Genomic DNA, 56,182 nt, shown 5'->3' with positions numbered 1-56,182 from the left:
GCCGTTCTTGATCTCGGTGACTTCCTCCATGGGGACCTGCACCTCGAAGATGTAGTCCTCCATGTTGAGGCTGACGGCGCGCGATTCAAGATTGACCTTCACGCGGTTCTCATAACCGGCGTAGGAATGGATGACGTACCAGTCGCCGTCCTTCATCCGCAGATCGGACTTGTAGGCCTCCATCGGATCCTCGGCGGGAGCCTCTTCGGCTGCGTCAGCCGCGACGTCATCGGCTGCTGCGGAGTCTGCGGGAGCCTCGGCGGCGTCAGCCGGCGCGGTTTCCCCGGCCTGTGCATCCTCAGCGGTGGGCTCCTCGGCCTCCGGCGCCTGCTCGGCAGGCTGCGCATCCTGAGCGGGAGTGGGGTCCGCGGGGACCTCCGGAGCGACGGCTTCAGCGACCGGGGTCGCTTCGACCGCGTCGTCCTGCGGCTGCGCGAGGTTGTCGAATTCCGAGCTGTCCTGGGACACCAAATCTCCTTGTTATGAGTTGAGTGGCCGCGCTCGGCTTAGAACAGCGGCCAGATCGGCTCGCCGCCGAACACTGTGCCCGCCAGCTTACCGAAGACGAAATCCAGCACGGTGACCAACAACATCATGAAGACGACGAATGCCAGTACCACGAGGAAGTAGTTGAGCAGCTGCTTGCGGGTCGGGGTAATGACCTTCTTCAGTTCGGCGAAAACCTCTTTGAAGAACTGGATGATCCGGCCGAAGAATCCGCGGCGCTTATCATCGGGCATACTGACTTCCGATGCATGTGCGGAATCGGCCACGGGACCTCACTAGATCGTTCGAACTGCATTGAGTCGGTTGAGCAGGGGCGACAGGACTCGAACCTGCAACCTACGGTTTTGGAGACCGTTGCGCTACCAATTGCGCCACGCCCCTTCACGCCATTCGACGTGTCGGTGACTGCTCACCGTCGGCCCCGACAATCCCCTTTCGGGCATCCCCGCAGCGGGCCAACGGTTTTCAAGCATACAGGCTTTTCGGCACGACGTCGAACCAGGGCCGAGGTGGCCCTGACCACAGCGCTGTGCGCACCGGCGGATTCCGGCCGGCGGCCCGGCTACTCCCCCGAGTCCAGGGAGCAGCCGACCAGATTCGGTTCGGGAACCAGCACGATCCCGAAGCGCTCGTGCACGCCGGCTTGGATCCGGCGCGCCAGCTCCAACAGGTCGGCGGTGCGCGCCGCGCCTCGGTTCGTCAGGGCCAGCGTGTGCTTGGTCGACAGGCTCGCGACGGGGGGCCTGCCATCGGCGCGGGGCAGTCCATACCCCTTGGCGAAGCCCGCATGGTCGATCAGCCAGGCCGCCGAGGTCTTCTGCACCTGCGGATCCACCACCCCGGTCAGAGGGTCGTGGACGGGATAGGACGGGGCACCGTCGGGCAGGACGAAGTCGCGCGCGACGATCGGATTGGTGAAGAACGAGCCGGCCGACCAGGTGTCGTGATCGGCCGGGTCCAGCACCATTCCCTTGGAGGCGCGCAGGTGCAGCACGGCGGTGCGCACCGCGGCCGGGTCCGCCGTCTGCCCGATCGCCACTTCGAGTTCGGCCGCCAGCTGCCCGTAGCGCACCGGCGCCGATTCCCGACCCCGCTCCAGAGCGAAGCACACCTCCAGCACGATGTAGCGGGGCTCGCCGAATTCCGCGGCGGCCCGTTTGAGCAGTGAGTTGCGGTAGGAGAACTGCAGGCGCTCCGCCGGCAGCCGCTGTGCCTGGCCGGCCACCCGGTCGAAGACGCGCACCGATTCGATCAGTTCGGCGACCTCGCACCCATAGGCTCCGATGTTCTGCACGGGTGCCGCGCCCACGGTACCGGGGATGCCGGACAGGGCCTCGAGACCGCTGAGACCGTGGTCCAGGGTCCAGGCGACGAACTCGTCCCAGACCTCGCCGGCCTGGGCGGTCACCAGTGTCCGGGTCCCGTGTGCGGACTCCTGGATGCCGCGGGTCGCGACCAGGCAGGCGGGGCCGGCGAAGCCGGAGTCTCCTGCCAGGATGTTCGATCCGCCGCCGATGAACAGCACGGCCGGATCACCGTGGGCAGAGGGGTCCAGCGGATGGGCCCGCCCGAAGTCCGCCAGGTCCTCCGCCGTGTGGGCCACCGTCAAGTCCGGCAGCGGTCCGCCCAGGTGGAAGGTGGTGAGTTCTGCCAGAGTCCCCGGGACCGCAGCCGTTCCCCCCGTCGAAGAGGTGCCCGGCGCCGGACGATCCCCGGTCATCGCAGGGCGACCTTGACCTGGGTCCGGCCCAGCACGGACACGGGCTTGGCCTCGCCATCCGCGGGCAGAGTGGCCGTCACGTCGATCCGTGCGGTTCCGGCCTCCGGGTCCAGGGCGCCGACCTTGGCGACGATGTTGACGAAGGCGGTGGGTTCCTCGGGCACCCCGGAGGCCGCGTCGGGCACGACGACCGGCGAGGTGAAGCGGGTACGGTAGTCCAGCACCGCGCCGGGATCGCCCAGCCATTGCACGATCGGGGAGACGACGGTGGCCATCGTCAGCATGCCGTGGGCGATCACATTGGGCAGGCCGACCTCGCGGGCGAAGCGTTCGTTCCAGTGGATGTAGTTGAAGTCCCCGGAGGCGCCGGCGTAGCGGACCAGGTCCGCCCGGGAGAAGCCGATGGTGCGTTCGAGCACGACTTCGCCCACGCTCAGGTCCGCGGCGGCGGGGCCGGCGGGCGCGTTGTTCGCAATGGTGGTTTCAGGCATTGTCGTCTCCCCTCACGACGATCATCGAGGTCACGGTGACCACGGGTTCGCCCTGGCTGCTCAGTTCGGTGCGGGTGGTGATCATCGCATTGCCACCGGCGACCCGGATGCCGTCGACGTGGCAGACCGCGTCGAGTTCGTCACCTGCGACGATCGGGCGTACGTAGGTGAACTGTTCCTGTCCGTGGACCACCCGGTCGAAGTCGATGCCGGATTCCGGGGAGGAGATGTAGAGTCCCTCCGCCCGTTGGGACGGGACCACCGCGAAGGTGGGCGGGGCGACGAGGTCCGGATACCCCAGTGCGCGGGCCGCCCCACGGTCCGTGTGGGCGGGATGCGTGGCCTTGGTGGCGGCGGCGAAGGCCGCGATCGCCTCAGCCGAAACACGGTAGGGCGCAGGTGCTGCGAAGCTGGCGCCCTCCAGGTCGGTATTGACTCCCATGAGTCCCTCCTGATCGGTTGGTCTACTACCGCAGAAGTCTACCGGGGAGCCCTGACGTCCTCTGAACTACCGCGGCCCGCGCATCACCTCGAGGGCGTAGTCGGCGACCTGCCCAGCGGCCTCGTCGGCGCTGAGACCCTGCCCCGGCTTGACCCACTGGGCCAGGGAGGTGCACATATTCGACACCACCCGACCCGCGAACTTCACGTGTGGTGTGCGGAACTCCCCGCGGGCGGCGGCCAGTCCGGCCTCCACGTCCAGCATGCTCTGCGCCCGCCTGCGCCGCTTGAGGCTCTGCGAGGCGGCTGGTTCCTCCAGGCTGCGCCGCTCACTGGCGCCGATGAACGCGATGTCGCGCTCCTCGATGTGGAACAGCGCCATGGTCTTGACCAGCGCATGGAACCTGATGACGGGGTCCTCCCCCGCGCACCGGGCAGATGTCACCTCCATCTGCCGCAGCAGCTTGACCATGGTGTACGAGCTGATCGCGGCCAGAATCGCCTGCTTCGAATCGAAGTAGTGGTAGACCCCGGCCACGCTGACCTCACCGGTCTGAGCGATCTGGCGCATGGACGTGCCGTGATAGCCCCACTGCACAATGCACTTCACCGCCGCCTGCATGACCAACGAGCGGGTGCCCCCGTCGGCCTCCTCACCGGTTTCCGCGGCCTCGGCCCCGGATCCGGCCTCCAGTGCCGCCGGGGTCGTCCCGAGGACCTCGGCGATCGCGGCCAGCCGCTGGCTCGTCACGCCGACCCGGTCGCGTTCGACCAGGGACAGGGTCGCTGACGACAGGCCCAGGCGCCCTGACAGCTGATCCAGGGTCAGGCCCGAGGCCCTCCTGGCTCCACGGATGCGCGCGCCCAGGCTGGCGGGGGTTTCGGTGCTCATGCACCTAAGGCTAGTCGAGCAACTGCAGCAGTGCGTTCTCCACCAGTTCCGGCATCGCCGGATGGATCCAGTACTGGGTCCGCGCCACATCCTGGGCGCGCTGCCCCGTGCTCATGGCCTGGATCAGCGGTTGGATCAGGGTCGTGGCCTCGGGGCCGATGATGTGCGCGCCCAGGATGGTGCCCATCTCATCGGCCACGATCTTCGCGAAGCCGGCGGGGTCCCCCATCGCCCACCCATATGCGATGTCCTTGTAGTACTGCAGACCGACCCGCACATCCAGTCCGGTATCGCCGGCCCGATCCTGCGCCTGTGCCTCCGTCAACCCCACGCAGGCGATCTGTGGATCGGTGAACACACCCAGCGGCACCGGCATCGTGAAGGCGCTGCGCGGCTCATCGGGATGCAGCATATTGTGCTTGACACAGCGCAGTTGATGGTTGGCGACGTGTTTGAGCTGATTGCCGTCGGTCACATCTCCCAGGGCCCACAGGCCGGGAACCACGGACCCGCCCGAGGTCACCCGCAGGTACTCGTCGGTGGCCACCGTGCCGTCGGCGCGCACGTCGAGGCCGGCCTCGGCGGCACCCAGCAGATCCGCATTGGGCGTGCGCCCGGTGGCCACAAGCAGTTCGGCCGCCTGCAAGACGACTTCCCCGCCGGCGCGCTCACCCACCAGCCGAATCCCCGCACCAGTCCGCTCGACCCGTGTCGTATGCAGGTTCGGTTCCACGTGAAACCTGTGCGCCAGAGCGTCCGTGGCAGTTGCCGAGACGTCCTCGTCCAGCTGCCGCAGCAGCCGGCCCGAGCGCGCCACCAGGGTCACCTCGACGCCCAGCGATCCGAAGATGTGCGCCATCTCCACGGCGATCACGCCCGAGCCCAGAATCAGCAGACTCTCCGGCAGTTCATCGATGCGCATGATCGTGTCCGAGGTCAACGGCCCGGCCGCGCGCAGCCCGGGGATGTCGGGAACGGCCGGCCGCGAGCCGGCGGCCAACACCACCTGCTCGGCACTCACCGTGCGAGAACCGCCGTCGTTCAGCGCCACCTGCAGGACAAAGGGCGCCGTGGCCGAAGCGGCCGGCGCGCCCACAGCGGCGCTCCCCGCCAGGCGCGCGGTGCCACGCAGCAGGGTCAGGTTCGCATTGTCCGGGTGGTTCTCCCGGTAGTCCAGGCCGCCGGCTGTGATCGGGTCGATGCGACCGAAGACGCGCTCGCGGATCGCCGGCCAGTCCACCGCGTCCAGGGTCTCCGCGAGGCCCAACCGCGCGGCGCCCGCCGGGGTCGCCGCGACGTCTGCGGTGTGGACGAACATCTTCGAGGGAACGCAGCCCAGGTTCAGGCAGGTCCCGCCGAACACCCGGTCGGGGCCGACCCCGCGGTCGATGTAGACGATCGTCTTGTCCGCGAACTCCGGTCCGGGCAGCGAATTGCCAGAGCCCGAACCGATGAGCGCGATGTCGAAGTGCTGGTCCGCTGTGAGCCGATCTTCGTAAGCCATGACACCACGGTACCGGCTCGGCCCGCCCACACGGCGTCAGCGGCCCCGCCTAAACCGCGCCGAAGGCGGTCACGCAGTTCTGTCCGCCGAACCCGAAGGCATTGGTCACGGCCGTGCGCACCGGCAGATTGCGCGCGGTATTGGGCACATAGTCCAGATCGCATTCCGGATCCGGGGTCCGGTAGTTGATCGTCGGGGGCACCAGGGACTCACGGATCGCCATGATGCACACCAGCGCGGCCAGGGCGCCGGCCGCTCCGATCAGGTGGCCGGTCATGGACTTCGGCGCACTGACCGGCACCCCGCCGGCCGCCTCACCGAGGGCGGTGTGGAGCGCCGCCGTCTCCGTGCGGTCATTGGCCTTGGTCGAGGTCCCGTGCGCCACCACCAGGTCGACGTCGGCCGGTGCCAGACGGGATGCATCAAGGCACCGGGAGATCGCGGCGGCCGCGTACCGGCCACTCGGTTCGGGCGCCACGACGTGGAACCCGTCCGAGGTCAGGGCTCCGCCCAGCACGCGCGCATAGGGCCGTGCGCCCCGCGCCCTGGCATGGGAGGCACGTTCGAGCACGAAGAGAACCGCGCCCTCGCCGAAGACGAAGCCGGTCCGCTCGGCGTCGAAGGGCCGCGAGACCTCCGCGGGGTCGCCCACACCGGGGCTCAGTGCCCGCATAGCGCCCAAACCGGCGAACATCGGCTCCGTGATCGAGGCGTCGGTCCCGCCGGCCAGCATCACCTCGGCGGCGCCTGTGCGCAGGTGGTGGGCGGCTTCGAGCAACGCGTAGTTGCCCGAGGCACAGGCCAGTGCACTGGCGTTGACCGGACCGTGCAGGCCCAGGTCCATGGCGATCTGGCAGGCCGGCATATTCGTCAGCCCCGCGGGCACGAACATCGGGCTGACGGCCCTGGGCCCACCACTGTGCAGGTCCTCGGTGGCCCGCTGGATCTCCGGGAAGCCGGCGACGGCGCTGTTGACGATCGCCCCCGCGGCCATTCCGTCGCCCAAGTCGACACCTGCGTCCAGGCCGGCATCGGCCAGTGCCTGCCGTGCCGCGACAACCGCCAGCTGGGTGGCGCGCGAAGTCCGCTTGAGGTTCTTCACGCTCAGGTGCTCCGCGGGATCGAACCCCTTGACCTCGGCAGCGATCCGGGTGCCCAGCCGGGAGGCGTCGAAGTGCGTGATCGGCCCGACCCCGCTGGTTCCGGCCAGCAGGGCACTCCAGGTGTCCGCTGCGGTGTTTCCGACCGGGGTCAGCGCGCCGATCCCGGTGATGACGATGTCCTCGTCGTCCATTCGCTCCATCCCCCTCACTTCTTCCTGAACCCCAGCAGTTCGATATCCCCTGACGCCGCGGCCTCGGTCGCCAGGCGGGCGACCTCGTAGTGCACCTTCTTACCGGTGGCGGTCATCGGCAGGGAGTCGACGAACCGGTAACCGCGCGGCCGCTTGAAGTCGGCCAGATTGTCATCGGACAGCAGCATGGCGTCGAGGTCCTCTGCGGTGACGGGCTGTGCTGGGACCCCGGGGGCTCCGGCGGGCGCGCGGACCACGAAGGCCACGATCTTCTGTCCCCAGGTGGGATCGGGGATGCCCACGACGGCCGAATCGGCCACGCCGCGGTTGCGGGCCAGCGCCTCCTCGACCTGGACGGGATGGACGTTCTCCCCGCCGGAGATGATCATGTCGTCCTTGCGGCCCAGGATCGTGAGGAATCCGTCGGCGTCCCACACCGCGATGTCACCTGTGTAGAGCCAGCCGGAGTGGAACTTCTCCTCCTGCACCCCGGGCAGGTTGACATAGGCGAAGCCCGATTTGGGGCTGCGCATGATGACCTCGCCTGATTCGGTGTTGTCGCGGGCGACCAGCTCATCCGGTTCGGCCCGGTGATCCTCGTAGATGCGCACCACCGCCACATCGTCGTCCGTGCTCGCCCGGCCGGCGGTCCCGGCGTGTTCGGGCAGGTCCTCGGGGCGCAGGAAGGTGTTCCAGAACGTCTCGGTGGTCCCGTAGCCGTTGAAGATCCGCGGGGTCAGCAGCCGCTGATAGCGCAGTGCGGCGGCCCGGTCCAGCGGCGCCCCCATCGTCACGATCCCCTTGAGCGTGCGCAGGGGCCGCGGCCTGGCTTCCTGCTCATTGGCGATCGCCTCGAGCGTGGCAGGGGCTCCGATGAGGAATGTGATGTCGTATTCGTCGACCCAGTCCAGGGCCAGCGCCGGGTCGAAGTCCGGCATCGGGACGACGGACCCGCCGGCATAGTACACGGGATTGGGCCCGCCCGAGTACAGGCCACCGCGGTGGAACCAGGGCGTCATGTTCAGCGTCCGGTCGTAGGGCCCCAGCGGGAAGTGCATCATGACGTCGTGGGCGCTCATCACCTCGACCAGGCTGGGCAGCGCCACGCCCTTGGGCATGCCGGTGGTACCCGAGGTGTAGAGACGGGTGGTCTCCTCGTACGTGCTGAAGTCGGCCGGCAGGGCCGGGACCGCGAGGTCAGCGGCACCGGAGACGAACTGTTCGAACCCCACCGTCTGGCCCAGCCGCCCGTGGGTATCGGGCGTCCGGGTGCCGACGGCCACCAGGGCGGGCCGGCCGCCCCACCGGGCCAGGGCGTGTTCCGCGGTGGCGGCCAGGCGCTCATCGTAGAGGTAGACCAGGGGTGTGGAGTCCTGCAGGATGTACGCGGTCTCCCCCACCGACAGGCGGTGGTTGATGGGCACGTCGATCGCGCCGAGCCGTTGGGTCGCCAGGTAGACGAGGACGAATTCGGGCCCGTTGAACAGCTGGTAGAGCACCCGGTCGCCGCGGCCCACCCCGGCCGCGTGCAGCGCCGCGGCAAGGCGGTCGACGCGTTGGCCCAGTTGGGCATAAGTCCACTGCTCACCGGTTGCCGGATCGATCAGCGCGGGGCGATCGTGATAGCGGGCGACATTCCGGTCGAAACCCGCAATGTACGTGAAGTGATGGTCGATATACGACCTAAAGATACCAGGATTATATACCATAGTTTCACTGTAAACCCGGAGGGCAAACGAAAAAAGTCCCGCATCCTTAAGGATGCGGGACTTCACAATCTGTAGCGAGGGGGAGACTCGAACTCCCGACCTCACGATTATGAGTCGTGCGCTCTAACCGGCTGAGCTACCCCGCCACTAGCATGGAACCGGTTCTCACCTTTTTCCACACTGAGAGCCCCGAAAGGGAATCGAACCCTTGACCTTCTCCTTACCATGGAGACGCTCTGCCGACTGAGCTATCGGGGCAACAACAGATACATTACACGGGCGTTGAAGCACGATGCAAATCCAGAACGGCTCCATTTGTAGTGTTTTAGACCACACCCCTGGCCGGGGGGTGTGGAACGAGGCTCAGGACAGGTGTTCGCGGGCCGCCAGGAAGCCCTGCAGCCGGCCCGGGTGATCGGTGATGATGCCGGTGACCCCGGCGTCCAGCAAGCGCGCCCATTCCTCAGCACGATTGGCCGTGAACACACAGCACGCCAAGTCGGATGCCAAGAACCCCTCGACCAGATCGCGGTGATTGGAGAACCCCTTGACCGAGACATTGACGGCGATGGCCTGCAAGTCCTGCGCCAGCTGTGCGTCCCCCGACTTGGGCGTCATCCGCAGCAGTCCGCGTGGGACCATCGGCATCATGTCGCGCGCCGTTTGCAGGGTCGGTACCGAAAAGCTCTGCACGATCGTCCGATCGGCCATCCCGAAGTCCATGATCTCCTGACTGATCCGGGCCACCGCCCCCGCCGACCACTCGCCCTTGAGCTCCAGGAGCAGATCGCCCCCATGCACGGACAGATCGCCGAGCAGCCCCTCGAGCGTGGGCACGCGTTGGCCGGCGAAGCCGCGCCCCATCCAGATCCCGGCATCGGCCAGGAAGATCCGCTCATCGCTCATATGCACCACATTGCCCTGCGAACCGGTGGTCCGGCCCAGGGTCCCGTCGTGGATGATGACGGGGGTGCCGTCCCCGGAGATCCACGCATCGACCTCGATCAGATCCGCGCCGGTGGCCCGTGCCGCATCCACCGCGGCCAGGGTGTTCTCCGGCGCGACCCCGGAGTATCCGCGGTGCGCGATCACCCACGGCGCGGCCCCGCGCCCGGGGGTCTGCAGGATCTGCTGTGTCTTCAGATACTCGGTGAACATGGCCCCACCCTATGCCAGCCACGTTGCCCGGACATGACAAAGGCCCCACCGCCCGCTGAATGCGGGCGGTGGGGCCTGGCCCGTGCGGCCTACCAGCATCCGCACGAGGTGCCGCCGGGCACCCGCGACGCGGGGCCTCGGCGCCGGTGGGCGATCAGACCACACCGAAGGCCAGCATCGCGTCCGCGACCTTCCGGAAGCCGGCGATGTTCGCGCCCATGACGTAGTTGCCCGGGTGGCCGTATTCCTCGGCCGTGGCCAGGCAGGTGTCGTGGATGGACGTCATGATGGTCGTCAGGCGGTCCTCCGTGTAGTCGAAGGTCCAGGAGTCGCGCTGGGCGTTCTGCTGCATTTCCAGCGCGCTGGTCGCCACGCCACCGGCGTTCGCGGCCTTGCCGGGAGCGTAGGCGGTGCCGGCCTCCCGGAACACGCCGATGGCGCCCTCGGTGCACGGCATGTTCGCACCCTCGGCCACGGCCTTGAGCCCGTTCTTGATGAGCGTGCGCGCTGCGGTCGAGTTCAACTCGTTCTGCGTGGCGCACGGCAGGGCGACGTCGACCGGCACGTCCCAGACGCTGCCGCCGGTGACGAACTTCGCCGAGGACCGGCGGGCCGCGTACTCGCTGATGCGGGCGCGCTCGACCTCCTTGACCTGCTTGAGCAGGGCCAGGTCGATGCCCATCTCGTCATACACATAGCCCGAGGAGTCCGAGGCGGTGTAAACGGTGCCGCCGAGCTGGTGGACCTTCTCGATAGCGTAGATCGCGACATTGCCCGAACCGGACACACTGACCTTGGCGCCGTCGAAGGTCGTGCCCTGGGTCTTGAGCATCTGCTGGGCGAAGATCGCGGCGCCGTAGCCGGTGGCCTCGGTCCGGACCAGGGAACCGCCCCAGGTCAGGCCCTTGCCGGTCAGCACGCCGGATTCGTAGCGATTCGTGATGCGCTTGTACTGGCCGAACAGGAAGCCGATCTCGCGGCCGCCCACGCCGATGTCACCGGCGGGGACGTCGGTGTATTCGCCGATGTAGCGGTAGAGCTCGGTCATGAATGACTGGCAGAAGCGCATGACCTCGTCATCGCTGCGGCCGTGCGGGTCGAAGTCCGAACCGCCCTTGCCGCCGCCGATCGGCAGGCCGGTCAGGGAGTTCTTGAAGATCTGCTCGAAGCCCAGGAACTTGATGATGCCCAGGTTCACCGAGGGGTGGAAACGCAGGCCGCCCTTGTACGGGCCCAGGGCGGAGTTGAACTCCACGCGGAACCCGCGGTTGATCTGCAGTTCGCCCTTGTCGTCGACCCAGGGGACGCGGAAGATGATCTGGCGCTCCGGTTCGCACAGCTGCTGCACGACGCGGGAGTCCTGGTATTCGGGATGACGGTTCCCCATCGCCTGGAGGGAGCCGAGGACCTCGCGGACGGCCTGGTGGAATTCGGGTTCACCGGGATTGCGTTTGAGTACCCGGTCGAGCAGGGATTCGATGGTGTCATGTGCCATTGAGGGCTCCTTTCTGCGCGACTGCCGATCCGGCGAGGGCGCCGGTGGGCGGGCCGGCGGGGCGCCGGCGATAGTGCCGACGGGTATGCCGACGAGTCGCGACCATCCTAGATTCTGCCATGTGAGACAAAACCGTGGACGAGGCGCCCGGGAAGTGAGAAAGGTCCCATGCTCGTCGATCTTCTTGCCACAGTGCTGCAGATCCGCCGGAAATCTTCCGGTTCGGCCCACATTCGCGTGATCCGGTCTTCGCCGACGTCTAGGATCGACCCATGCCCACCGACGCGCACAACCTCCCAGCTGGGAACCGAACCGTCCGCATCATCGGCATGATTGCAGCCCTGCTGTTCATCGCAACGGCCATCGGCGTCATGGCCGTACTCGCCCAGCCGTGGAGGGGGACCGCAGTGGATGCGGCAGTGGGGGCAGCAGTCCTGGGCTTTTTCATCATCCTGCCCTATCTGGTGCCGTTGATCATCCAGCTCCTGGTGAGGAGACCGGCCTGGGTCTCATGGCTCGCCCTGGCCTATACCGTGGTGGCCGGCGCCGCCGGGGTCTGGGTGTACATCGACGTGCTGATGGACGACAGTTCGACGGCGAGCATCGCACTGGCCCTGTTTCCGCCCATGCAATTGGCGGCTCTGGCCGTCGTCGCGCTCATCGCGCTGCCGGTATGGGCGGCACGGAGGCCCTGAGGCTCCGACCCGCTGCCCCAAGCCGGCAGAGGCGACCCCACGGGCGAACGTCCTCCGAAACGACGAAGCCCCCGGGATCTCATGATCCCGGGGGCTTCGGCCTTCGGTGGCAGGTGAAGGATTCGAACCTTCGAAGGCAATGCCGTCTGATTTACAGTCAGATTCCTTTGGCCGCTCGGACAACCTGCCATACACCTGTTGGGTTTCAGCCCGTGTGGCGTACCTGTTAAACAGTACAGGATGATTTCTCGGATACGAAATCAGAGGAGGCCCTTTCCAGCACTTTGTGTCCAGTGTCATATTCGGACGTCGCAGACTGGCCTTCACTAGACTGGTGGCCGTGTATCCGGCCCGCTCGCGGGCATCCGACAGCTAAGGAGCAACCATGGCAAGCGATTCCAGCTTCGACATCGTCAGCAAGGTCGACCGGCAGGAGGCCGACAACGCACTCAACCAGGCCGCCAAGGAGGTCAACTCGCGCTACGACTTCCGCGGCACCGACGCCTCGATCGCCTGGTCGGGCGAATCCATCCTGATCAAGGCCAATGCCGAGGAACGCGTCAAGGCCGTCCTCGACGTCTTCCAGTCCAAGCTGGTCAAGCGCGGGATCTCGCTGAAGTCCCTGGACGCCGGCGAACCCTACCCGTCGGGCAAGGAATATCGGCTCGAGGCCGGCCTCAAGGAGGGCATCGACAAGGAGACCGCCAAGAAGATCACGAAGATCATCCGCGACGAGGGCCCCAAGGGCGTCAAGGCCCCGATCCAGGGCGACGAGGTCCGGGTCAGCTCGAAGAGCCGCGACGACCTGCAGTCGGTCATCGCCCTGCTCAAGGGCAAGGACCTCGACGTCGACCTGCAATTCACGAACTACCGCTGAACCGTCTAGCCTGGATGGAACCCGAAGGGCCCACCGCATCGGACGATGCCGTGGGGCCCTTTCTCACGCCTTCGCACACCGAGGCCGCACCCGGGCGCCGCGATCGCGGCACCCGGGCGCGGCCTCGGTCATCTTCTGGCTACGATCACAGGTCGGGAACCTCCGAGAGAAGAGCCTCGCCTGAGGCTTTCTCTGGGTCGCTCCACGATGCCAAGTCACGGTTGATGCCCAACCACATGAGGACGAATGGTACTGTCGATATGCAGAGTATGACGACACCTGTCACAGTCGCGATCACCAGCCGGGCACGGGAGTAGCGCAAAGGCGACATGTATGCCAGGACTGTACAGAAAATCGGCCCTACGAACAACAGCGGACAAGTGACGAGTTGAGCCGCCACGATTCCAACCAGCCACCAGTCCGTCCTTTGGAAGAAACGACTCGCATCTTCTGTAGCTCGTGTATCCATTTCGCCTCATCTCGTGCGACAACGCAACGGGTCCTCGAACTCATCCGCCAACCTGCCAAGCCTTTGGCTCACCCTTATTCGACACGCGCAGGTGCAATCCAACAGTCAGCCTGATAGGCGACCCTTTGAAGACCAGCGCTGTATCGAACTTGTGCACTGCGTCCGCCGTCTTGCCAGCCTTTGGCTTTCCGCACGAAAGCGGCGTGACCACCCAGCCAACAGCCCAAGACCCCTGGGCATGACAAGTGTGTTTACCTGTCTTCCCCCTGTACTTCTTAATCCAAGCCTTGGAACCATCATAGTAGGTTGTACCTGTGTGTCGCTCGTAAACCACACCGCTTAGATACCCATTGTCCCAACTGCGTTTGTAAATCGGCTTCTTTTTCTTCTTCGCTTTTAGCGCTGTTGCTTCTGGGATGGTCAGCTCGCCAACAGCAGCCGCAGCGTCAATCTCGGCGTCCGTCACAACACCTGTCGTCGAAGTAGTCTCGATCTTGGCATCACACACTTCGATGCCATCGGCAACTGGATCACCTAGCTCTTCGTTGATCTCCCGTACTTGGTCAGCACATTGCTCATTGACAACTGTCGTCGTCGATCTGGTCACTGATCCAGTTGATTGTTCTTCCACCCCTATTGCCTGGGCAGGAATCAACCCACCCATAGCCAGCGCAGCGGCAAGCCCCACTGAAATAGCGAGGCGCCTTCCAAAGAACTCCATAAGTCCTCCTCAGTAGAAATTTGGTCCAGCCATCGCGTACCTCGTACACGCGATTCCTTCACCCTACGAAGAGAACCGGAAGTGCTTGTCCCCCGATCGGGGGACAAACCGGCGGTTTCAATCAGTCAGCGGCACCCTGCGGGACCTCGGAACCGGAGCCCGCGTGGACGGCGGCACGGGCGGCGTCCATCATGGCCTCGCGGGTGGCGAGCTTGATGCGCTCACGGCCCTCGGGCTCGCCTGCGGCGCGCTCCGCGGCGTCCAGCAGGTGGTAGCCCTCCCAGTTCGTGAAGTCCACGCCCTTGGCCTCGAGCAGCTTGACGATCTCGTCCTCGCCCGGATGCGTGGGCGCGGGCAGGGAACCGGCGTGGTAGTCCTCGATCAGGTGCGTGACGGTCTCCAGGGCATCGCCCTTGGTGTGCCCGATCAGGCCGACCGGCCCGCGCTTGATCCAACCCGTCGCGTACAGTCCGGGTTCCACCGGGGCCTGCGCGGCCTCTGCCTGGGAATCGCCCTGGACCACGCGGCCCTCGACGTTCGTCACCACGCCCTTGTGCCGGTCGAAGGGCAGCTGGTCCACAGCGGTGCCGAAGTAGCCGACCGCACGGTAGACCGCGTCCATGTCGTAGTCGATGAACTCCCCCGTGCCATTGACGCCGCCGGTGCCGTCGAGCTGCTGGCGCTCCACCCGTAGGCCGGTCACCCCGGTGGTCTCATCGCCCAGCACGGCCACCGGTGCCTGGAGGAAGTGCAGGTGCAGGCGGCGCTTGGCGCCGGTTTCCTCGCGCAGAGTGAAGTCCGTGAGCGTCTTCGTGACCTGCTTGGTCTGATTGTTCGAGCCGATGGCCTGCATCGAACCCTCGTCGAATTCGAAGTCCTCGGGGTAGACGACGATGTCGACGTCCTTGACATGGCCCAGTTCGCGCAGCTCCAGCGGCGTGAACTTCACCTGCGCCGGGCCACGGCGGCCGAACACGTGCACATCGGTCACGGCCGAGTCCTTCAGTCCCTCGTAGACGTGCGCGGGGATCTCCGTGCTCAGCAGGTCGTCTGCCTGCTTGGACAGGATCCGGGCGACGTCGAGGGCGACGTTGCCGTTGCCGATCACCGCGACGCGCTTGGCGTCCAGCGGCCAGGTCTGCGGGTAGTCCGGGTGCGAGTCGTACCAGTTGACGAAGCGGGCGGCGCCGTAGGAGCGCGGCAGGTCGATGCCGGGGATGTCCAGGGGCGCGTCCTCGATCGAGCCGGTGGAGAAGATGACGGCGTCGTAGAGGTGGCGGAAGTCCTCCAGCGTGATGTCCGTGCCGTAGTCCACATTCGAGAACAGCCGGATGTCGCCGCGGTCCATCACCTTGATCAGCGCATTGATGATGCCCTTGATCCTGGGATGGTCGGGGGCGACGCCGTAGCGGACCAGGCCGAAGGGGGCAGGCAGGCGTTCGAACAGGTCGATGCTCAGATCGAAGTCGCGTTCCGCCTTCGTCAGGATGTCGGCGGCGTAGATCCCGGCGGGGCCGGCACCCACGATGGCCACGCGCAGCGGGCGATCCATAAAACCTCTTTCGTCGTCGTGTGGCACCGGTGTTCACGCCGGCAGCCCCCACCATTCTAGTTGGGTTCCCCTTAGTAGGCCATGTGACTTTGTCCCGCGGCTGCGGTCCGGCGGCGGTAGTCCGGCGGCCGAGGTCCGGGCCCAGTGGGTGGGCAGTTCCGTCCCGCCCAGCGGACGGTGGCTAGAATCCCCCTGTGTCGACTCCCGCTTCCAATGATCCAGTCCCCGCCGCAACCGCCGGTGCCCCCGCGCCTTCACCCGCCGAGGTCCCCGCCGATGTCCGCGACAACCGGCGCCTTGGCCTGTTCCTGGGCTGTGGCGCGTACTTCCTCTGGGGCTTCATGCCCTTCGCGTTCAACGCGGCCAAACCCGCCAGTGGCCTGGAGGTGCTGGCCCACCGGGTCGTCTGGTCGATCGTCCTGTGCGTCATCCTGCTGGCGCTGACCCGCACCTTCCGCGAGGTCTGGGCCATCTGCCGCAACGGCAGGCTGTTCTCCACCCTGACCCTGGCCTCGCTGTTCGCCTGCGCGAACTGGACCATCATGATCTACGCCGTGCTCACCGGCCACGTCCTGGAGAGCTCACTGGGCTATTTCATCAACCCGCTGCTGTCGATCCTGTTGGGCGTGGTGTTCCTGCGCGAGCGCCTTCGCCCGGCGCAATGGGTCGCCGTGGCCGTCGGCGTGGTGGCGGTCGTCGTCATCACGGTGGCCTATGGCCGCGTGCCCTGGTGGAGCCTGGGCCTTGCGGTGTCCTTCGGGCTCTACGGCCTGATCAAGAACCGGGTGGGCGGCAAGGTCGGGGCACTGCCCGGGTTCACGATCGAGACCATGGTCCTCACCCCGTTCGCCCTGGCCTATATCGGCTTCCTCCTGGCCACCGGCGGATCGCACTTCACCGCCGGCGGGCCCTGGCAGGTCGTGGCGATGGTGTTCCTGGGGCCCATCACCGCGGTCCCGCTCATCATGTTCTCCGGTGCGGCCAGCCGGGTGCCGCTGAGCTGGGTGGGGATGATGCAGTACATCGCCCCGACCATGCAGTTCATCTTCGCGCTGACCGTGTTCCACGAGCACATGGATCCCGCGCGCTGGGCGGGCTTCTTCATCGTCTGGGTGGCGATCGTCATCATCACCGTCGACATGCTCCGCGCCTCCCGCCGCCGGTAGGCCCGCACCTTGCCGAGTGGCTCCACAGGTGCACTTGTGGAGCCACCGCCGGATCAGCCGACGCGGTTGACGACCTGGTGGGCGAAGGCGATCAGATCGTCCTTGACCCCACCGGCCGGCAGCGGCGCCAGATCGTCCAGGGCCGCTGTGACCCAGCGACGGGCCTCGGCCCTGGCCCGTTCCATCGCGGGGTGGGCGACCAGCGCGACCCTGGCGGTTTCCAGGGCCTCGTCGCTGCTCAGATCCCGGTCCATCAGCTCCACGACGCGCACCGCGTCCGCGTCGCCGGCGGCCGCCGCGGCCCGCACATAGAGCATCGGCAGGGTGGGCACGCCCTCGCGCAGATCGGTCCCCGGCGTCTTGCCGGACTGGTCCGGCGCGCTGTCCAGGTCGATGATGTCATCGGCCAGCTGGAAGGCCACACCCACCCGCTCGCCGAAGGAGCGCAGCGGCGCAATGTACTCCTCGGGCGCGCCCGAGGCAAGCAGGCCGAACTCCGTGGCCGCGGCGATCAGCGAACCGGTCTTGTCGGCCAGCACGCCGAGGTGGTGGCGCAGCGGGTCGGCCCCGTCGACCGGGCCGATGGTCTCGTGCAGCTGGCCGAGCACCAGGCGCTCGAAGGTCTCCGCCTGCAGCACCACCGCGCGCGGGCCGAGGTCCGCCGACAGCAGGGACGCCTTGGCGAACAACAGGTCGCCCGTCAGAATCGCAACGTTATTACCCCACACGTGCTGAGCTGCGGTCGCACCGCGGCGCACGGGGGCCTCGTCCATCACATCGTCGTGGTACAGCGTGGCCAGATGGGTCAGTTCCACCGCGGCCGCCGCGGTGATGACCTGGGGCCGATCCCGGTCGCCCAGGCCCGCGGCCATCAACACCAGCATGGGCCGGGCCCGCTTGCCCCCGGCGTTCATCAGGTGGTGGGCTGCCGCATCGACCAGCGGATCGGTCTGCCGGGCGGCAGCGCCGAGCACGTCCTCGACCTGCTCCAGATAATCGGCCAGTTCCAGCGCGACTGCGCCCATCCCCATGCTGATCGCCTGGGTCGTGGTCGCAGGCGCGGGGGAAGCAGGCGCGGCCTCCGGAGGAGTCGTCCCAGCCTGTGCCGCCGTAGCAGGGGACTGCGTGCCGGTGTTGCCCGATTCGGTCATAGTCTGTTCCGTTGTACCCATCGTCAGTCGTTCGTCGTCGCCGGCACCAGCTGGTTCAGCGCATAGATCACATGGTCGTAGAGGTCGCGTTCACTGGCCCGCGAACTGTACAGGTTCGCCAGCAGCTTGACGACGAATCTCATCAAGACCCTGCTCCCCATACCGTACTTGATCCCCACATTCATCAGCTCCGGCTTACCGATTATCTCAGCAAAAATCCGGCCCAGGGTGAAATAGGAGCCCAATTCGCCGCGCACCGACTCCGCATACCCGTGCAGTGCCCGCCGGCGTGCGGCGGTGGGATAGTGCTGGTAGGTGGCCACGACCTCGGCGGCCAGGCGGCCGGATTCCATCGCATAGTCGATGCCCTCCCCGTTGAACGGGTTGACCATCCCGGCCGCATCGCCCAGCAGCAGCACGCCGCGGTCGAAGTGCGGGGTGCGGTTGAAGGCCATAGGCAGGGCGGCGGACTTCACGGGCCCGGTGGTACAGGTCTCGTCGATCTGCCATTCGGCGCCCATCGCCTCGATCCAGTCGCGCAGCACCTTGCGGTAGTCGACTTTGCCGAACATCGGCGAGGTGTCGAGGATGCCCAGCCCCACGTTCGCCGTGCCGTCGCCCATCGGGAACAGCCAGCCGTAGCCGGGCATCGGATCGCCCAGCCCGTCGCCGCGGCCGGCCTGGGCAGTGCCGGGTTCGGCCTTCGGGCGCAGTTCCAGCCAGCTCTCGATGAACTCGTCCTGCGACCGCGGCGTGCGGTAGTAGGTGCGCACGGCCACGCCCATCGGCCGGTCCTCGCGCTTCTCATTGCCCATCTGCACGGCGGTGCGCGCCGACACCCCGTCCGCGGCCAACACAACGGGCGCGCGGAAGTGGGTCTCGGGGCCGATCTTGCGACCCTTGTCATTGGTCGCCGTGGCCTGGATCCCGTTGACCCAGCCATCGGCGCCGAAGGTCGGGTGCAGGGCCATGGTGTTCTCGTACAGGGTTGCACCACTGGCCTGCGCGTGGCGGGCCAGGTCCTCGTCGAGCTTCATCCGCGGGCGCGTCAGCCCATAATCCGGCAGGCCGGCGACGCTGGGCCAGTCGATCTCCAGGCGGTGCCCGCCGCCGATCAGCCGCAGGCCCCGGTTGCGGTGCCAGCCGGGTTCGTCCGACTTGTCCAGGCCCAGCAGGCCCAGTTCGTGCACGGCCCGCGGGGTCAGCGCATCGCCGCAGATCTTATCGCGCGGGAACCGGGCCTTCTCCAGGACGACGACGTCCAGACCGGCCCGAGCCAGGTGTGCCGCGGCCGAGGCGCCCGCCGGTCCCGCGCCCACGACGATGACATCGGCGCTGACGGTCTGCACCTCAGGCGACCCCCGCCGAGGCGGCACCCGGGTTGCCCTCCGCACGTGCGGGGGCCTCGGGCGCTGCTGTCTCCGGTGCCGGGGCGGCCGGCTTGTAACCGCGGTGCAGGGCGACGATCCCGCCGGTGAGGTTGCGGTACTGCACGCGGTCGAACCCGGCGTCGCGGATCAGGTGGGCCAGCGGCACCTGGGCCGGCCAGGCGCGGATCGATTCGGCCAAGTAGACATAGGCGTCGGGACTGGAGCTGACGGCCTTGGCGACGGCCGGCAGGGCGCGCATGATGTAGCCCTTGTAGAACTTGGCGAAGGGCTTGAAGGTGGGGGTGGAGAACTCGGAGACGATGAGGCGCCCGCCCGGTTTGAGGACCCGGTACATCTCGGACAGGGCGGTGGCGGTGTCCTGGACATTGCGGAAGCCATAGGTGATGGTCACCGCGTCGAAGGTCTCGTCGTCGAAGGGCAGGTCGAGCGCATCGGCGTAGACGAACTCGATTTCGGGGTGGCGGCGCCGCCCCACCTCCAGCATCCCCTCGGAGATATCGCCTGCGATCACCTGCGCGCCGGCCCTGGCATAGGGCACCGAGGATGAGCCCGTGCCGGCGGCCAGGTCGAGGATCTTCTCGCCGGGCTGCGGGTCGACGGCCTTGGTGTTCTCCACGCGCCACCAGCGCGAGATCCCGAACGTCATGGCATCGTTGGTCAGGTCGTAGCGTTCGGCCACGGCGTCGAACATCGATGCGACGTCGGTCTTCTGCTTGTCCAGGTTCGCGCGAGTCATACGCCTAGTTTCTCAGCCCGCGCGCCCACCTGACCACCCGGGGCGGGGATCGTCTCTGTATCCTTGCTCACCCGGTCTGCGGGCCGGTGTCCGACGGGGGCCGGAAACCCCGGTCCCCGGCCGCGGCCTCGAACCGGCATCCGGCCGCTTAGCATTGAAGGGTGATGCGTTTCGATCTTGAGGACACTTCGGCCCCCACAACCTCCGGCCTGCCGAGCCTGCGCGTGCGCTCGTGGTTCATCGACGGCGTCAACCCGGAGGCGCCCCGACCCTTCTCCAGTGGCCTGCCCACCAGTCCCGAGGACTTCCTGACCAAACTCCCAACCGACACCCTGGCCTGCTGGGTCAGGGGCCATTCCGGCCTGGTGGGCTTCGGCCGGACCCTGCGCCTGAGCGCCACCGGGGCCGACCGCTTCACCCGACTGTCCGCGGCCTGGCGAGCGCTGGCGGGTACGGCGGAGGTCGACGATCCGGTCCAGTTGCCCGGCTCCGGCCTGCTGGGCTTCAGCTCCCTGTCCTTCGCCGACGATTCGCGGACCGCCAGTGTCATCGACGTGCCCACTTTCCTGATGGGCCGGCGCGATGGCCGGGTCTGGCTGACGCAGATCACCTATCCCGACCAGGACGTCAGCCCCCTGCGGCTGTCCGATGCCCGGTTGTCCCCGGTACGCGGGGCCAGGCTGTCGGCCGGGCGGGTCACTGCGGGGAAGTACCGGAGGATCGTCGGCGAGGTCTCCGCCCGGTTGCGCGCGGCCGCCGACGACCCCGCAGACGATTTGCTGAAGGTGGTCCTGGCCCGTGACACCGTGGTGCAGGCCGATGCCGACATCGATCTGCGCGCGGTATTGGGCCGGCTGAACCGGGCCTTCCCGTCGACGTGGACCTATGCGGTGGCGGGCCTGGTGGGGGCGACTCCCGAACTGCTCATCGGCGTGCAGGACGGGGTCGTGTCCTCCCGCGTGCTGGCCGGGACCTACCGGGTCCAGCACGATCCGGAGTCCGAGCTCGATGCAGCGCGCAAGCAGCTGGGCGCGCACAAGGACTCGCAGGAGCATCGCTATGCGATCCACTCCCTCGAACAGTCTCTGACACCCCTGAGCTCGGATCTGCGGGTGGATTCCGAACCGCATCTGCTGGCCCTGAGCAATGTCATCCACCTGGCCAGCGATGCCCGTGGCACGCTGGATACCCGGGTCCCGGCGGCGGGGAGCGCCGCTGCGGGCGGGGTGCGCGGTGGCGCCGGGGACCTCGGCCCTGGAGCCGGCCCCGGGACCGGCGGGGCGGCCGATCGGCCATGGGCGCTCGAGGTCGCGGCGGCCGTGCATCCGACCGCTGCGGTGGGCGGGGTGCCCACGGATCAGGCGACCAGGGTGATCCGGGAATCCGAGGCGGCCGACCGGGGCCGCTTCGCAGGTCCCATCGGCTGGGTCGACGGCTATGGCAACGGCCAGTTGGGCATCGCCCTGCGCTGCGGACAGCTCGAGGCCCGCGACCGGATCCGGCTGTGGGCCGGCGCCGGGATCATGCCCGATTCCGATCCGGAGTCCGAACTGGCCGAGACCTGGGCCAAGATGAAGCCCATGCGCCAAGCCCTCGGCCTGGAGTAATCCCCGAGCCGTCAGGACAGGACGGGTGGGAGGGGGATCTCGTAGAGGCCGGGGCGGGCCTCGGCGACTACTCGGGACACTGCGGCGGGGCCGTCCAGGCTCTCGTAGTGCCAGTCGTATTCGGCCGCCAGATGGGCAAAGCCCCGACCGTGCGGGGTCGCGAAGTACGGACCGAAGTAGGGCGCCAGGTAGTCCTGCCCGTGTTCGAGGCCCGCGAAGATCCGTCCGCCGTCGTCGTTGAGGACGAAGATCTGCAGACTCGCGCGTGCCTCGCCCGTCATCCGCAGCAGCCCGCCGGCGTCGTGGAGCAGCGCCAGATCCCCGATCAACAGCCTGACCGGGGCCGAGGCCGCACCCGGCTTCGGCCCGGCCAGCACCCTGGCCATGCCGACGGCGGTGGACACGAGTCCGTCGATACCCGCCAGACCGCGGCTCGCACTGATCCGCGCGTGCCGATCCGTGATCCGGTCGGCATAGCGGACCACCGATGAGCTGGCCAGCAGCACATGGCCCTCGGCCCGCAGCACCGGGGCGATGAGGGCCGCTGGGCCGGAGGGCTGACCAGCGCCGCCCGCTCCGGCCGCAGTCGAGCCAACGGCTGCAGCCGAGTCGTGCCCGGCACCTTCGTCCTGTGCGGCGAGCGCGCGCCCGGCCTCCAGCCATTCGGCGAGCCAGGGTGCGGCACCCGGCACATCCGGACCCCGCACATCCCCCAGGCCCAGAGCCAACTCGGCCCAGGCCGCGTCGTCCACTCGGTCCAGATCGGCCTGCACGTGGACGAGGGTCACCGCGGGATCGGCGAGGAGCTTGGCATCGGGCCTGAACAGCGTGGGTTTGCCCGCGACCACCACCGTGGCGATCCGTGTTCGCAGGGTCGGCGCGCCCGCCAGCACCTCGGTGTGGCGGGCCACGGCATGCTGGTGGACGAACAGGGGCGCAGTCGGTTCGGCCAGGACGGGCAGGCCCAGGCGGGTGGCCAGTTCGCCCACGCGCCGCTGGCCCAATCCGAAGTCGTCACCGGCGAGCACCACGGTGCTCGTGGGGTCCAGCCGGTGCAGGGCCTCACCCAGCCGGGGATCCAACGGCGCCGGAGCCTGCGCGGGCGCGGCCTCTGATCCCGCGGGCGTCCAGGGGAAGTCCACGCGTTCGGGCACCAGGGGGACGTCAAACTGGATGTTCAGCTGCACCGGACCGGGTGTGCCGGCCAGGGCGCCGGGGCCCAACGCGCCGCCGGCGGGCTCCCCCACCGAACCACCCGCCACGGTCCCGGCGAATCCGGAGCCCAGGGCCGCCTCGGCCGCCACCCGGGCCGCGTTCGGGGCGTCGCCACCGACCTCCACGTCAATGCCCGCCCGCACATCGGTCAGCACCCGCGACTGATCGTCGATCGTCTGATTGGCCCCGGTGGCGCGCAGCCGGGCGGGCCGGTCGGCCGTCAGCAGGAGCAGGGGGACATGGGAGTAGGAGGCCTCGAGCACTGCCGGGTGCAGATTCGCGACGGCGGTGCCCGAGGTCGTCACCACCGCGACCAGCCCGTCGCCCGAGCCCTCGGCCCGCAGGCCCTTGGCCAGGCCCAATGCCAGGAAGCCGGCATCGCGCTCGTCGATCCGCACACTCGTTTCCACCAGCCCCTGCCTGGCCAGTTCCGCGAAGGCGTAGGTCAGCGGAGCCGAGCGCGAGCCGGGGCAGATGACGACATGGCGTAGGCCCAGGCGGAGCAGTTCGACGGCGAGGGCGCGAGCGGAGGCGGTGGAAGCATTCATCGGCCCTATTTTTCCACCGAACTATGATGGAACTATGAGCTACCCGCCCAATCCCTATGCCGAGTCAGTGACCCCACGGACCCCTTCCGTCTTCCGGGGCGACGCGCACCGGGTCTGGCAGCTCGTCGTGGGGATCGTGGCCTTCTTCGCGGCCCAGTTGGTCGCCGGTGTCGTCACGTTCTTCTCCGCCCTGCTGCGCGGGAGCCTCACCATCGACGCCGCCACTGGCGCGGGCGCGTCCGTCCGGGTGGTCCGGCCCGATGGCTCCACCGCCGATGTGGCGCAGGCCGGGATGTCGGTGTTCGGCGGGCTCGACATGCTCATCGGCATGGTCGTGGGCGCCGCTCTGTCCTTCGTGTTCTATCTGCTCATCATGCGCTTCATCGCGGGCAATCCGGGCCTGGGCCTTGGCAAGCACCAGCGCCTCATCGAATTCGTCACCGGCCTGGGCACCGGACTCGTGCTGATGGGGGTGTCCGTCGGTGTGATCGCCCTGTTCGGCGGCTACCGGACCACCGGCATCACCACCGGCCCTGCGCTGTGGGACGGCCTGTTCTACGCCGCAGCCATCGGGATCGGTGCGGGTTTCATGGAGGAAATCCTGTTCCGCGGGTTCCTGCTGCGCGTCCTCGATGCCTGGCTGGGCAGTTGGGCCGCACTGGCGATCACCTCTGTGCTGTTCGGGCTGGTGCATCTGAGCAACCCCGGCGCATCGGTCTTCGGCGCCGTGGCCATCATGCTGGAGGCCGGCGTCCTGCTGGGTGCGGCCTATCTGCTGACCCGCCGGCTGTGGCTGGCGATCGGCATCCACGTGGCGTGGAACTTCGTCCAGGGCGGGATCTTCTCCTCGAACGTCTCCGGCACCGGCGAGCGCACCGGCCTGTTCGAAGCACACTGGTCAGGGCCCGCCTGGCTGACCGGCGGGTCGATGGGCATCGAGGCCTCGGTGGTCACGCTGGTCGTCGCCCTGGCCGCGGGCATCGTGCTGCTGGCCCTGGCCCGGCACCAGGGCATGTTGCTGGGACCTGTGCGCCGCACGCGCGCTTAGACCCCGGCGGGCCGGATTCCGCTGCTACCGCACCACCTCTGCGCCGAGGTGTCACACAAGGGTGTCACACAAGTAGGTCGGTGTCGGAAAAGGTCGCTTTCCGTGCCCCACGAGCGGAAGTTCATGACACCTTCCTACCTTTGTGACAGGTGGGCCCAGCAGCGATCCAGCCGCTCAAGCCACCAGGCTGTGCGTGGGGCGGGGGCGGCCAGGGCGGCCAGGGCCGCGGGGTCGGGGCTGATTCGACCCGGCGACAGGACTCCGGCGTGGGCGCGCAGCGGCGGGTCGACGACGTCGCGGGCGAACAGCGAGCTGGTGCCCAGGCCAGCGGCCCACACCTCCTGGGCCGAGGCCCCGCTCCCGGTGCGACCGCCCGCGCCGCCCGGCAGCCCCGCGCCGCACGCAGGCCCGGGGCCGCACGCAGGCCCGGAGCCGGCGGCACCCGCGACCGAGCAGCCCGCTCCCCCGCGCAGCGCGGCGGCCAGGGCGACGCCGGCCGCCAGGCCGACCGAGGTGTCCAGCGCACTGGAGACCGTGGCGGGCAGGCCGGCGGCCGCGACGACCTCGCGCGCGGCCCGGATGCCGCCCAGCGGCTGGACCTTGACGATGATCTGGTCGGCCGCCCCCAACCGCGCGACCCGCAGTGGGTCGGAGGCCTTGCGGATGGATTCGTCGGCTGCCAGGCGCAGCGGCAGGCCGGCGGCGGCGACCCAGTCGTGCAGTCGGGCCAGGTCCTCGGTGTCCAGCACGGGCTGTTCGATGTATTCGAGCCGTTCGGTGAAGCCGGGCAGTGCGGCGAAGGCGCGCAGGGCATGCTGCGCCTCGGCCGGGGTGTAACGGCCGTTGGCGTCCAGGCGCAGGCGCAGCTGCGGCCCGGCGGCCATCACCGCGCGGATCCGCGCCAGGTCGTCGGCCAGAGTCGCGGCCCCGCGCTCTGCCACCTTGATCTTGACGGTGCGCACTCCGTCGTAACGGGCCAGGATGCCCGGCACGTCCGCCGCAGGGCAGGCGGGCACGGTGCCGTTGACGGGCACGGGGTCCAGCGCCGGGACCGCAGCCGATTCCGCAGCCGGACCGCCCACCAGCTCGGCGTAGTCACAGCTCGCGTACTCGACGGTGGCGGCCAGCCAGCGGGAGGCCTCGGCGGTGTCGTATTCGGTGAACGGCGAGAACTCCGCCCAACCGGCCGGACCGTGCACCAGCATCGCCTCACGCACCGTGATACCGCGGAACTTCGCAACCATCGGCAGGCAGACCACGCGGATATCGTCGAACAGCTCGCGCGGGTCCGCGGGCAGGTCAGGATGGACGGGAGCGGGTACGGAGGACGGCACTGGGGGTACGCGCGAATCGGTCATGACCCCACCCTAGTGCGCGCCGACCGAACTAGACGTAGGTCCACCGAACTAGACTTGAGTCCATGAGTGAGACGCAGACCGACCCCGCACAGAACCCGGCATCGGTATCCGAGATCTTCGATCCGACCAAGTGGCGGGAGGTCGCGGGCTTCGACTTCACCGACATCACCTACCATCGGGCGCTCAACCCCGACGGCTCCGACTTCGGCTGCGTGCGCATCGCCTTCGACCGGCCCGAGGTCCGCAACGCCTTCCGGCCCCACACCGTCGACGAACTGTACCGGGCGCTCGACCACGCCAGGCAGACCTCGGACGTGGGCTGCGTGCTGCTGACCGGCAACGGCCCCAGCCCCAAGGACGGCGGCTGGGCCTTCTGCTCCGGCGGGGACCAGCGGATCCGCGGGCGCTCGGGCTACCAGTACGCCTCCGGCGAGACCGCCGAATCGGTCGACCCGGCGCGCGCCGGCCGGCTGCACATCCTGGAGGTCCAGCGCCTCATCCGGATGATGCCCAAGGTCGTCATCGCGGTGGTACCGGGCTGGGCGGCCGGCGGCGGGCACAGCCTGCACGTGGTCTGCGATATGACCATCGCCAGCCGCGAACACGCGAAGTTCAAGCAGACAGACGCGGACGTGGGCAGCTACGACGCCGGCTACGGCAGCGCCTACCTGGCGAAGATGGTGGGCCAGAAGAAGGCCCGTGAGATCTTCTTCCTGGGCCGCACCTACTCCGCGCAGGACATGGCCGACATGGGCGCGGTCAACGAGGTCGTCGACCACGCCGATCTGGAGAACGCGGCCCTGACCATGGCCCACGAGATCCTGGGCAAGTCCCCCAACGCCCAGCGGATGCTCAAGTTCGCCTTCAACCTGGCCGACGATGGTCTGATGGGCCAGCAGGTCTTCGCCGGCGAGGCCACCCGCCTGGGCTATATGACCGACGAGGCGGTCGAGGGCCGCGACGCCTTCCTGGAAAAGCGCGACCCCGACTGGTCGCCCTACCCCTGGTACTACTGAGCGGGACCCCACCGGATTGTCCGAGCCACAGAGCAGCATGAACAGCACAGTGAACCCCGTCCGCACCCTGCGCCCAACCCCGGCCGAACTGAGCGAATTGCTGGCCGGCGCCATGGCCGGCCGGCACACCGTGGTCTTACCCGCATCCCGGTCCGGCGAGGTCCACGTGGTGGCACCTGAGGCCTTCCGCCCCGACCCGGCCAGGGGGGACCAGGCGCCGCCCGCCCTGGTCGTCTACACCTCCGGTTCCACGGGTGACCCCAAGGGCGTGGCCCTGTCCGCCAGGGCCCTCGAGGTATCGGGCCGCGCGACCGAGGCAGCACTGGGCGGGCCGGGCACCTGGTACCTGCCGCTGGCCCCGCACCACATCGCCGGCGCCCAGGTGCTGCTGCGCTCGCTCATGGCCGGCACCACTCCCCTGGTCTCACTGGGTCATTTCGACGCCGCGGGCTTCACCGCAGATGTGGACCGCCTGGTCTCCGAGGCCGGCCAGGCCGCACGCCTCTACGCCTCCCTGGTGCCCACACAATTGGTGCGGATCCTGCGCGATACGGCGGCGACCCGGGCCGCGGGGAGGTTCGATGCGATCCTGCTGGGCGGGGCCTCGGTCGCGCCCTCCGTGATGGCAGCCGCCGAGGCCGCGGGCCTGCGGATCGTGCGCACCTACGGCATGTCGGAGACCGGCGGCGGCTGCGTCTACAACGGCGTGCCCTTCGACGGCGTCCACATGTCGATCGACGCACAGTCGCGCGTGGTCTTGGCCGGGCCCGTGCTGGCGGATTCCTATGTGCGCTTGGAGGATGCTCCGGCACTGCTGCGCGCCCTGCCGGATACCGGCACGGGGTTCGCAGGCTCCGGTGCCACGCGCTCCTTCACCACCAGCGACCTCGGCCGCATCAGCGACGGGGTGCTCGACGTGTTGGGCCGTGCCGACGACGTCATCGTGGTCGGCGGGGAGAACATCGCGCCCCTGGCTGTGGAGAACGCACTGTTGGCAGCCCTGGAACCGCACGGCGTCGCCGAGGTCCTGCTCACCTGGCTGCCCGACCCCGAGTGGGGCGCGGCCCTGGTCGCGCTGCTACGCGCGGACTCCGGCCCCTTCGCGGCGACCGGCGAGGGGGCACGTGCAGCGGACCTGGCAGCCGAACTCAAAGAACTGCTGCCCGCCTCGTTCCCGGGGATCCACCGACCGCGCTTCGTGCTGCCCGTGACGACGATCCCGGCCAAGGGCATCGGCAAACCGGATCGGCGGGCTGCCCGCGAACTGGCCGTGCGGGCCCTGGGCTGAACCGCGCCGGCGCGCGGCGTGGTGCGCTGTGGCCCAGTCGCAAGCCGCCTGATCCCACGGAATCACCGCATGGGAATCACCACATGACTGTGTGATCCGGGGCTCTCTTCCACCGTTAACCTCGTCCCACCTGGCACGATATCGCCCGACCCGCATAAAATAGAACGGTCATTTTAGGAAAGAAGGCTTGGCACATGGCGACGTTCTCCCAGTGGATCGAAGGCGCTCGGCTGCGCACCCTACCGCTGGCGGTGGCCCCGGTGCTGGTGGGAACCGGCGCTGCGCTGGGTCAGATCGGCGGACTGCGCGAAATCGTCATCGGCGATGTCGGAAAATCGCAGATCCTCCAGGTTCCCGCCTGGCAGCTCATCATCACACCCCTGCTGGCCCTCCTCGTATCCCTGGCCCTGCAGATCGGGTCGAACTTCGCCAATGACTACTCCGATGGCGTCCGCGGCACCGACGACGAACGAGTGGGACCGCTGCGCCTGACCGGATCGGGGCTGGTCTCCCCGCCCCGGGTCAAACGCGCCGCGTTCTTAAGCTTCGGAGTGGCGGGTGTAGCGGGTGTCGCCATGACCCTGTTGACCCAATCGTGGTGGCTGATCCCCGTGGGCGTACTGGCCGTCCTGGCGGCCTGGTACTACACGGGTGGGAAGCACCCCTATGGCTACATCGCCTTGGGGGAACTGTTCGTCTTCATCTTCTTCGGCCTGGTCGCCGTACTGGGTACCACCTATGCGATGGTCCACCAGCTCTCCCCGACAGCGTGGGCCGGAGCGGTGGGCCAGGGCCTGTTCGCCTGTTCCGTGCTCATGGTCAACAATCTGCGCGACATCGATACGGATCCGTTGACGGGCAAGACCACGCTGGCCTCGCTGCTGGGGGATATCAGGGCGCGCATAGCCTACGCCGTCCTGGTCATCGCGCCCTTCATCCTGCTGTTGGTGCCGATCCTCACCGGCCACCCGGCCGCGCTCCTGGCGGTGCTGGCGGTCGTGCTGACCATTCCGCCGCTGCGGATCGTCCTGGGCAAGTCCACCGGGACCGCCCTGATCCCGCCGATCAAACAGACCGGGATCGCAGCCCTGCTCTGGGCGGCCCTCCTGGCCCTGGGCCTGGCACTCTAGCGGCCCCGAGCTCCACCGGGCGTTCAGTCCTCTTTGGTGCGGCGCTCTTCGAGCTGATCGACCTCGGCGTCTTCCGCCTGGGCGTCCGCCGACTTCTTCGCCGGTTGCGCCGCCTTGCGCTTGCGCCGATCCTCGACCCGGTCGACCATCGCATTCGTCGCCGAATCGCGCAGCCGGCCCAGCAGCAGATAGCTGAGCATGGTGGAGATGAGGATCGCCGCGATCCCGGTGATGAGCGACCACTTGAAGATGCCGATCATCACCGCCAGGACGAGGACGAACAGGCCGATCCGGGCCAGATTGTACAAGAGGAACTGACGCATGATCCACAATGTTAGTCCGTTAGACTGGGAGCGTGGCTAGAGGGTTAATTGCCGGTGTCGTCATTCTGGTGGCGATCACCCTGTACAGTCTGTTCGACTGCGCGATGCGAGATCGCACAGTCATCAGAATCATGCCTAAATGGGGCTGGTTCTTCATCATCCTCTTCATCCCGCTGATCGGGCTGCTCATGTGGTACATCTTCGGCCGGGGCACCGTGGCCGGGCCCGGCGGCTCCGCCGGAAAGCCCAGCCGCCGCGGCCCCATCGCACCGGATGATGATCCGGAATACCTGCGGCGGATCCAGGACGACCTCGAACAGCGCAGGCGCCGCGAGGCCCATGAGCGCGAGGAGCGTCCCGATGCGGACGCCGGAGACGTGACCAAACGCGACGACGAGGACCGCTGAATCGCAGGTCCCGAAATCATTGGGGCGTTTGTTCCAGATTGGGCCGTATGAACGGTCGAATCTGAGACAAACGCCCCAATGATTTTCAGGGGTGCGGATTTTCAGGGGCGCTCAGTCCTGTGGCACCCAGGGGGCGGGCTCGTGCCGCAGGAAGGCGCGCATCCCGGCCTGGGCCTCGGCCGCCATGAACAAACGCGCCGACAACACCGCCAGTTCCGGCGTCCGGCGGGCCACATTGTCCACGACCCTCCGGTTCGCCAGGCCCTTCGCCGCCTCCAGGCCCGATGGACCGGCCGCCTGCAGGTCTGCGGCGAAGGAGTCCAGCGCCTCGTCCACATCGGGGACGACCCGGGTGATCAGCCCGACCCGCTGGGCCTCTGCCGCATCGATGACATTGCCCCGCATCGACAGTTCGGCCAGGGCCCGCGGGGTCAGGCGCTCCTCGAGCACCGCGACGGTGACGGTGGGAGCCGCACCGATCCGGACCTCGGTCATGGCGAAACTCGCCTCGGGCCCGGCGAAGACCACATCGCAGGCCGCGACCAGTCCTGTGCCCCCGGCGCGCACGTGACCGTAGACCGCGCCCACCACCGGCTTGGGTCCGGCCAGCAGGAGAGAGAACAGGTCGCCCAGCTCCAGTCCACGGCGCACCTGTAGGTGTTCGGGAGTGGCGCCGAAACCCTTCTGTTCGCGCAGGTCCGCGCCCGCGCAGAAGGTGTTTCCGGTGTGGGTGAGGACGACGTAGCGGACGTCCTCGTCGTCGTAGGCCCGTTGGACGGCGGCCTTGACCTCGCCGATCATCGCCAGGCTGATCGCATTGCGGTCCGCGGTGGATGCCAGGGTGACGATGCCGGCCAGGCCGCGCCGCTCATAGGTCACCGGTCCGCTCATCTCGTCTTCGAGCGCGGCGTCCACACTCGGCTGGTCGGGGTTCGAACTCATGAGTACCACCTCTTCCACGTGCGTTCCGGCACCGGCGCCGGAAATCGACTCCCTTCGATTGTCACACGGCCAAGGCGCCCTGTGGGCTCGCCGAGCGACTGGTTCCCGCCGGTCACTCGGCGAAATGTTACAGCCCCGAGTAGGAGTGCAGACCGTTGAAGTAGGTGTTGACGATCGTGAAGTTGAAGACGATGCACAGGAAACCCACCAGGTTCAACACCGCAACCTTGTTCGCGCTCCAACCGCGGGTGGCCCGCGAGTGCAGATACGCCGCGTAGACGACCCAGACGACGAAGGTCCAGATCTCCTTGGAGTCCCAGCCCCAGTAGCGGCCCCAGGCGACCTCGGCCCAGATGGCTCCGGCGATCAGCGTGAACGTCCAGGTGATGAAGCCGACGGCCGCGATCCGGTAGCTGACCTGTTCGATCGACTTCGACGAGGGGATGCGGTCCTTGTCCAGCCAGCGCAGCCAGCCGGGTACGCCCTTGACGGAGGCGGATTCGCGCTGGGCCCGCTTCGCCTGCGAGCTCGCGACCGGAGCCGATTCCCCGCCCTCGGCCGCTGCCACCTTCTGGGCCCTGGCCTCGGCCTTCGCGGCCTTCTTCTTGGCCGACTCCACCGCTGCGTGACGGGTCTCCACGAAGGCCTTGAGCATCTGGAAGACGGCCAGGGCCGCGGAGATAGACAGCAGCGCCGTGGACAGGATCGCGATCGGCACGTGGATGTAGATCCAGTAGGACTGCAGGGCCGGGACCAGCTGGGCAGCCGGGGTGTAGAACACCGTGATGCACAGGCCCAGGCCCATCATGATGGCCCCGGAGACGAAGGTGCCCAGGTAGCGCACATCGCGCCATTTCATGACCACCAGGTAGACGATGCCGGCGATCGCCGTGGCGACCATGAGGTATTCCATCATATTGCCCCACGGCACCCGCATCACCGATAGGCAGCGGGTGACGATCGAGGCGATGTGCAGCAGCAGCCCGATGACGAACATGTTCGTGCCCAGGGCCGCGAGCTTGCGCCGCCCACCGGTTACCGCAGCATCGGATTCTCCGGCCGCGCCGGACTTCCCGGCCGCACCGCCGCCGGACTTCCCTGCACCCGTCGCCTGGTGTGAAACCGAGGCTTTCTCCGCGGTCTTCTCGGCCACGGCTGTGGCCCCGCTGCCGACCACGGATCGTTTCCGACCGGTCGTCCGGCTCTGCGCTCCAGCCGCATTCGCAGCCCTACCCGCAGCGCCGGCAGTGCCCGCACCCGCGGTCTTCTTCCCCTGTTCACGGGCGGCATCGGCCGCAGTGACGCGCTGCCGGCCGAACAGGTCGAACGCGTAGAACAGGAAGCTCAGCGCATAGACCGCCAGGGCCGAATACAAAAGCAGATTCGACCATGAGGCAAGGGTGATATTGACGTCCATCGGTATCCTCCGCCGGGGTCCCCGGCTAGTCTTCTCGGTCCTGCAAGTCTACGCTTAGGGCCCGCGCGGCCTGTTCGACCCGCGGATCGTCACCGCGGGCCAGGGCGGCGACCTCGACCGTGCCGTCCTTGACGCGCACCCACATGCGCCGTCTGGGCACGAACATCGATCCTGCCAGGCCCGCGAACAGCAGCACCGCGAACACCAGCATCAGGCCCTGCGTGGGGTCGTAGCGCACATCGAGGGAGACGAACTTGTCGATCCCGTCGAAGGTGATCGAACCCATGCCATCGGGCAGGTCCTCCGTCTGTCCCGGGCTCATCCGCAGGGTCATCGGCTGGCCCTCGGAGTTGCGCACCTGTTGCATCTTGTCGGTGTCGAGTTCGTAGACCGATTGCGGCACGCCCTCGCCCAGGCCCAGATCGCCCTTCCAGACGCTCAGGGCCAGCACGGGATTGCGCAGCTCGGCGAAGGTGGAGATGAGTTCTCCGTCGTCGTTGACTCCCGCGGTGGGCAGCAGCACCCCGCCGAAGCCCAGCTGATCGCTCGTGCTGCCGCTGGTCGTCACCCCGGAACCGGCTCCTCCGGTGTCGGGCACCTTGATGACCCCGCGCGAGGCGTAGTTGCCATCGGCGGGCAGGAACACCACGGGGCCGGCGAACACGACATCGCCCGCGTTATTGCGCACCGTGACCTTCGGCGCATAGCCGTTGCCGGTCAGGTAGGCGCGCGAGCCGTCCATCCGGATGGGCTCGTTGACCTGCAGTTCATGCCGGGATTCGACCCCGTCGCGGGTCTCCGTGACATCGGCGGCGAAGGTGCGCGGCTGGCCGAACTGCGGTCCGGAGCTGGTCGAGTCGAAGCTCGATTCGAAGTCGTTGAGTTTGAGCCGAAAGTCCGGCAACCGGTCGGGTGAGAAGAAGCGGCCAGGGGTGAACGAGTCATAGGACACCAGTGAGTTCGTGAAGGTCTCGCCCTGGACCAGGATCCGCTGGCCCGAATAGCCCAGGGTCGAACCGATCGCCATGGTCACGGTGACCGCCAGGATGCCCACGTGGAACAGCAGGTTGCCGGTCTCGCGCAGATAGCCGCGCTCGGCCGCGACGTGGTCGGCGTGCCGGTCGATCCGGTAGCCCGCCGACTTCAGCTTGGCCGCCGCCGCATCGAGCAGTTCATCGGCGCCGAGGTCCCCGCCTGCCCCCCGGGCGCCGGCACCGTCGGCGGCCGCCTCCTCGTCCGCACGGCCGACGGAGGCCAATGGGAAGGACTCATAACCGGGCATCCGGGTCAGCCGGCGCGGGGCCTTGGGCGGACGCGCCCGCATCGCCTTGAAGTGCTGGCTGGTGCGCGGGATGACACAGCCGATCAGCGAGATCATCAGCAGAATGTAGACGGCGGAGAACCAGAAGCTCGAATAGACGTCGAACAGCTGCAGTTTGTCGGCGATCTGCCCCCAGGCGCCATTGGCGTCGATGTAGTTCGTGACCCGCGCCGGATCCTGGATCCGCTGGGGCAACAGGGAGCCGGGAATGGCGGCCAGGGCCAGGATGAGCAGCAGGATCAGCGCGGAGCGCATCGTGGTCAGCTGCCGCCAACCCCAGCGCAGCATGCCGATGAAGCCGATATCGGGCGCTGCCTTCTTGCCGGGGCCACCGGGCCCGCCGGCACGCGCGCCGGGTTCCGCGCCCGGCTGGGAGCCCGTCCCGGCCTCGGCCAGTTCGTCCTTGCGATCGGCTGGTCCGCCACTCATCAAATCACCGTCTCAAATCCGCCAACGCTCAGCTGCAGCCGAGCCATCCAGGCGTTCCACAATCCACTGACCAATACGATCCCCAAGAGGATCAACATGACGCCGCCGGCCACCACGATCGCCCGCTGGTGGCGGCGCAACCAGGCCAGCCGGCCCAACCCCTTGCTCAGCAGGAAGGCCACCACCAGGAACGGGATGCCCAGGCCCAGGCAGTAGCAGAACGTCAGCAGGGCCCCGCGCCAGGGCGAGCCCGTTCCACCGAAGCTGGTGGACAGGGTGAGCACGGCGGCCAGGGTCGGGCCGATGCACGGGGCCCAGCCCAGGGCGAAGGTCGCGCCCAGCAGCGGTGCGCCCCACAGTCCGGCGGCCGGGCGCACCCCCAGATGGCGGTCGCGCTGCAACCAGGTGAAGCCGCCCATGAACACCACCCCGGCCAGGATCACCACGATCCCCATGATCCGGGTGATGATGTCGAGGTACTGCGTGAGCAGGGCGCCCACCGCGGAGAACAACGTCCCGAAGGCCACGAAGACCGCGGCGAAGCCCAGCACGAACAGGCCCACGCCCGCCAAGACGGTGCGGGTCCGCTGCTCTTTGAGCGTCGTGCCGGTCAGGCCCGTGACATAGCCGACGTAGCCGGGCACCAGGGGCAGCACACACGGTGAGATGAAGGACACAAGGCCCGCCAGTACGGATACCCCGATGGCCAGCAGGAGCGGGCCGGACATGACCGTCTCGGCGAACTGATGGCCCACGCCTCAGCCCTTCAGCACGTCTTCGATGACACCGCGCAGGGTGGAGGACTCGGAGGCGCCCACGATGCGGGCGGCGGCCCGGCCCTGGGCGTCGAGCACCACGGTCGAGGGCGTGGCCTGCGGGGGCAGGATGCTCGAGAGCAGGGACACCATCGCGCCGTCCGTGTCGATCATATTGGTGTACGGCACCTTGAAGGTGTCGATGAAGGACTTGGCCGCCGGCGCCTGATCGCGCACGTTCACGCCCAGGAACACGACGTCCTTCTTGAACTTCTGGGACACCTCGACCAGGTCGGGCGCCTCCTTGCGGCACGGTGGGCAGGCGGCGTACCACAGGTTGATCACGACGGCCTTGGGCCGGTACTCGGCCAGCGAGTGCTTCTTGCCCGCCAGGTCCGTGAATTCCAGGTCCAGGGGCTTGCCGCGGTCGCCCTCGCCCAACTGGGTGACGACGCCGTCGCCGGAGATGTAGCCCTGATTGGAGCCGGCCTGCTGGGCCAGTTCGTCATTGCTCGATTTGCAGGCCGAAAGCGTCACCAGCGCCGCGCCCAGCGTGATACTCAGGGCCGCGCGGCGGGTGACCGGTCGCTGCGTGTATTTCATGCCCCGGCCACGTTCTTCGCCGGCTGCAGATCCGCGCTCACATCGTCATAGTGCACGCCCGCCAGTTTCCCACCCTCGTATGTGAAGGTCGTGACAGAGGCCAGCGCGCATTCGCGGCGCCGCGGGTCGTGGACCAACGGGCGGCCCTGTGCTGCCAGGCGGGTCACCCAGATGGGCAGCTGGTGGCTCACGATGACCCCGTCGACGGTGTCCAGCGACTCATCGCGGGCGATCGCCTCGAGTTCGCGGCGCAGGGTGGCCATGGCCGCGCGCATCCGCACCACCTGGGCGGTGTAGGGCTCGCCCCAGGATGGGCGCAGCGGGTTGTAGACCAGCGGCAGGTTCTTCAGCTGCAGGAAGTTCGCGGCCCCCGCATGCTGGCCCTCAAAGCGGTTGGCCGCCTCGATCACACGCGGGTCCTCCCGCGGTTCCATCCCCAGGGCCGAGGCCAGGGGCGCGATGGTCTCGGCCGTGCGCAGCAGCGGCGAGCGGACCAGGGCACGGACCGTGAAGTCCCCGCCGGTGAAGTGCTCGCCGACCCGCTGGGCCATCCGGTGGCCCAGCTCGGACAGGCCGTAGCCGGGCAGGCGGCCGTAGAGGATGCCATCGGGATTGTGGACCTCGCCGTGGCGGGTCAGGTGGATGCGGACGGTGCTCATGCCAGACCTCCTCGATCAGCAGTGGCCGCGGCCGCGGAATCCTGTGCAGCAGCTGCGGCCCGGGCCGCCTTCGGCAGGGCCGCGACCACCCGGTCGAGCACCTCGGGGGTGTGGGCCAGGGACAGGAACCACACCTCGAAGGCGCTCGGCGGCAGGTGCACGCCCGACTCCAGCATCGAGGTGAAGAAGGCGGAGTAGGCGGCACTGTCCTGGCCGCGCGCATCGTCGTAGTCGCGCACCCGGCCGTCCGTGCCCGGCGTAAAGAAGACGGAGAACATGGAACCGGCCGACTGGATCGTGTGCGCCACGCCTGCGGCCGACAGCGCCGTGGAGATCTCCGGGCGCAGCCGGTCTGCGGCCGCTTCCAGATGGGTGTAGACGTCCGTTTCCCTCGTCAGGCGCAGGGTCGCGATACCGGCGGCGGTGGCCACCGGATTGCCCGACAGCGTGCCGGCCTGGTAGACGGGACCCGCGGGTGCCAGGTGGCCCATCACATCGGCGCGTCCCCCGAAGGCGGCGGCGGGGAAGCCCCCGCCCATCACCTTGCCGAAGGTGAACAGATCGGCGGGTCCGTCCGGGTAGCCGTCGCGGGCCGATTCGTAGCCGTACCAGCCGGTGTCAGAGACCCGGAAGCCGGTCATCACCTCGTCGGAGATCATCAGGGCGCCGGCTTCCTTGGTCAGCCGGCGGATCAGCTGGGTGAAGCCGTCCAGGGGCGGGACGATGCCCATATTGCCGGGGCAGGCCTCGGTGATGACAGCTGCGATCTGCGGGCCGTGTTCGGCGAAGACCGCGCGCAGGGCGTCCTGGTCGTTGTAGTCGACCACGATCGTGTCGCCGGATTCCGCGCCGGTCACGCCGGGGCTGTCCGGCAGAGCGAAGGTCGCGAGTCCCGAGCCCGCGGCGGCCAGCAGCGCGTCCACGTGGCCGTGATAGCAGCCGGCGAACTTCACGATCTTCGACCGGCCGGTAAAGCCGCGGGCCAGGCGGATGGCGCTCATCGTCGCCTCGGTGCCGGAATTGACCAGACGCACCTGCTCGACGGGCGCCACCCGGGCCACGATCTCTTCGGCCAGCACGACCTCGTTCTCACCGGGAGTGCCGAAGGAGAAGCCGCGGGCTGCTGCCCGCTGCACCGCGTCGAGCACCTGTGGATGGGCGTGGCCCAGGATCATCGGGCCCCAGGAGCCGATCATGTCAACGTACTCGTTGCCATCGACATCGGTCAGGATGGCGCCCTTGGCGCTGTGGATGAAGCGCGGGGTGCCGCCGACGGCCTGGAAGGCGCGCACCGGCGAGTTGACTCCGCCCGGGGTGACCCGTTGGGCGCGGGCGAAGAGGTCCTGCGATCGGGCGGTGGTGCTCATCCGTTTCCCTCCTGCTGGTGCAGATGTGCGTTGACCTTGGCGAACGCCGAGGCCAGGGTCGTCAGTTCGTCATGGTCCAGTAGGTCGATCAGATTGTCCCGCACGCTTTCCACATGGCGCGGTGCGGCGGCAACCAGCTGCCGATACCCCTCCTGGGTCATCACGCAGATGATGCCGCGGCCGTCCTCGGAGGCCGAACAGCGTTCCAGCAGTCCGCGCTTCTCCATCCGCGACACCAAATGGGTCAGCCGTGAGCGGGAGATTCCGCTGAGGTCGGCCAGGGCGGCCATCCGGATCTTCCAGTCGGACTGTTCGGACAGCCGGACCAGCAGTCCGTACTCGCTCAGCGAGAGCCCGCAGTCGGTGCGCAGATCGCGGTCGAGCTGCGCGTCGAGCAGACCGTAGGCGTTCCAGAGTTCGCGCCAGGCCAGCTGTTCGCAGTCGTCGAGCCAGCGTGGCTGGGACCCGGTTGCGGACTCGGCCGCAGCGGAGGACCCGGTCCGCTCAGTCATCGCCATCACGGAGTCTGCGAGCGAATTCGGTCGCATAGTAGGTCAGGACGGCGTCGGCGCCTGCGCGCTTGAAGGCCATGAGCGATTCCCAGACCGCCTTGTCGCGATCGATCGCACCGGCCCGGGCCGCGAATTCGATCATCGCGTACTCGCCGGAGATCTGATAGCTCCAGACCGGCACGGGGCTGGCCGCAGCGACCTCGGAGAGCACGTCCAGGTAGGGCAGACCCGGCTTGACCATGACGATGTCGGCGCCCTCGGCCAGGTCCAGGTCCAGCTCCAGCAGGGCCTCGCGGCCATTGGCCGGGTCCTGCTGATAGGTCTTGCGGTCACCGGTGAGCTGGGAGTCCACGGCCTCGCGGAAGGGACCGTAGAAGGCCGAGGCGTACTTGGCGGTGTAGCCCATCACGATCGTCTCCGACAGGCCGGCCTCGTCCAGGGCCACGCGCACGGCACCAACCTGGCCGTCCATCATGCCCGACAGGCCCAGCACGGTCGCGCCGGCCCTCGCCTGGGCGATCGCCATCGCCGCATAGCGGTCCAGCGTCGCGTCGTTGTCCACGCCGCCGTCGGCGGCCAGCACGCCACAGTGGCCGTGATCGGTGAACTCATCGAGGCACAGGTCGGCCATCACCACGGTGCGGTCGCCCACCGCCTCGCTAACCGCGCGCAGACCGCGGTTCAGGATGCCCTCGGGATCATCGGCCTGGCTACCGGTGGCGTCGCGGTGGGTCGGGATGCCGAAGAGCATCACGCCGCCCACGCCCGCATCGGCGGCCTCCCGCGCCGCCTCGACCAGGGATTCCAGCGTGTGCTGGAAGACCCCTGGCATGGATTCGAGTTCGCGCGGGGCGCTGAGGTCCTCGCGGACGAACAGCACCTCGATCAGATCGGACGGGTGCAGACGATTCTCCCTGACCAGCCGGCGCACCGCCGCTGACTGCCGCAGACGGCGCGGACGGACCGAGCCGGGTGCCAATTCGAATTCGCTCATTTCACACTTCTCTTCTTGTTCCGACGCCGGGTCTGCGAGGGCCGCACCGGCACCTGTCCCGCCGTCACCTGTTCATCGCGCTGAGTTCGGGCGAACTCGGCCAGATCTGCCACCAACCGGTCCAGGTTCGCCTCGCCGGCGATGACATCGACCCGCAGGCCCTGATCCATCGCGGTCTGTGCGGTGGCCTGCCCGATGCAGGCGACCACCGTGGTGGCCGGGGGCTTGCCGGCGATGCCCAACAGATTGCGCACCGTCGAGGACGAGGTGAACAGCACCGCGTCGAAGTCCCCGCGCTTGATCGCCTCGCGCACCGGGGCGGCGGGGGGCGCTGCGCGCACTGTCCGGTAGGCGGTGACGTCGTCGACGTCCCAGCCCAGCTCCGTCAGGCCCGCGACCAGCACCTCGGTCGCGATGTCGGCACGCGGCAGCAACACCCGGTTGAAGGCGTGGTCGTCTTTGTCGAACTCGGGCCAGTCGGCCACCAGGCCGCGGGCCGAGTGCTCGCCGCTGGGCACCAGGTCCGCCTCGATCCCCCAGGTCGCCAAGGCCTCGGCGGTGGGTCCGCCCACCGCTGCGACCCGCACGCCGGCCAGGGCTCGGGTGTCCAGGCCCAGGTCGTCGAGCCACATCTTCACGGCGCGCACCGCGTTGACGCTGGTGAAGCCGATCCACTGGTAGTCCCCGTCGACCAGTGCGTGCATTGCCCGCTCCATGTGCTTGGGGCTGCGCGGCGGAGCGATCGCAATGGTCGGCACGATGGTGCCCTCCGCGCCGTACTCGCCCAGCAGGTCCGCGGTCGAGGAACCCTGTTCCTTGGTCCGCGGGATCAGTACCTGCCAGCCGAACAGCGGGCGGGTCTCGAACCACGCCAGGTCACGGCGGACGCCCGCACCCTGGCCCAGTACGGCCTGCAGCAGACCACAGGTCGGCGCAGCGGGTGCCGGGTCCGCGGTGGTGTCCGCCGGGGCGGACAGGTGCGCGATCGCCGTGGTCAGCGTGAACTCATTGGTCGACTGGTGGATGGTCGACAGGCCCGAGGTCAACAGCACGGGCAGTTCCGGGTCCCAGCCGTCGGCGGCCAGGGACTTCAGCCCGGCCAGCAGGTCGACGGCGGATCCGGTGAGCACATTGGCGGTGTTGCGGTGCTTCGAGGCGTCCGAGTGGGTCATCTCGCCCGCCTCGATCAGGCGCAGGGAGCGGACCCGGTTGCCGGTGATCTCCGTGCCGGTGAAAGCGCCCAGCGAGGCGACCACGCCCACGCCCGGCACGATCTCCAACGGGACCTTGTTGCGGTTGACGGCCGAGGCCTCGTCAGCGGTGGAGGCGAAGAGCACCCCGTCGTCAGACACGATGCGCACCACCAGGCCGTGGTCCAGCGCCAGTTCTGCCAGACGGCGCCCGCGCGTGCTGGCCGCCTGTCCCAGGGTCGCGGCGTCGATGCGTTCGACCCCGGCCGCGACGAAGGCGGACAGGATGTCGTCGTGGGCCGGTGCGTCGTAGACCACGGCGGAGGCAGCACCCAGCAGTTCGGCGCCGCGGATCGTCAGCAGCTGCGGATCTCCGGGGCCCGCGCCCAGGAAGTACACGGCGGGCAGCTTGGCGTTCAGATGCGCCTTGTGCGCGCTGGGCTTGTGACCCAGGCTCTGCTGGGACAGGGACTGTTCTAGATTCATGAGCGTCCTCCGACCATGCCAGGCAGGTTCTCCGTCGGGGCGTTGGATCCGGCAAGGGTATCCGGGACCTCGCCCAGGATGTGCAAAAGTTCGTCCGCGGAATCGTAGCCGATCCGCAGGGCCGCATGGAGCGCCGCGGAACTCGACAGTTCAGGGGCGCCGTCCGCGCCGGCGGGCAGGGCCGTCAGGTGCGAGACCCGCTGCAGGTGCCCGTCGACCCCGGCCATCACCGAGGCCAGCCGCAGGGTCGAGCCCTCGATGGTCGCCAGCGCCCCGATCGGGGCGGAGCAGCCCGCCTCCGAGCGGCTGAGCACCGCGCGTTCGGCGGCCACCCGCAGGGCCGTTGACGGATCGTTGATGGTGTTCAGAGCGGCGCGGATCTCCGCGTCCGTGTCGCTTAGGTCCGCGTCCTCGGAGCGGCATTCGATCGCCAGCGCGCCCTGCCCGGCCGCCGGCAGCATCACGGAGGTGTCCAGAGTGTCGGTCACCTCGGCCAGGCGGCCCAGGCGGCGGACGCCGGCGGCGGCGATGACCACGCCGTCCAGCCGGCCCTCGGTCACGTGCTTGATGCGGGTGTCGACATTGCCGCGCACCCCGCGCACGTCCAGGTCGGGACGGGCCGCACGCAGCTGGGCGGCGCGCCGGGGCGAACCGGTGCCCACCACGGCGCCGGCCGGCAGTTCGTCCAGTGTCAGCCCGTCGCGCGTGATGAGCACGTCGGATGGATCCACGCGCGGGGGCACCGCGGCCAGGTCGATACCCGCGGCCGGAGCGGTTGGCAGGTCCTTGAGCGAGTGGACGACCATGTCGACCTTGCCCGTGAGCAGGGCACGGCGGACCGCGGAGACGAACACGCCCGAGCCGCCCAGTTTGGCCAGCGGGGTCATATTGACGTCGCCCTCGGTGACGACCTCGACGATCTCGATCCGCCAGCCGGTCAGGGCGGCCAGCTGCTGGGCCACGGCCGTGGACTGGGAGCGCGCCAGGCGGGACCGGCGGGTGCCCAGGCGCATGGTCCGGCCGGTGAAGAATTCGGGTTCGACCACATCGAGGGTGTGATCTGCCACCGGGCGCAGGCCGTCGGCCGGCACATAGTGGTTGGCGCTGGCGGTGCGCTTGGGCATGCCCTCCGCGGAGAAGTCCACCCGGTTCCGGTCGAGTTCGCCCTGCTTGTCCGCCGGGGTCTTCGAGAGGTCGAACAGGTTCGTCAGGGCTGCCGCGTAATCGACGGATTCGTCCTCGGCGGACAACTCCTTGACCCGCACGGTGGGCGTGTGGATGATCTTCTCGGCGATCCGCTGGAGTGTCCGGCGGATCTCGGCCAGCTGGGACTGCGGCACATCGCCACCGAGCTTGCGCGCGAGCCTGTCGTATTCGCCGTCGACGATCTCCTGGGCCTGCTCGCGCAGGGCGGAGACCGTGGGGCTGACCTTCTTCGCCACCCGGTGGACGGCTTCCTCGTCCAGCGCGGCCTGGATGATCTCCTTGACCTCGCCGATCACGGCGACCACCGACGATGTCTCCTGGGAGGAGGTGTCCGCGAACTGGCGGGACAACTCACTCAGTCCCATCACGCGCACATGAGGCAGTTCGGCGACGTCATGGGCGATGTCGTGCGGCAGGGCCAGGTCGATGAAGAACTTGTTCTTCGAACCCACCTCGTCACGCTGCAGGGCCTCAATCGCGGTGTCCTTGTCCACCACGGTGCCGCGCGCTCCGGTGACGGACACGATGAGGTCGGCGGCGGCAAGTTCGCGCACCAGGGCTTCGTCCGTCCACTGGACCGCGCGTCCGCCCAGCGGGGCGACCAGGCGTTCGGCCTTCTCCAGAGTCCGGCCCAACACGGTGATGGACTTGATGGAGTGCCGGTGCAGGGTCGTGACGGCCAGACCCGACATGGCGCCGGCACCGATCACCAGGGCGTTCGCCCTGGTCAGCGGCCCGATGTGGGCAACACCGGCGCCCAGGGCCGATTCCAGCAGGGATTGGGCCACGGAGTCCAGGGCGGTCTCCGAATGGGCCCGTTTGCCGACCTCCAGCGCCTTGTCCAGGATGTGGATCATATCGGGGGTCAGGGTCTTCGCCTGCCGGGAGGCGCGTGCCGAGTCGCGCAGCTGACCCAGGATCTGGGATTCTCCCAGGGCCATGGAGTCCAGTCCGGCGGCCAGTGTGAAGAGGTGCTCCTCCGCCTTCTCCCCGAAGTGCGCGTAGAGGTGCTGCGACAGCTCCTGCCAGTCCAACCCGGTCACCGCGACCAGGGCGGTGCCGATATCGGCCAGACCACCGTGGAAGGCCGTGACGTCGGCCAGGACCTCCAGTCGGTTACAGGTGGAGAGCACGTTGACACCGGCGACGTACTCACCGGCCAGTGCCCGCGTGCGCAGATCAGTGACTTCCCCACCACCGAGCGCGAACGCCTCCAGGACCGACATCGGCGCGGTCCGATGGTTCACGCCTATTACGAGGAGAGTCAATGTGTGCCCCCTTCAAGAGACGAACACCCACGGGCCCCGGTGGGGACTTCGCGTGAGTGTTCAAGGAATTTCACGCGGACTCCGCACGGTCGAGCGCGCGGGCAAGACGGTCCGGATCGACACGGTGGAAACTGTGCTGGCGTCCGTTGATCAGAACGACGGGAACATCCCAGTCGTATTTGGCCCGCAGGTCATCATCGGAGTCGATGTCGACTTCCGTGAGGTCCACATCGCGACAGGCGATTCCGGCCAGCACGACCCGGCGCGCGGCATCGCACAGATGGCAGTCGGCGCGGGTCAGAAAGGTCAGTGCGACACTCATGTTCGCGGATTCCTCATTGCTGATGAGCCCGGGCGGGCACAGGGTCCGTAGCGCAGGTACAGGCGCTCCCGGCGAATGCGGGAGCGCCTGTCGCGAACACGGACCGACTCTGGGACGGTTCTGCGGATCCCCTGCCGCCGATCGGGCGGGAGTATGGATCATCTCCCGAACCGGGGTCCGGGAGCCACCAAGAACGTCTTACTTCTTGTTGCGGCGCTGATGACGCGTCTTGCGAAGCAACTTGCGGTGCTTCTTCTTGGCCATACGCTTGCGGCGCTTCTTGATGACTGAACCCACAGTAAGTCCTTTGCTTAAGACACTAATGACGAAGAACGCCCGGATCGCGCGTCCCCTAGTGGAGCCGACGATAGAACGTAACACCCAATTCTATCGCCCAGTCCCCACGAAACCCAAACTTCACAGAAATTCCGGCTGTTCGTTACCTCACCCCACCCGCCGATCCGTCATAAACGTGCGGCTGAACCGGCGCACAGCGCACATCTGTGACGGCTCGGCGAACTCACGTGAATCAGTCGTAGTAGGCGTCCAGACCGTAGAACGGGAAGATGTTCTTGCGCGTGCTCATCACCGTGCGGTCCAGATCCGACTCCGGGTCGTAGCCGGTGGCCCAGGGCTGGAACTGCCCGTCGTGGCCGTCGGTCATGGCCAGTGGGGCGCGGTCCCTGCCCGTCATGTTCGCCACATAGTTGCGCCACCGTTCCGGGGTCGGGGTCAGCGGATCCAGATCCAACCCGGCCGCGATCGCCACCAGATTGGTCCACGCCCTCGGCACGACCTCGGCGATGGCGTATCCGCCGCCGCCGGTGGCCAGCCAGCGGCCCTCGCACAGGTCATCGGCCAGATCCCGGATCCACATGGCGGCAACCCGCATGGCGTCGACCGACAACCGCAGGTGAGTCAGCGGATCCACATCGTGGCCGTCGCAGCCGTGCTGGGACACGATGATCTGCGGATCGAACTCGCGCAGTACAGCGGGGACCACCGCATCGAAGGAGCGCAGCCAATCGGCGTCCGCGGTGCGCGGGGGCAGCGCGACGTTGACCGCACTGGCTGCCGCCTTGAGCCCGCCGATGTCATTGGCGAAGCCGGTACCGGGATAGAGGAACCGGCCGTTCTCGTGCAGCGAGACGGTCAGCACCCGCGGATCGTCCCAGAAGAAGTTCTCAGTGCCGTCGCCGTGGTGGGCGTCCAGGTCGATATAGGCGATGCGTTCGTATCCCGCGTCCAGGAACTGCTGGATCGAGGCCGCCACGTCGTTGTAGACACAGAATCCCCCCGCCTTGCCCGGCATCGCGTGGTGCATGCCCCCACAGAAGTTCACGGCGCGTTCGTACCCGCCGGAGGTGATCGCCCTGGCGGCCTCGATGCCGCCCTGGAAGATCCGCCCCGATGCCTCGTGGATCTGCCCGAAGGCCGGCACGTCCTCGGTCCCGATGCCGAATGCCTGCTGCACCTCGTCTGGGATGTCGGACCCGTGTTCGGACATCCGCCCGGCGTCGTTGACCGCGGCGATGAACTCGGGACTGTGCAGTCTGGACAGTTCGGCCTCGTCGACCTCGGGCACCGACCTGATGTGGATGCGCGCGCTGTCGAAGAGCCCGAAGTCCTGGGCCAACTTCGCCGTCAGGTCCAGGCGCAGGGGATGCATCGGGTGACCTGTGCCGAAGTTGTATTCGGTGAACACCTCGTCCCAGATGACCAGGACGTCGGTCTGGCGTTTGCTCATGGTTCATACTCTAACCGCCTGATGACGCGGATCACGCACAGGCCACGATCCGGACACTCGGCAGACGTCCGGGCCGGGAACCGGGCGCCCCGGGATCGTCGGCCGGGCCCGCCGCCCCGATGCCGACTACGATGTCCGTGTGAACGTCCAACCGCCGCCCGAACAGGGCCAGCACCGGCAGCCGGGGCCCCAGGGCCCACGTGCCCGAGGCGCCGGAGCGGCCGGCAGGCTCAGGGACCTCGTCGACCGGCTGGCCAGCGGTTCGCCGGCGCGCCTGGCGATCTTCTCCTTCCTGGCCGTCGTAGTCGTCTTCGCCGTGCTGCTGTGCCTGCCGATCTCCCATCAGGGGCCCGCACTGGACGCCGGCACCGGGGACGGCAGCGCTCTGGGCGACACCGCCGGACGGACCGCGGGTTGGGACCCGGACCTGGGCCACTATCTGGCCCGCAGCATCTTCGTGGCGGTCTCGGCCGTGTGCGTCACCGGCCTGTCCCCCGTGGTCACAGAGGACTACTGGTCGCCCTTCGGCCTGGGTGTCATCACCGCGGCCATCCAGGTGGGCGGCCTGGGCATCCTGACCCTGGCCAGCGTGCTGGGCATGGCGGTGTCCAAACGGCTGGGCCTGCGCCAGCGGCTGATCGCCGCGCAGGCGACGAACACCCTGCAGCTGGGCCAGGTCGGCACCCTGCTGCGCACCGTGGTCACCACGATCATCTCCGCCGAGGCCGTGGTCTTCCTGTTGTTGTTCCCCCGCTTCCTGATCCGCGGGGACTCCTTCGGGATGTCCGTGCTACATGCCCTGTTCTATTCGATCTCGTCGTTCAACAACGCGGGCTTCACCGTCCACCGCGGCGGAATGGAGTACTTCGCGGACGACCCCTGGATCCTCAGCGTCATCATGGCCTCCGTGTTCGTCGGCTCCTTGGGCTTCCCCGTTGTGCTCATCATGGCCGTCTGGTGGCGCCGCCCGCGGTCCTGGGACCTGCACACCAAGCTGACCCTGGCCACTTCCGGTCTGCTGGTGGTCTTCGGGGTGGCCTTCCTCTACCTGTTCGAGTACTCCAATTCGCAGACCCTGGGCCACAAGGGCGTGGGCCAGACGTTCATGGAGACCCTGTTCATGTCCGTGATGCCGCGCTCCGGGGGCTTCTCCACCTTCGACATCAACGCGATGAACCCTTCCTCGCATCTGATCCTCGACGTGCTCATGTTCATCGGCGGCGGATCCTCGTCGACCGCCGGCGGCATCAAGGTCACGACCCTGGCCGTGCTGCTGCTGGCCGCCTGGTCCGAGGCCAGGGGCCTGGGCGATGTCGTGGCCTTCCGGCGGCGGATCGACAGGGCTGCGATTCGCCTGGCGATCAGCGTGACCCTGGCCGGCTTCGTGATCGTCATCGGCGGGACACTGGCCCTGCTACAGGTCACCGGGCAGCAGTTGGACCAGGTGCTGTTCGAGGTGATCTCCGCCTTCGGCACCTGCGGCCTGTCGACCGGGGTGACCGCCGCCAGCCCGCCCGCCGGGCTCTACGTCCTTTCCGTGCTGATGCTGGTGGGACGGCTGGGTACGATAACCCTGGCGGCAGCGATGTCCGTCCGGGACACCCAGCGCATGTTCCGCTACCCAGAGGAAAGGCCCATCATTGGCTAACAGGTCCACCGACGCGCCGGAGCACGGCCGGGCCCGCGCGCCGTTCCCCTTCGGCGCCTTCAAGCGGGAGCCCAAGGCGACCGCGTCCTCGGTCCTGGTCGTCGGGCTGGGCCGGTTCGGTGCCGCGACGGCCGAACAGCTGATCCGGCTGGGCTACGAGGTGATGGCCGTCGAGCGCAATCCGAACCTGGTGCAGGACTGGTCGGGCCGGCTGACCCACGTGGTCGAGGCGGATTCGACGAATATCGACGCGCTGCGCCAGATCGGCGCGCAGGAGTTCTCATCCGCAGTGGTGGGCATCGGGACATCGATCGAGGCCAGCGTGCTGACCACGGCGAACCTGGTCGATCTGGGCGTGGACCAGGTGTGGGCCAAGGCGATTTCGGCCTCGCACGGAAAGATCCTGCGGCGCATCGGAGCCGAACACGTGCTGTTCCCCGAGTCCGAGGCCGGGGCCAGGGTCGCGCACCTGGTGTCGAGTCGGATGCTGGACTACATCGAGTTCGACGACGGGCACTTCGCGGTCGTCAAGATGCGCCCGCCCAAGGAGATCCAGGGCTTCACGCTGGCCGAATCGAAGATCCGCTCGACCTACGGCGTGACCGTGGTGGGCATCAAGAGCCCCGGGCGCGACTTCACCTATGCAGAGCCCGAATCGCGCGTGGGCAAGCAGGATGTGCTCATCGTCGCGGGCCACGTCGAACTGCTGGGGCGCTTCGCCGGCCGACCCTAGGCGCACTTCCCCGTGGGGCTGCGGCCCCCACGGTCCGGGGTTGTGGCCCGTCACTCCCCCGCGCCCGGGCCCCGCGTGGGACAATGGAACCATGATCGAAGTCTTGAGCCCTGCCGAATTGGAACGCGCCGAAGTCAGTGGAAAGTTCATCGGCGACACCCTGCGAACGCTGAGGGAACGCACCCGGGTGGGCACGAACCTCATGGAGATCGACGCCTGGACACACGAGCTGATCGACGCCGCCGGCGCGGAATCCTGCTATGTGGACTACGCCCCGTCCTTCGGCTCGGGCCCGTTCGGCCACTACATCTGCACCTCGGTCAACGATGCTGTGTTGCACGGGATGCCGCGGAAGTACAGGCTCAAGGACGGGGATCTGCTCAGCCTGGACCTGGCCTGCTCGCTGCACGGGATCGTCGCCGACGCCGCGATCAGCTTCGTGGTCGGCACGCCGAAATCGGATGAGGACCTGCGGATGATCGAGGCGACCGAGGCCGCACGCGCCGCCGGCATCGCCGAGGCCCGGGTGGGCAATAAGATCGGCGATATCTCGCACGCCATCGGCGAGGTCCTGCGCGGTTACGGCTATCCGGTCAACACCGACTTCGGTGGGCACGGCGTGGGCTCGACCATGCACCAGGACCCGCACATTCCCAATGACGGTCGACCCGGCCGCGGCTACAAACTGCGCGAGGGCCTGCTGCTGGCGATCGAGCCCTGGGTGATGGCCGGCACGGATCAGCTGGTGACCGATAAAAAGGACGGCTGGACACTGCGCTCGAAGACCGGCAGCCGCACGGCGCACAGCGAGCACACCGTGGCGATCACGGCCGACGGCCCCAAGATCCTCACTGCCTGAACGATCTGGGCCCAATCCCGGAGTGGCTCCACACTTGCTTGTGTGGCTCGATAAATCTGCTTCTATCGAGCCACCCAAGCTAGTGTGGAGCCACTTTCGGGTCCAGGCACGGTACGGTTCGGTTCAGCCCTGCCCCTGAGCCGCGGGGACCGCCAGTTCGTAGCCGCCCTCGCTGAGCACCGTGGTCCAGTCCCCGCCCAGGCGCTCCTCGGCCCATTCCTCGGTGGTCTGGCCCGTCTCCGAGGGCCGCAGCAGCACCGCGTCCGGCTTCACCTGGTCCAGTCTGCCGTACCAGTAGGTGTGCGTCTTGGGCGCCAGATACGCCAGCAGGCGGATATCGGTGGCCACGGTGCCGTACTGCTCGGCGGCCTGCACGGCAGGGCCCGCGTCGATCGCGTAGCGCTCGGATTCCCACAGCAGGTTGATGTTCGTGCTGCCCGCCAGGGCGATGACGCCCGCGGCCGCTGCGGCCGGCGCCCAGGTGCCCAGGGTCCGTTCCCGCACCGTCTGCGCGGCCTCGGTCCGGGCGGCCTCGGTCCGGGCGGCATAAGCCTGCGCGACAGGTTCCGGGGCCGAGGCCGCGGCGTCTTCGCGCTCGACTGCGGCCGCCGCTTCCGTGCCGACGCCGCCCGGTTCGGCCGGCCCGGCGGCACCCGACTTGGCCGCACCGGCCCGTTTCCAGCCCGTCCAGCCCGGCCCGGCGATCCCATCGATCAGCGCGAGCGCCGCAATCGGCACCAGGCCCGCCGTGTAGTGAAAGCTCAGACCCCAATAACCTTCGACGTTTCCCACGAAACGCCAGGCCAGAGTCGGCAGCACCATGAGGATGAGTGGGCTGCGCAACCCCACCGCCCCCGCCGCCAGGACCAATGCACCCAGGGTCGCGAGTTTGGTCTGTGCGCCTGCACCCAGGGCATCGAGGGCCGAGACATTGTCCGTGTAGTCGTACTGACCGGAGTTGTTGAATGCCGGCAAGATCAGCAGGACCGTCACCGCGAACCACAGCACGCCCCAGACGAACAGTCCCAGTTGGTACTTGGTGGCCCGCTGGCGTAACCATACGGCGATCCCGAAGGCTGCGACGGTCAGCCCCATGTCCTCCTTGACGAAGACCAACAGGGCGATTGCGATGGCGCCCGCCAGATGGTGGCCACGTAGCCACCACACCAGGCCGAAGGCCAACAGCGGCACGGCGAAGGCGATCTCATGGAACTGCGAGGTCACCGAGTTCAGCAGCCCATAGGACCCCACGTAGGCCAGGGACAGGGCCCAGGCCCCGGCCGCCGGCAGCTTCTGCGCGGCATAGGACGCCACGGGCCAGGCCGAGGCCGCGAACAGCACCGCCTGCAACAGCATCAGAGTCAGGCCCGAGGGCCAGATCTTGAACACGGGCATCAGCAGCCACAGGATCGGGTGGAAGTGGTCGCCCCACAGGTTGTAGCCGGGGCCCTTGATGTCGACGATCGGCGCCTGCAGGTGCGCATAGTCGTTCAGCAGCTGGGTGAAGATCCCCAAGTCCCAGGACGGCGAATAATAGATCCGCCACATGATGATGGACAGCGCCCCGTAGAGCACCAGGGACACCGCTGCCGAGGCTCCGGGCAGGATCCGCTTCGTCATGCCGCCGGCCGCGGCCTCAGTCCCTGCCCGCGCCTTACCTTCAGGCATTCTCACGTTCTCGCCGCCGGCCGCGGCTCCAGTTCCAGCCCGCGCCTTACCTTCAGGCATTCTCACGTTCTCGCCGCCGGCCGCGGCTCCAGTTCCAGCCCGCGCCTTACCTTCAGGCATTCTCTTCTTCCATAGCCTGGGCGCGGTTGTAGGCGGCTTGGGCGGCGGCCTTGACCGTGGCCTCGAGGTCGTGGGCGCGGAAGGTCTCGATCGCCGCATGGGTGGTGCCGCCCTTGCTGGTGACGGCCTGGCGCAGTGCTGCGGGATCCTGTTTCAAAGCCAGGAGCGATCCCGCGCCCTGGGCCGTCGCGACGACCATTTCCCGAGCCGCGTCCTCGCTCAGACCCAGATCCACGCCCGCCTTGACCATCTCCTCGGCCAGCAGGAAGAAGTAGGCGACCCCGGAGCCGGAGATGCCGATCATCGCGCCGATCTGCTCCTCGCTCATGGCGAAGACCCGTCCGGCGCCGGACAGCAGTCCCGACAGTTCCTCCACCCGTCCGGCGGGCACCCGCGAGGCCGGGGCCAGAGCAATGACACCCTGCCCGATCTCGGACGGGGTGTTGGGCATGATGCGCACGATCGGGTTATCGGGGACCAGCTGTGCCAGGGTCTCGATTGAAACCCCCGCTGCCATGGACACGATGACCTGTTCGGGTTCCAGGCTGGGCGCCAGGTCGGTCAGGGTGTCGGCGATCATCCAGGGCTTGACGCCCAGGAAGACGAAGTCCGCCCCGGCCGCCGCGTCCCGGTTGGCCGCAGGGTCGGCGTCCAAGGCCATGGTCGACACGCCGGTACGCTGGGCCAGGGCCTCGGCGCTGGCCTGCGACTTGGTCGTGGCGCGGGCGTTCTCCAGTGGCACCCCGGCTGCATCGACTGCACCCCCGGTGGAGGCATTCGGGGAGGCCGGGTCCGCAGAGGACAGCATGCCCGATAGCAGCGCCCCTCCCATCGAGCCGGTTCCGATCATCGCGATGCGCAGGGACATGGAGGGTTCCTCACTGTGTTGATTGCAGTCCGCATTCCACTCTAGCTGGCCACGGCCGAACGCTCCTCAACCACTGACCGGGCCCCTGCGATCGGCCGGTCTCAGTGGCCTGCCCCGGTCGTCCGCCTCAGTCCCCCGCGGAACGGCGCCCGGTTTTGGTGTGTGTGCCGGCAGCCCGCGCGTCCTGGCCCAGGTGGGTGCGGGCGAAGGCCAGGGAATCGGCTAGCATCTTCTCGCGGGCGGAGCGCTTCGCGGTGAAACGCGTATTGACCTCGACGACCACGGTGCCATTCCAGTCGGTCTTGGCCAGGTGCTGCATCGTCTCTGCCACCGGCATCTTCCCGGTGCCGGGCACCAGGTGCTCGTCCTTGAGGGAACCGGCGCCGTCGGTCAGGTGGACGATCGCCAGACGGTCCTGAATCTCCTTGACAGTCTCCAGGGCGTTCATCCCCGCGGTCGAGGCGTGGGAGAAGTCGAAGGTGAAGGCGTCATAGTCCTCGTCCAGCGGGTTCCAGTCAGGGGCGTAGACCATGACTTCGCGCAGGCCGGCGCGCCACGGGTACATATTCTCCACGGCCAGGGTCACACCGGTTTCCTGGCTCATCGCGCGGACGCCGGGCACGAAGTTCTTCGCGTATTCGCCCTGCCAGCGAAACGGCGGGTGCAGCACGACCGTGCTCGCTCCGGCCCTGGCCGCGATCTGACAGGTCTTGCGAAGCTTCTCCCAGTGGTCCTTGTGCATCACCCGCGGCATCAGCAGCAGGGTGGGGGCGTGCAGGCTGAGCACTGGCAGTCCGGTCCGATCGACCTCGCGCAGCATGAAGTCAGGGTCCTGGGTCTGAGCGTTGTTCGTCACCATGATCTCCACGCCGTCGTAGCCCAGCCGCACGGCGGTGTCGAAGGTCTCCGAGACCTCCATCGGGTAGACGGATGAGGAGGACAGGCCGACCGGGATGTCGAAGGCCGAGGAGTGTTTGACCCCGTGCTCGTAGACGGGGTTCGATTCGAAGTAGGCACGGTGCTTGCGCCCGTTCCTCTTCGCAGCGTTCTTCTTGGTGTAGGCCTTGTGGCCACGCACCTTGGCTACTTCCGCGTGCTTCTTGGACTTCCCTTTTCCGCTCACACTCGTGAGTGTAGACCGCGGACCCTAGGAATTGCGGGGACGGCCGCTGGCCGGTCCTTGCACGACCATTCTCCCCGCGCGACTTGTCCTTGTACTACCGATTCCTTAGAAACCCGCGGGCGTTCGGAGTCCCACATGGCTGATGTGCACACCGGCGGTACCAGTGGATTCCTCGGCGGAATCCAACAGGTCCAACTTGCGCATGATGATGCCCTCGCGCAGGGCCCAGGGCGAGATCCGCATGGACTTGATGTCGAAGATCGTGAAGGCGGCCTCGGCGACGATCGCGCCGGCCAGGATCTGCCCTGCGCGCGATTCCGAGACTCCGGGCAGCAGAGTGCGTTCCGATGGAGTCCGCGCTGCCAGGGTGTCGACGATCGTGCTCAGATCCTTGCGCGCCAGTTTGCGGGGGACGTAGATGCCCTCGCCGCTGGGGGCGGCGCCTGCCAGGCGGGCCAGGGTCCGGAAGGTCTTGGAGGAACCGACGACCTTGTCGAAGGGGCCGACCCGGTTGATATCGCCGGCGATCCGGCCGATCAGGTGGCGGGCATGGCGACGCAGGGCGTGAACCTGGTCGACACTGGGCAGATCGTCGGGCAGGAAGTCGGAGTGCATCCGGCCCGCGCCCAATGGCACCGATACCGCCGCATCGGGATATTCGTCGCGTCCGGCGGCGATCTCCAGGGAACCCCCGCCGATGTCGAGCAGCAGGATGTTGCCGGCCGACCAGCCGAGCCACCGGCGCACGGCCAAGAACGTCACCCTGGCCTCGTCCTGGCCGGTGAGCACATTGAGTTTCAGGCCCGTCTCATTGTGGATCCGATCGATCGTCGCATCGCCGTTGGGCGCCTCGCGAATCGCCGAGGTGGCGAAGGCCAGGATCTGTTCGGCGCCCTGGTCCTCGGCGATCTCCATCGCATCGTGGCAGAACTGGACCAGCCGTTCGACTCCGTAGGACGAGATGGAGCCATCCTCCTGCAGGTATTCGGCCAGCTTCAGGATCTCCTTGTGGCTGCTGGCGGGCAGGGGTGGGGCGCCGACGTGGGCATCGACGACCAGGAGGTGAATGCTGTTGGACCCGATGTCCAGGACGGCTAGACGCATGGGAAAAGTCTAAGCGTGCGGCGAGGCCAGTCCAAAGACTGTGCCAATACCGCGACGCCAAAGGGCCCGGTCCCCGCGGTAAGCGGGGGGCCGGGCCCTTATGGGAGATGCGTCGCTACAGGAGCGTCAGTTCTTCGGCTTGCGGTTGTCCGCGCCGATGAACCAGGCCTGCTGCTCAAGCTTCTCGATGTAGTTGTGCAGGATGTCCGAGGTCGTCGGATCCTCGGCGTCGACCTGATCGTGGACCTCGCGCATCGTGTTGGTCGTCGCGTAGATGGAGTCGACGATCGCGTCGATCGCGTCGTGGGTCGAGATCTCGCCCTCCGGGAACTCCGGCAGGCTGGATTCCTTGGCGACGGTGGCGGTGCGGCCGTCGGGGGTCGCGTACAGCTCACGCATGCGCTCTGCGAAGTTATCCGAGGCCTCACGGGCGATCTCGACCATTTCGTCGAGGTTCAGGTGCAGGTCGCGGAAGTTCTCACCGAGGATGTTCCAGTGGGCCTGCTTGCCCACGGTGCTCAGGTCGATGAGGTCGACCAGAACGCGCTGGATGTTGGCGGACAGTTCTGCTGAAGCGGTGAACGGCTTGACGCTGGCCATTGTGATCTCCTTTTTCGGTTTCCCTTGATCGTTACATTGAGCATAGCAAAGAATTGAGCGATTCAATTCCCGATTCACTGATCTTCTCCGGTGATCTCCCACTCGCAAGGCAAGGCTGAACGAGGAGAGTCCGACCTTGCCAAGGCCCGCCAAACCTAGGGACGGGGCACCTATAAGGAGGTTCGGTAGTCCTTGCCTGTCGATGGTTCGGACATTGCCGAAAGACACTATACGCAGAGCGTCTACCCTCTATTCAATATGCGTATGAAACCTTTGTTCAACAATGCAACAATACCCTTATATTCAACTCGGTAACGCCGGATAATCGCTTTTCATTCATTCGTCCGGCCGTCTCAGCGATGCACCGGCACATTCTTGACAGAGGCAAAGCCCGGCAGTGTGAGCGTGACCGTGTGCACGGATTCGGGCAGCGGCGGCAGTTCTGCGTAGAGCAGTTGCCCCGAGTCGTTCGTCCGCTCGGGGAGTTCGCTGCACACGCAGGCGGTGTCTTCCCCACCGATCGAATTCACCGGCACATATGTGTACGGGTGGTAGACCCGTCCGCCGCCGGCATCGGCCAGGCCCAGGGCCCGGGTGTCCATCAGAGGCGGTCTGGCCAGCTGGAAGGACCCGGTGTCCACCGTGCCGTGGGCCAGGTTCTTCAAGCGCCAGGTCACGCGGGTCTCCTGCGCATCCGTCTGTACACTCACCGCCTCGGCTCCCACCTTGACCGGGCCGCTTGCAGCATCCAGGGTGCCCGCGCCCAGACCTGCCGAATCGGTTTCCTCCTGCGAACCCATGATCTGCTGTGCGGCCTGCTCTGCGGGCAGGGTCCCCGCGGCGCCCGGTGCCCCTGGCGAAGTCGCACCGGACCCGGCACCGCCGGGTGCGCCGTGGGACCCGGCGCCATCACCGCCCGGCGTCGCGCCACCACTGCAAGCGCCGAGCACCGCCGCGGCCCCCAGCGCGATCAGCACCGGGACCACCCGCCCGAGCCGGGACCTCGGCCTACCGGATTCGAACATCACGATCCTCCTTCCGAGGAGAACTCGACGGCAACCCGCCGGTTCTGCTGCCGGCCCTGCTCCGTGTCATTGGAGGCCACGGGGTGTTTCTCCCCCGACCCCGCGGTCTTGAACGTCAGACCGGCCTTGTGTACCTGGGCCCGCAGCGCTTTGACGACGGAGTCCGCCCTATCCTTGGACAGTTTCAGGTTGTGCGAGTCACTGCCCCGATCGTCCGTGTAGCCGGTGACCTGCACCGTTCCAGTGCCTTTGTCCGCCAGCCGCTTGGCCACATCGGCCACCGTCGCCTTTGCATCGGGGCGCAGCGTGGCCTTGTCGGTGTCGAAGAGCACGTCGGAGTTCAGGTCCAACCGGGTCGAGCCGCTGCGTTCGTGTTCGGTCTGCGCCCCGTTGCGACTGTTGCGCACCAGATCCCGGGTGTACTTGCGCGAATCGGCCTTGGCCAGCTGTTGTTGGTCCGGCAGGCGGGGCCAGCCATGACCCAGGGGCACGATGCCTGCGTCGACCGCAGGGGTCGGCGGTGCGGTATCGACGGGCACCCCCGTGATCAGGTTGCCGAAGCCGAACTCGACGGTCACCGTCTTCACGTCCGGCGGCAGGCTGGGCAACACGGCGTAGCCGACCAGGGGCACGGCGGTGCCGTCGTAGCTCGACAGATCGCTCTGGTCGGAACAGGCGCAGGTGTTCTTGCCCATGGCCAGCGGCTGATAACGCTTGAGCCCGGCGCCGTCGATGATCGCGACGGATCTGAAGGCGGTGATGTTGTAGTCCTCGCCCAGACCCGGTCGGCGATCGACCGCGCCCGCTGTCACGCCGGGACCGCCGACCGAGAAGTACACCGCCGTGCCGCCTGGGATCCGGGACACGGAATGGATCGCCCCATGGATGATGGCCCCGTCGGCGTTGCCGTCGGCATGATAGGTGAAGGTGCCGGCCAGCGGCACGGACGCAGTGCCCGGCGCCGTGGCCGAGGCTCCGGCTTGGTCTTCAGGCCCTACCATGTCTTCGGAGGCTGCTTGATCTTCGGAATCGGCCGGCGCCGCGTTCGCCGGTGGGCCGAGGCCGGATATGGTCAGTGCCGACAGCGCCAGCAGACCGACGGCCGACAGGGTCGAGGCCTTTGCGAATTGTCCGGTCCATTTGTGTTCGTCTGTACTTTGGTTCCGTCGTGCGACCACAGAGGTCGCCTCCCCTCGACTCGACATTGAGTGACGGACGCCATACACGGTACTCCGATATCGCAGGAATGGAATGCCTGCGGCCCTGCGACTCCGTATGTGGGCGCAGTGGCTCGCCGTGGTTCAGAA

At 67.9% G+C, this 56,182-nt stretch carries 53 protein-coding genes and 4 tRNA genes (2 of these 57 running past the window's edge); 12 read left to right on the top strand and 45 right to left on the bottom strand.

Going from position 1 to position 56,182, the window contains the following annotated elements:
• From nusG to gdhA, 14 genes are all read right to left on the bottom strand, one after another.
• Positions 1-468, bottom strand: the 5' portion of a protein-coding gene (gene nusG, locus NQ034_RS08630) for a transcription termination/antitermination protein NusG (protein ID WP_257048298.1). Its footprint begins 423 nt before the window's first position; only the first 468 of its 891 coding nucleotides appear in the window; the start codon lies at positions 466-468; the stop codon falls past the left edge of the window.
• A gap of 38 nt (positions 469-506) precedes the next feature.
• Positions 507-740, bottom strand: coding sequence for a preprotein translocase subunit SecE (gene secE / locus NQ034_RS08625; protein ID WP_257048297.1), 234 nt, complete (start codon positions 738-740; stop codon positions 507-509).
• A gap of 75 nt (positions 741-815) precedes the next feature.
• A tRNA-Trp gene (locus NQ034_RS08620) sits at positions 816-888 on the bottom strand.
• Between the two features lie 181 nt (positions 889-1,069).
• On the bottom strand, positions 1,070-2,227 hold the full coding sequence (locus tag NQ034_RS08615; RefSeq protein WP_257048296.1) for a UDP-N-acetylmuramate dehydrogenase: 1,158 nt from the start codon (positions 2,225-2,227) through the stop codon (positions 1,070-1,072).
• Positions 2,224-2,718, bottom strand: coding sequence for a MaoC/PaaZ C-terminal domain-containing protein (locus NQ034_RS08610; protein ID WP_257048294.1), 495 nt, complete (start codon positions 2,716-2,718; stop codon positions 2,224-2,226). Before NQ034_RS08610 ends, NQ034_RS08615 begins: the two co-directional genes overlap by 4 nt.
• Positions 2,711-3,160, bottom strand: coding sequence for an FAS1-like dehydratase domain-containing protein (locus NQ034_RS08605; RefSeq protein ID WP_257048292.1), 450 nt, complete (start codon positions 3,158-3,160; stop codon positions 2,711-2,713). Before NQ034_RS08605 ends, NQ034_RS08610 begins: the two co-directional genes overlap by 8 nt.
• 66 nt (positions 3,161-3,226) lie before the next feature.
• Positions 3,227-4,051, bottom strand: a complete 825-nt coding sequence (locus NQ034_RS08600) for a TetR-type transcription factor C-terminal domain-containing protein (RefSeq protein WP_257048291.1) — start codon at positions 4,049-4,051, stop codon at positions 3,227-3,229.
• A 10-nt stretch (positions 4,052-4,061) separates the two neighbouring features.
• Positions 4,062-5,555: a mycothione reductase gene (locus tag NQ034_RS08595; protein WP_257048290.1), complete on the bottom strand. Its 1,494-nt coding sequence runs from the start codon at positions 5,553-5,555 to the stop codon at positions 4,062-4,064.
• 49 nt (positions 5,556-5,604) lie between these two features.
• On the bottom strand, positions 5,605-6,858 hold the full coding sequence (locus NQ034_RS08590; protein ID WP_257048288.1) for a beta-ketoacyl-[acyl-carrier-protein] synthase family protein: 1,254 nt from the start codon (positions 6,856-6,858) through the stop codon (positions 5,605-5,607).
• Between the two features lie 5 nt (positions 6,859-6,863).
• Positions 6,864-8,558 carry a class I adenylate-forming enzyme family protein gene (locus NQ034_RS08585; protein WP_257048286.1) on the bottom strand — a complete coding sequence of 565 codons (1,695 nt, stop codon included), beginning with the start codon at positions 8,556-8,558 and terminating at the stop codon, positions 6,864-6,866.
• A gap of 72 nt (positions 8,559-8,630) precedes the next feature.
• Positions 8,631-8,704 (bottom strand) — tRNA-Met (locus NQ034_RS08580).
• Positions 8,705-8,743: 39 nt separating this feature from the next.
• Positions 8,744-8,816, bottom strand: a tRNA-Thr gene (locus tag NQ034_RS08575).
• Positions 8,817-8,921: 105 nt separating this feature from the next.
• Entirely contained in the window at positions 8,922-9,716 is a 795-nt protein-coding gene (locus tag NQ034_RS08570) for a glycerophosphodiester phosphodiesterase (protein ID WP_257048285.1), read from the bottom strand.
• Positions 9,717-9,870: 154 nt separating this feature from the next.
• Positions 9,871-11,211, bottom strand: coding sequence for an NADP-specific glutamate dehydrogenase (gene gdhA, locus NQ034_RS08565; RefSeq protein WP_257048284.1), 1,341 nt, complete (start codon positions 11,209-11,211; stop codon positions 9,871-9,873).
• A 272-nt stretch (positions 11,212-11,483) separates the two neighbouring features.
• On the opposite strand from gdhA, the gene NQ034_RS08560 reads away from it, so the two are divergent.
• Positions 11,484-11,906, top strand: coding sequence for a hypothetical protein (locus NQ034_RS08560; RefSeq protein WP_257048283.1), 423 nt, complete (start codon positions 11,484-11,486; stop codon positions 11,904-11,906).
• Positions 11,907-12,013: 107 nt separating this feature from the next.
• Here NQ034_RS08560 and NQ034_RS08555 read toward each other — a convergent pair.
• Positions 12,014-12,095, bottom strand: a tRNA-Tyr gene (locus NQ034_RS08555).
• 196 nt (positions 12,096-12,291) lie between these two features.
• Between NQ034_RS08555 and NQ034_RS08550 the strand changes: the two genes are divergently transcribed.
• The gene (locus NQ034_RS08550; protein ID WP_257048281.1) at positions 12,292-12,783 is read left to right on the top strand and encodes a YajQ family cyclic di-GMP-binding protein; all 492 of its coding nucleotides are present in this window, start codon (positions 12,292-12,294) and stop codon (positions 12,781-12,783) included.
• A 509-nt stretch (positions 12,784-13,292) separates the two neighbouring features.
• Here the strand turns inward: NQ034_RS08550 and NQ034_RS08545 are convergent.
• Positions 13,293-13,973, bottom strand: a complete 681-nt coding sequence (locus tag NQ034_RS08545) for a hypothetical protein (protein WP_257048280.1) — start codon at positions 13,971-13,973, stop codon at positions 13,293-13,295.
• A gap of 121 nt (positions 13,974-14,094) precedes the next feature.
• Positions 14,095-15,525, bottom strand: a complete 1,431-nt coding sequence (locus NQ034_RS08540; protein ID WP_257048278.1) for an FAD-dependent oxidoreductase — start codon at positions 15,523-15,525, stop codon at positions 14,095-14,097.
• 194 nt (positions 15,526-15,719) lie between these two features.
• Between NQ034_RS08540 and rarD the strand changes: the two genes are divergently transcribed.
• A complete protein-coding gene (gene rarD, locus NQ034_RS08535) occupies positions 15,720-16,691 on the top strand; it encodes an EamA family transporter RarD (RefSeq protein WP_257048277.1) in 972 nt (323 codons plus the stop codon).
• A gap of 53 nt (positions 16,692-16,744) precedes the next feature.
• On the opposite strand, the gene NQ034_RS08530 is transcribed toward rarD, so the two are convergent.
• Genes NQ034_RS08530 through NQ034_RS08520 form a run of 3 tightly spaced genes read right to left on the bottom strand, consistent with a single transcriptional unit; the run spans position 16,745 to position 19,969 of the window.
• Positions 16,745-17,842 (bottom strand): polyprenyl synthetase family protein, encoded by a 1,098-nt coding sequence (locus NQ034_RS08530; protein ID WP_257048276.1) that lies wholly within the window; start codon positions 17,840-17,842, stop codon positions 16,745-16,747.
• A gap of 23 nt (positions 17,843-17,865) precedes the next feature.
• Positions 17,866-19,191, bottom strand: a complete 1,326-nt coding sequence (locus NQ034_RS08525; protein WP_257048275.1) for a geranylgeranyl reductase family protein — start codon at positions 19,189-19,191, stop codon at positions 17,866-17,868.
• A 1-nt stretch (position 19,192) separates the two neighbouring features.
• A complete protein-coding gene (locus NQ034_RS08520) occupies positions 19,193-19,969 on the bottom strand; it encodes a demethylmenaquinone methyltransferase (RefSeq protein ID WP_257048274.1) in 777 nt (258 codons plus the stop codon).
• A 164-nt stretch (positions 19,970-20,133) separates the two neighbouring features.
• Here NQ034_RS08520 and NQ034_RS08515 point away from each other — a divergent pair, with 164 nt between their 5' ends.
• A complete protein-coding gene (locus NQ034_RS08515) occupies positions 20,134-21,576 on the top strand; it encodes an isochorismate synthase (RefSeq protein WP_257048272.1) in 1,443 nt (480 codons plus the stop codon).
• 11 nt (positions 21,577-21,587) lie between these two features.
• On the opposite strand, the gene NQ034_RS08510 is transcribed toward NQ034_RS08515, so the two are convergent.
• Positions 21,588-23,339, bottom strand: a complete 1,752-nt coding sequence (locus NQ034_RS08510; protein ID WP_257048270.1) for a thiamine pyrophosphate-binding protein — start codon at positions 23,337-23,339, stop codon at positions 21,588-21,590.
• Positions 23,340-23,373: 34 nt separating this feature from the next.
• On the opposite strand from NQ034_RS08510, the gene NQ034_RS08505 reads away from it, so the two are divergent.
• Positions 23,374-24,387, top strand: coding sequence for a CPBP family intramembrane glutamic endopeptidase (locus NQ034_RS08505; RefSeq protein WP_257048268.1), 1,014 nt, complete (start codon positions 23,374-23,376; stop codon positions 24,385-24,387).
• A gap of 134 nt (positions 24,388-24,521) precedes the next feature.
• On the opposite strand, the gene NQ034_RS08500 is transcribed toward NQ034_RS08505, so the two are convergent.
• A complete protein-coding gene (locus NQ034_RS08500) occupies positions 24,522-25,745 on the bottom strand; it encodes an o-succinylbenzoate synthase (RefSeq protein WP_257048266.1) in 1,224 nt (407 codons plus the stop codon).
• Between the two features lie 62 nt (positions 25,746-25,807).
• On the opposite strand from NQ034_RS08500, the gene NQ034_RS08495 reads away from it, so the two are divergent.
• The 3 genes from NQ034_RS08495 (at position 25,808) to NQ034_RS08485 (ending at position 29,179) form a co-directional block, all read left to right on the top strand.
• Positions 25,808-26,761 carry a 1,4-dihydroxy-2-naphthoyl-CoA synthase gene (locus tag NQ034_RS08495; RefSeq protein ID WP_257048264.1) on the top strand — a complete coding sequence of 318 codons (954 nt, stop codon included), beginning with the start codon at positions 25,808-25,810 and terminating at the stop codon, positions 26,759-26,761.
• A 37-nt stretch (positions 26,762-26,798) separates the two neighbouring features.
• Positions 26,799-28,049: an AMP-binding protein gene (locus NQ034_RS08490; protein WP_257048263.1), complete on the top strand. Its 1,251-nt coding sequence runs from the start codon at positions 26,799-26,801 to the stop codon at positions 28,047-28,049.
• A gap of 194 nt (positions 28,050-28,243) precedes the next feature.
• On the top strand, positions 28,244-29,179 hold the full coding sequence (locus tag NQ034_RS08485) for a 1,4-dihydroxy-2-naphthoate polyprenyltransferase (RefSeq protein WP_257048261.1): 936 nt from the start codon (positions 28,244-28,246) through the stop codon (positions 29,177-29,179).
• A gap of 23 nt (positions 29,180-29,202) precedes the next feature.
• Here the strand turns inward: NQ034_RS08485 and NQ034_RS08480 are convergent, their stop codons facing one another.
• Positions 29,203-29,502, bottom strand: coding sequence for a DUF4229 domain-containing protein (locus NQ034_RS08480; RefSeq protein WP_257048259.1), 300 nt, complete (start codon positions 29,500-29,502; stop codon positions 29,203-29,205).
• A gap of 32 nt (positions 29,503-29,534) precedes the next feature.
• Between NQ034_RS08480 and NQ034_RS08475 the strand changes: the two genes are divergently transcribed.
• Positions 29,535-29,909: a PLD nuclease N-terminal domain-containing protein gene (locus NQ034_RS08475; RefSeq protein WP_257048258.1), complete on the top strand. Its 375-nt coding sequence runs from the start codon at positions 29,535-29,537 to the stop codon at positions 29,907-29,909.
• 111 nt (positions 29,910-30,020) lie between these two features.
• Here the strand turns inward: NQ034_RS08475 and NQ034_RS08470 are convergent, their stop codons facing one another.
• The 14 genes from NQ034_RS08470 to NQ034_RS08405 form a co-directional block, all read right to left on the bottom strand.
• Entirely contained in the window at positions 30,021-30,851 is an 831-nt protein-coding gene (locus tag NQ034_RS08470; protein ID WP_257048257.1) for an enoyl-CoA hydratase-related protein, read from the bottom strand.
• A gap of 127 nt (positions 30,852-30,978) precedes the next feature.
• Positions 30,979-32,268, bottom strand: coding sequence for a c-type cytochrome biogenesis protein CcsB (gene ccsB, locus NQ034_RS08465; RefSeq protein WP_257048255.1), 1,290 nt, complete (start codon positions 32,266-32,268; stop codon positions 30,979-30,981).
• 25 nt (positions 32,269-32,293) lie between these two features.
• Entirely contained in the window at positions 32,294-34,018 is a 1,725-nt protein-coding gene (gene resB, locus NQ034_RS08460; RefSeq protein ID WP_257048253.1) for a cytochrome c biogenesis protein ResB, read from the bottom strand.
• A complete protein-coding gene (locus tag NQ034_RS08455; RefSeq protein WP_257048309.1) occupies positions 34,018-34,746 on the bottom strand; it encodes a cytochrome c biogenesis CcdA family protein in 729 nt (242 codons plus the stop codon). Before NQ034_RS08455 ends, resB begins: the two co-directional genes overlap by 1 nt.
• A gap of 30 nt (positions 34,747-34,776) precedes the next feature.
• Entirely contained in the window at positions 34,777-35,376 is a 600-nt protein-coding gene (locus tag NQ034_RS08450) for a TlpA family protein disulfide reductase (RefSeq protein ID WP_257048252.1), read from the bottom strand.
• Positions 35,373-36,035, bottom strand: coding sequence for a histidine phosphatase family protein (locus NQ034_RS08445; protein WP_257048251.1), 663 nt, complete (start codon positions 36,033-36,035; stop codon positions 35,373-35,375). Before NQ034_RS08445 ends, NQ034_RS08450 begins: the two co-directional genes overlap by 4 nt.
• Complete coding sequence (gene hemL / locus NQ034_RS08440; protein WP_257048250.1) at positions 36,032-37,402, bottom strand: glutamate-1-semialdehyde 2,1-aminomutase; 1,371 nt, start codon at positions 37,400-37,402, stop codon at positions 36,032-36,034. Before hemL ends, NQ034_RS08445 begins: the two co-directional genes overlap by 4 nt.
• Positions 37,399-37,914: a MarR family winged helix-turn-helix transcriptional regulator gene (locus tag NQ034_RS08435; RefSeq protein WP_257048248.1), complete on the bottom strand. Its 516-nt coding sequence runs from the start codon at positions 37,912-37,914 to the stop codon at positions 37,399-37,401. The genes hemL and NQ034_RS08435 overlap by 4 nt, the downstream gene beginning before the upstream one ends.
• Positions 37,907-38,908, bottom strand: coding sequence for a porphobilinogen synthase (gene hemB / locus NQ034_RS08430; protein ID WP_257048246.1), 1,002 nt, complete (start codon positions 38,906-38,908; stop codon positions 37,907-37,909). The genes NQ034_RS08435 and hemB overlap by 8 nt, the downstream gene beginning before the upstream one ends.
• Positions 38,905-40,584 carry a bifunctional uroporphyrinogen-III C-methyltransferase/uroporphyrinogen-III synthase gene (locus NQ034_RS08425; protein ID WP_257048245.1) on the bottom strand — a complete coding sequence of 560 codons (1,680 nt, stop codon included), beginning with the start codon at positions 40,582-40,584 and terminating at the stop codon, positions 38,905-38,907. The genes hemB and NQ034_RS08425 overlap by 4 nt, the downstream gene beginning before the upstream one ends.
• On the bottom strand, positions 40,581-43,037 hold the full coding sequence (gene hemC / locus NQ034_RS08420; RefSeq protein ID WP_257048244.1) for a hydroxymethylbilane synthase: 2,457 nt from the start codon (positions 43,035-43,037) through the stop codon (positions 40,581-40,583). The genes NQ034_RS08425 and hemC overlap by 4 nt, the downstream gene beginning before the upstream one ends.
• Positions 43,038-43,128: 91 nt before the next feature.
• A complete protein-coding gene (locus tag NQ034_RS08415) occupies positions 43,129-43,380 on the bottom strand; it encodes a glutaredoxin family protein (RefSeq protein WP_257048243.1) in 252 nt (83 codons plus the stop codon).
• 198 nt (positions 43,381-43,578) lie between these two features.
• Entirely contained in the window at positions 43,579-43,677 is a 99-nt protein-coding gene (locus NQ034_RS08410) for a 30S ribosomal protein bS22 (RefSeq protein ID WP_003792170.1), read from the bottom strand.
• A gap of 232 nt (positions 43,678-43,909) precedes the next feature.
• Entirely contained in the window at positions 43,910-45,127 is a 1,218-nt protein-coding gene (locus NQ034_RS08405) for an acetoin utilization protein AcuC (protein ID WP_257048240.1), read from the bottom strand.
• A 139-nt stretch (positions 45,128-45,266) separates the two neighbouring features.
• On the opposite strand from NQ034_RS08405, the gene NQ034_RS08400 reads away from it, so the two are divergent.
• The 3 genes from NQ034_RS08400 (at position 45,267) to map (ending at position 48,367) form a co-directional block, all read left to right on the top strand.
• Positions 45,267-46,775 (top strand): TrkH family potassium uptake protein, encoded by a 1,509-nt coding sequence (locus NQ034_RS08400; RefSeq protein ID WP_257048238.1) that lies wholly within the window; start codon positions 45,267-45,269, stop codon positions 46,773-46,775.
• Between the two features lie 94 nt (positions 46,776-46,869).
• A complete protein-coding gene (locus NQ034_RS08395; protein ID WP_257048307.1) occupies positions 46,870-47,508 on the top strand; it encodes a potassium channel family protein in 639 nt (212 codons plus the stop codon).
• 91 nt (positions 47,509-47,599) lie between these two features.
• On the top strand, positions 47,600-48,367 hold the full coding sequence (gene map, locus NQ034_RS08390; protein ID WP_257048237.1) for a type I methionyl aminopeptidase: 768 nt from the start codon (positions 47,600-47,602) through the stop codon (positions 48,365-48,367).
• 123 nt (positions 48,368-48,490) lie between these two features.
• On the opposite strand, the gene NQ034_RS08385 is transcribed toward map, so the two are convergent.
• The 8 genes from NQ034_RS08385 to NQ034_RS08350 form a co-directional block, all read right to left on the bottom strand.
• Positions 48,491-50,035, bottom strand: a complete 1,545-nt coding sequence (locus NQ034_RS08385) for a DUF2079 domain-containing protein (protein ID WP_257048236.1) — start codon at positions 50,033-50,035, stop codon at positions 48,491-48,493.
• A 112-nt stretch (positions 50,036-50,147) separates the two neighbouring features.
• Entirely contained in the window at positions 50,148-51,023 is an 876-nt protein-coding gene (proC, locus tag NQ034_RS08380; protein WP_257048235.1) for a pyrroline-5-carboxylate reductase, read from the bottom strand.
• Between the two features lie 127 nt (positions 51,024-51,150).
• On the bottom strand, positions 51,151-52,146 hold the full coding sequence (locus tag NQ034_RS08375; protein ID WP_257048234.1) for a sugar phosphate isomerase/epimerase family protein: 996 nt from the start codon (positions 52,144-52,146) through the stop codon (positions 51,151-51,153).
• 105 nt (positions 52,147-52,251) lie between these two features.
• Positions 52,252-53,250, bottom strand: a complete 999-nt coding sequence (locus NQ034_RS08370; protein WP_257048233.1) for a Ppx/GppA phosphatase family protein — start codon at positions 53,248-53,250, stop codon at positions 52,252-52,254.
• A gap of 126 nt (positions 53,251-53,376) precedes the next feature.
• The gene (locus NQ034_RS08365; protein ID WP_257048232.1) at positions 53,377-53,850 is read right to left on the bottom strand and encodes a Dps family protein; all 474 of its coding nucleotides are present in this window, start codon (positions 53,848-53,850) and stop codon (positions 53,377-53,379) included.
• A 353-nt stretch (positions 53,851-54,203) separates the two neighbouring features.
• Positions 54,204-54,878 carry a hypothetical protein gene (locus NQ034_RS08360; RefSeq protein ID WP_257048231.1) on the bottom strand — a complete coding sequence of 225 codons (675 nt, stop codon included), beginning with the start codon at positions 54,876-54,878 and terminating at the stop codon, positions 54,204-54,206.
• Complete coding sequence (locus NQ034_RS16430) at positions 54,875-56,053, bottom strand: OmpA family protein (RefSeq protein WP_257048229.1); 1,179 nt, start codon at positions 56,051-56,053, stop codon at positions 54,875-54,877. The genes NQ034_RS08360 and NQ034_RS16430 overlap by 4 nt, the downstream gene beginning before the upstream one ends.
• 123 nt (positions 56,054-56,176) lie before the next feature.
• Positions 56,177-56,182 carry the 3' portion of an HNH endonuclease signature motif containing protein gene (locus NQ034_RS08350; RefSeq protein WP_257048228.1) on the bottom strand. Its footprint extends 1,782 nt past the window's final position, so only the last 6 of its 1,788 coding nucleotides appear in the window; its start codon lies beyond the right edge, outside the window — the gene reads right to left on this strand; the stop codon is at positions 56,177-56,179.

It is taken from the genome of Brevibacterium moorei (assembly GCF_024580735.1).
Lineage (GTDB): Bacteria > Actinomycetota > Actinomycetes > Actinomycetales > Brevibacteriaceae > Brevibacterium > Brevibacterium moorei.
This window is presented reverse-complemented; position numbering and strand designations above follow the sequence as displayed.

Bases quoted from the DNA above. Each gene is read 5' to 3' on its own strand.
- secE (WP_257048297.1), bottom strand. From the start codon at position 740: ATGCCCGATGATAAGCGCCGCGGATTCTTCGGCCGGATCATCCAGTTC.
- NQ034_RS08615 (WP_257048296.1), bottom strand. From the start codon at position 2,227: ATGACCGGGGATCGTCCGGCGCCGGGCACCTCTTCGACGGGGGGAACG.
- NQ034_RS08610 (WP_257048294.1), bottom strand. From the start codon at position 2,718: ATGCCTGAAACCACCATTGCGAACAACGCGCCCGCCGGCCCCGCCGCC.
- NQ034_RS08605 (WP_257048292.1), bottom strand. From the start codon at position 3,160: ATGGGAGTCAATACCGACCTGGAGGGCGCCAGCTTCGCAGCACCTGCG.
- NQ034_RS08600 (WP_257048291.1), bottom strand. From the start codon at position 4,051: ATGAGCACCGAAACCCCCGCCAGCCTGGGCGCGCGCATCCGTGGAGCC.
- NQ034_RS08595 (WP_257048290.1), bottom strand. From the start codon at position 5,555: ATGGCTTACGAAGATCGGCTCACAGCGGACCAGCACTTCGACATCGCG.
- NQ034_RS08590 (WP_257048288.1), bottom strand. From the start codon at position 6,858: ATGGAGCGAATGGACGACGAGGACATCGTCATCACCGGGATCGGCGCG.
- NQ034_RS08585 (WP_257048286.1), bottom strand. From the start codon at position 8,558: ATGGTATATAATCCTGGTATCTTTAGGTCGTATATCGACCATCACTTC.
- NQ034_RS08570 (WP_257048285.1), bottom strand. From the start codon at position 9,716: ATGTTCACCGAGTATCTGAAGACACAGCAGATCCTGCAGACCCCCGGG.
- gdhA (WP_257048284.1), bottom strand. From the start codon at position 11,211: ATGGCACATGACACCATCGAATCCCTGCTCGACCGGGTACTCAAACGC.
- NQ034_RS08560 (WP_257048283.1), top strand. From the start codon at position 11,484: ATGCCCACCGACGCGCACAACCTCCCAGCTGGGAACCGAACCGTCCGC.
- NQ034_RS08550 (WP_257048281.1), top strand. From the start codon at position 12,292: ATGGCAAGCGATTCCAGCTTCGACATCGTCAGCAAGGTCGACCGGCAG.
- NQ034_RS08545 (WP_257048280.1), bottom strand. From the start codon at position 13,973: ATGGAGTTCTTTGGAAGGCGCCTCGCTATTTCAGTGGGGCTTGCCGCT.
- NQ034_RS08540 (WP_257048278.1), bottom strand. From the start codon at position 15,525: ATGGATCGCCCGCTGCGCGTGGCCATCGTGGGTGCCGGCCCCGCCGGG.
- NQ034_RS08530 (WP_257048276.1), bottom strand. From the start codon at position 17,842: ATGACCGAATCGGGCAACACCGGCACGCAGTCCCCTGCTACGGCGGCA.
- NQ034_RS08520 (WP_257048274.1), bottom strand. From the start codon at position 19,969: ATGACTCGCGCGAACCTGGACAAGCAGAAGACCGACGTCGCATCGATG.
- NQ034_RS08515 (WP_257048272.1), top strand. From the start codon at position 20,134: ATGCGTTTCGATCTTGAGGACACTTCGGCCCCCACAACCTCCGGCCTG.
- NQ034_RS08510 (WP_257048270.1), bottom strand. From the start codon at position 23,339: ATGAATGCTTCCACCGCCTCCGCTCGCGCCCTCGCCGTCGAACTGCTC.
- NQ034_RS08505 (WP_257048268.1), top strand. From the start codon at position 23,374: ATGAGCTACCCGCCCAATCCCTATGCCGAGTCAGTGACCCCACGGACC.
- NQ034_RS08500 (WP_257048266.1), bottom strand. From the start codon at position 25,745: ATGACCGATTCGCGCGTACCCCCAGTGCCGTCCTCCGTACCCGCTCCC.
- NQ034_RS08495 (WP_257048264.1), top strand. From the start codon at position 25,808: ATGAGTGAGACGCAGACCGACCCCGCACAGAACCCGGCATCGGTATCC.
- NQ034_RS08490 (WP_257048263.1), top strand. From the start codon at position 26,799: ATGAACAGCACAGTGAACCCCGTCCGCACCCTGCGCCCAACCCCGGCC.
- NQ034_RS08485 (WP_257048261.1), top strand. From the start codon at position 28,244: ATGGCGACGTTCTCCCAGTGGATCGAAGGCGCTCGGCTGCGCACCCTA.
- NQ034_RS08480 (WP_257048259.1), bottom strand. From the start codon at position 29,502: ATGCGTCAGTTCCTCTTGTACAATCTGGCCCGGATCGGCCTGTTCGTC.
- NQ034_RS08470 (WP_257048257.1), bottom strand. From the start codon at position 30,851: ATGAGTTCGAACCCCGACCAGCCGAGTGTGGACGCCGCGCTCGAAGAC.
- ccsB (WP_257048255.1), bottom strand. From the start codon at position 32,268: ATGGACGTCAATATCACCCTTGCCTCATGGTCGAATCTGCTTTTGTAT.
- resB (WP_257048253.1), bottom strand. From the start codon at position 34,018: ATGAGTGGCGGACCAGCCGATCGCAAGGACGAACTGGCCGAGGCCGGG.
- NQ034_RS08455 (WP_257048309.1), bottom strand. From the start codon at position 34,746: ATGTCCGGCCCGCTCCTGCTGGCCATCGGGGTATCCGTACTGGCGGGC.
- NQ034_RS08450 (WP_257048252.1), bottom strand. From the start codon at position 35,376: ATGAAATACACGCAGCGACCGGTCACCCGCCGCGCGGCCCTGAGTATC.
- NQ034_RS08445 (WP_257048251.1), bottom strand. From the start codon at position 36,035: ATGAGCACCGTCCGCATCCACCTGACCCGCCACGGCGAGGTCCACAAT.
- hemL (WP_257048250.1), bottom strand. From the start codon at position 37,402: ATGAGCACCACCGCCCGATCGCAGGACCTCTTCGCCCGCGCCCAACGG.
- NQ034_RS08435 (WP_257048248.1), bottom strand. From the start codon at position 37,914: ATGACTGAGCGGACCGGGTCCTCCGCTGCGGCCGAGTCCGCAACCGGG.
- hemB (WP_257048246.1), bottom strand. From the start codon at position 38,908: ATGAGCGAATTCGAATTGGCACCCGGCTCGGTCCGTCCGCGCCGTCTG.
- NQ034_RS08425 (WP_257048245.1), bottom strand. From the start codon at position 40,584: ATGAATCTAGAACAGTCCCTGTCCCAGCAGAGCCTGGGTCACAAGCCC.
- NQ034_RS08415 (WP_257048243.1), bottom strand. From the start codon at position 43,380: ATGAGTGTCGCACTGACCTTTCTGACCCGCGCCGACTGCCATCTGTGC.
- NQ034_RS08405 (WP_257048240.1), bottom strand. From the start codon at position 45,127: ATGAGCAAACGCCAGACCGACGTCCTGGTCATCTGGGACGAGGTGTTC.
- map (WP_257048237.1), top strand. From the start codon at position 47,600: ATGATCGAAGTCTTGAGCCCTGCCGAATTGGAACGCGCCGAAGTCAGT.
- NQ034_RS08385 (WP_257048236.1), bottom strand. From the start codon at position 50,035: ATGCCTGAAGGTAAGGCGCGGGCAGGGACTGAGGCCGCGGCCGGCGGC.
- proC (WP_257048235.1), bottom strand. From the start codon at position 51,023: ATGTCCCTGCGCATCGCGATGATCGGAACCGGCTCGATGGGAGGGGCG.
- NQ034_RS08370 (WP_257048233.1), bottom strand. From the start codon at position 53,250: ATGCGTCTAGCCGTCCTGGACATCGGGTCCAACAGCATTCACCTCCTG.
- NQ034_RS08365 (WP_257048232.1), bottom strand. From the start codon at position 53,850: ATGGCCAGCGTCAAGCCGTTCACCGCTTCAGCAGAACTGTCCGCCAAC.